We start from the raw sequence: 57,671 nt of genomic DNA, 5'->3' as shown, positions 1-57,671 counted from the left end.
TCCAAAGAGAAAAAATATCAACAGGCGTATCTTTACCATGACCCTGTGGCTGGTTCCTGTGGTGTCTGTGATCACCTGCATGTCGATCTATGGTCTTGCTCTGGGTATGGACATTGATATCGGTGTGATCGTGAATATCATGGTGGGGATCATGTTTATCATCCTCGGAAATTACGTTCATAAGGTGAAACAGAATTATACAGTGGGAATGAAGCTTCCCTGGACCTTGAACAGCGAGGAGAACTGGAACCGTACCAACCGTATGACAGGCTGGATACTGATCCTGTCAGGGCTGCTTTTTCTTATGAATTCCCTGCTCCTGAAAACGGAAATTGTTTTTGCGGTAATTTTGCTGGTCATCCTTGTGCCAATGATCTATTCATTTATTCTTTATAAAAAGGGAATCTGAGAAAATAATTTCGGACCGTCACTGTCAGAAAAAAGGCAGTGGCGGCTTCTTTTTTATCAAAAAATAATGTTCAAACAAAGCGGTACGTGATATGATAATGTCATACAAAAGCATTTCCTCGAACACTATAAACAGACAGCAGACAGGAGGGATCATTATGACAGAATTAAGCCGTTTTCAAAAAGATGTGGAAGTTGCTGCCACTGCTCTTGAAATGCGGGCGGAGAACGAGGATGCCAAAGAAGAGGCCATTCATCTTTACCGGAAATTCGGAAGTACCAAACAGGAGCCGCTGCGGCTGGCAGTTGCCCTGCGGGGATATTTTCTGGAGGAAGGTGTGGAGGAAGAGGAACGCGCGCATTATGGAGCATATCTTAAGAAAAGGATCCGTCCGGCTGTGGAACGCCTGATTCTGGAAGATGACTGGGAAAAGATCGAGAAGCTTTATGAGAACGAATGGTTTGGGGAACAGGAGCTGGAGGTGTTCCTGAAACTGGCTGAAGAGTGGAGGAGACCTGCAGCGCTGATGGGACTTCTCCATTTGAAAAAAGCAAATTATGGATTTAAAGAGAAGAAATTCGAGCTGTGATTTTTTCAGGAAATCGGGAATGGAGGCGGATTCGGTGGAACGGAGGCAGGAAGAGCTTGGAATACATATCCTGGAAAATATAAGGAACGAACTGTACTACTATTTTCCATATCTGGACGGTGCTTTTGCCTGCATTTCCGGGAAGGGCTCAGAGCAGACCGGAACTATTGGAACAGATGGAGCTTTTTTTCTTTTTTCCCCGGAATATCTTCTGAAGCTTTATGTAAAAAAGCCGGAGGCAGTGCGAAGAGGTTATCTGCATATGCTGCTGCACTGTCTGTATCTGCACCTTTTTCGGGAGGATCAGGAGGACAGACGCTTATGGAACCTGGCCTGTGATATTGCGGTGGAACAGATCATTTCCAGGGAAAAGATCCCGATTCTGGAGACAGGCGGCGATGCGAAAAAAATCCGTGAAAAGGTTTTTCATATTCTGGGAGACAGGTCGGATTCCGCAGAAAAGATATGCCGGAAGCTGAAGGAACAGGCTTTTCCGTTTCACCTGGAAGAACTGGAGGAAGCCTTTCATTTTGATGACCACACCCTGTGGGACACCTGCACAGGAGAAAAAGGAAAAAGAACAAAGGAAAAATGGAACAAGCTTCTTTCCTATACTGCCGCAAACCGTCAGGATCACCGGAAACGGCGGGGAAGTCAGAAAGGGGACCAGAAGGAAGAGGCAGGAACGGTAAGATCCGGAAGGTACGATTACAAAAAGTTTCTCCGTCAGTTTTCTGTGCTGCGGGAAGAGGTGGAGCTGGATACGGAAAGCTTTGATTATATTTTTTATAATTACGGGATGGAGCATTATGGAAATCTTCCGCTGATCGAGCCGCTGGAATATAAGGAAGTGAACCGTCTGGAGGAGCTGGTGATCGCCATTGATACTTCCGGCTCCTGCGATGGAGAGACTGTGCGGAGATTTCTTGGAGAAACGTATTCCATTCTCAGTGAAAAAGAGAATTTTTTCCATAAAATGAAGGTGTACCTGATCCAGTGTGATTGCTGTATCCAGGATGTTAAGGTGATCCATTCCGAGGAAGAATGGAAGGAATACAGCAAAAATATCACCATACAGGGCCGGGGAGGAACGGATTTCCGGCCGGTGTTCCGGTATGTGAAGGAGCAGCAGGAGAAAAAAGAAATCCGCAGTCTTAAAGCTCTGATCTATTTTACAGACGGGGATGGGATATATCCCGGAAGCAAACCGGATTATGAAACGGCCTTTGTGTTTTTACATAAAACAGAAAAAATGGAGCTTGTTCCGCCCTGGGCGATCCGGCTTGTGGCAGAACAGGAAGGAGTGCGTTACAGAACATGAACATAAAAGAGGCAAAAGAAGAGATCAAACATACCTTACTGGCTTACAACCGGAAGGATGCAGCCGGGCGCTATACATTTCCCAAACTCCGGCAGCGTCCCATCCTGCTTATGGGGCCTCCCGGAATCGGGAAAACAGCGATCATGGAGCAGGTGGCAGAGGAATGTAATGTAGGTCTGGTAGCCTATACCATTACCCATCATACAAGACAGAGCGCGGTAGGACTGCCAAGGATCGTGACCCGGTGCTACAACGGAAAAGAGGTCAGCATCACAGAGTATACCTTAAGCGAGATCATTGCTTCTGTGTATGATTGTATGGAACGTACCGGAAAGAAGGAGGGAATCCTGTTTATCGATGAGATCAACTGTGTCTCCGAGACACTTGCGCCTACCATGCTGCAGTTCCTTCAGAACAAGACCTTCGGAAGCCACAGTGTGCCGGAAGGATGGCTGATTGCGGCAGCAGGAAATCCTCCGGAATATAATAAATCGGTCCGGGAGTTTGATATTGTAACACTGGACCGTGTGCGGAGGATGGATATCGAGGCAGATCTTGAGGTGTGGATGGAGTATGCCTGGAAAAAGGAGATCCACGGATCAATCCTGGCTTATCTCGGCATGAAAAAGGATCATTTTTATTCTGTGGAGAATACAGTGGACGGGAAATTCTTCGTGACAGCAAGAGGCTGGGAAGACCTGTCTGAGATCCTGAAGGCTTATGAGGAGCTGGGCGTGGAGATCACAGAGAATCTGGTCGGGGAGTATTTATGCAGAGAGGAGATCGCAAGAAGCTTTTTTGCCAGCTATCAGCTGTATCGGAAGTACGGAGAGGACTATGGCCTGGAACGTCTGCTTTCCGGAGAGATGCCGGAGGAGGAACAGCAGAAAAAGGTAAAAATGGCGAAGGAAGCTTCCTTTGAGGAACGCTTCCTTGTGACAGGGCTTCTGCTTGACGGTCTGAACGGAGGTTTTCTGACCTATGAGAAGATGGATGGTGAGACAGGTGCTGTTTATCAGGAACTTCTGCATCTGAAAGCTTTTCTTCAGGATAAAAAGGACATGACAGCGCTGGATGAATTTACAGATATGAAGAAGAAAAGTCTGGCTGTCCGTCTGGAGGCGGAGCTTCTTACCGCAGATCAGCAGACTACGGAAGAGCTTGTGATCCGCACTCTGGAGGAATTCAGCCTTACTATCCGAAAGGAGCATATTACAGAAACAGAGGCTGGCTTTGAACGGATCCGGCAGCTGTTTACGGAAATGGCGGAGAAGAGAAAGGCCTGTGCGAAAAAGATCAGCGGGGAGCTGGAACAGGCATTTACATTTATGAAGGAATGCTTCGGGGACGGACAGGAAACGGTGCTTTTTGTCACCGGATTGACCAGGAACAGCCATGCGGCGGCCTTTATCCGGGAGTATGGCTGTGATCCTTATTTTGCCTGTAGTGAGAAGCTTCTTTACTGGAAGCAGGAGAAAAAGCTTCAGGAGGAATGTGCATCGCTATTAGAAATATGAATGATCCCTTAACGAATACTTATGACTGAAAGGGGCCTGACATCTTGACAGGAGGGCTTGTGAGGTGATACGGTAACGGTGTCGAAAACAAAAATCAAATAACCGAATGATGAGGTGTGAGAACATGCAGGAATTAAAACCAATCAAAGAAGGTAAAGTACGTGAGATCTATGACAATGGAGACAGTCTGATCATGGTTGCAACAGACCGTATCAGCTGCTTTGACGTAATTCTGAATAACGAAGTTACAAAGAAAGGTGCTGTACTGACCCAGATGTCCAAATTCTGGTTTGACATGACTGAGGACATTCTTCCGAACCACATGATCTCTGTAGATACCAAGGATATGCCGGAGTTTTTCCAGCAGGAGAAATTCGAAGGAAAATCCATGATGTGCCGTAAACTGAACATGCTGCCGATCGAGTGTATCGTACGTGGATACATCACAGGAAGCGGCTGGGCAAGCTACAAGGAGAACGGCACTGTATGCGGCATCAAGCTTCCAGAGGGACTGAAGGAATCCGACAAGCTGCCTGAGCCGATCTACACACCATCTACCAAGGCTGAGATCGGTGATCACGATGAGAATATTTCCTTTGAGCAGAGTATCGATCATCTTGAGAAATACTTCCCGGGAAAAGGACGCGAGTATGCAGAAAAGCTTCGTGACAACACCATTGCTCTTTACAAAAAATGTGCAGAGTATGCACTCAGCAAGGGAATCATCATTGCAGATACAAAATTTGAGTTTGGTCTTGATGAGGACGGAAACATGGTCATCGGTGATGAGATGCTGACACCGGACAGCTCCCGTTTCTGGCCGGCAGAAGGCTATGAACCAGGACATGGTCAGCCATCCTTTGACAAACAGTTTGCACGTGACTGGCTGAAAGCCAATCCGGACAACGACTGGACACTTCCGCAGGAGATCGTTGACAAGACTATTGAGAAATATCTCCAGGCATACAAAATGCTTACAGGAAAAGAACTGGCCTGAAAAATAACAGCAGCTCTGAAATAGAATATATCTTACAAGCCGCTTCGGATGCCCATTCCGAGGCGGTTTTCTTTCTATATAAAATTATGATAAAAACAAAACGGTTGCAAGAAAACAGAGGGGTATTTATAATAAATACAGAAACCAGGCAATCCTGACAGATCAAAGGAGAGTGATTATGAGCAGGAAAGACAAGGAAAAGAAGAAGAAAAAAACAACAGGAGATTATATTCTCACTTTTGTACTGATCGTGGCAATCTGCGTATTCTGCTATGCAGCTTTTAACCTGTATCATATTTATACAGAATATAAAAAAGGCACAGATGAGTATAACAGTATCTCGGAAATGGCAGTAACAGAGCGTGATCCGGATGATACCGAAGATCTGGGACAGCCGGAGAACCAGCCGACAGCTCCCATAAGCATTGATTTTGCATCGCTTAAGAGTATTAATGATGATGTAATTGGCTGGATTTACATGGAAGCACTGCCGCAGATCAGTTATCCGGTGGTACAGGGAGAAGATAACAATACGTATCTGCATCAGACATATGAGAAAAATTATAATTTTGCAGGAACCATCTTTATTGATTATGAAAATAAAAGAGATTTCAGTGACTGCAATACGCTGGTGTATGGCCATAATATGAAAAATGGTTCCATGTTTGGAATGCTGAAGAAATACAGAGCTGATGAGACGCTTTACAATACCAGTAAATATTTCTGGATTCTCACTCCGGAGAAGAATTACCGATATGAGATTATTGCGGCATATACCACTTCTGTAAACAGTGAGACGTATACGTTGTTTAAAGGGCCTGGCAGCGAATTTCTGGAGTATGAGAAAAAGATGTTTCAGAATTCCGAGATCCAAACAGATGCCAGTGCAGAAGATGCAGATGTGAAGGACAAAATTGTTACATTGTCCACCTGTACCGGAAACCAGGCAACCCGTTTTGTAGTACAGGGGAAACGGGTGAACGCAGTGGATCCGCAGTAGATTTTTTTTGCACAACAAAAATAAACGGGAGGAAGAACGATATGGGAAATGAAATCGAAACATTACAGAAAATCATTGATGAGAGTGATAATATCGTGTTTTTTGGTGGAGCGGGAGTTTCCACAGAAAGCGGGATCCCGGATTTTCGAAGCCAGGACGGGCTGTATAACCAGAAATATGATTACCCGCCGGAGACGATCTTAAGCCATACGTTTTTTATGCACAGACCTGAAGAATTTTTTAAATTTTACAGAGATAAGATGCTTTGCGATACTGCAAAACCCAATGCGGCACATCTGAAACTGGCAGAGATGGAGCAGGCAGGAAAGCTGAAAGCGGTGATCACTCAGAATATTGACAATCTTCATCAGATGGCAGGAAGCAAAAAAGTTCTGGAACTTCACGGAAGTGTTTACCGCAATCATTGTATGAAGTGTGGGAAATTCTATGATTTTAAGTATATGAAGGAGTCAGAAGGAGTTCCGAAATGTACCTGTGGTGGTATGATCAAACCGGATGTGGTTCTCTATGAGGAAGGTCTGGATGACTATACGATCCAGGAATCTGTAAGAGCAATTTCAGAGGCGGAGGTTCTGATCATCGGAGGAACATCCCTGGCTGTGTATCCGGCAGCAGGTCTGATCGATTATTTCAGGGGAAATCATCTGGTGGTGATCAACAAGGCGCCGACACCGAGAGACAAATATGCGGATCTTCTTATTAAAGAACCGATCGGAAAGGTGTTCTCTCAGATACGGATCTGATAAACTGCATAGCAGTTATCCGGTGCAGGGCTACGTAGTGAATGCGGATATTTTTATCCGTTTGACTAAAATATCCGGAAAAAAGAAAAATGAGGAGTATCAAATGGGATTAAATTATGAAGTAGGAGATATTGTCACACTGAAGAAGGCGCACCCCTGTGGCAGCAAAGAATGGGAGATCCTTCGTGTAGGAGCGGATTTTCGTCTGAAATGCATGGGCTGCGGACATCAGATCATGGTGGCACGCAAGCTTGTGGAGAAAAATACACGAGATTTGAAAAAATTCGAAAAAAATTAAATTTATGCTTTACATCACGGGAAAGATATGCTAGAATCAACAATCGTGATATATTTCATATCCTTGCTCTTTGACAGGCAAAGGGCCAAAAGACCATAAGGAGGTTAAGACAAGCATGAACAAGTACGAGTTAGCATTAGTTGTGAGCGCTAAGCTTGAGGACGAAGCACGTGACGCTGTAGTTGAGAAAGCAAAAAGCTATATTACACGTTACAACGGCGTGATCACAGAAGTTGAAGAATGGGGTAAGAAGAAATTAGCTTACGAGATTCAGAAAATGCATGAAGGCTTCTACTATTTTATTCAGTTTGAAGCAGATTCTCAGTGCCCAGCGGAGATCGAGAGACATGTCCGCATCATGGACAATGTATTAAGATACCTGGTTGTCAAGAAAGAGGCATAATTTTTGCAGCGGATTTTCGAAAACACCATTAAGAACCTGTTCAGTTAAGTGAAATCTGAGATCATAAGAGAGGTAGAACGATGAACAAAGTAATATTAATGGGACGCTTGACAAGAGATCCTGAGGTAAGATATTCCGCAGGAGAAAATGCCCTGGCAATCGCCAGATATACACTGGCAGTTGACCGCAGATTCCGTCGTGACGGAGAGGCAAGTGCAGATTTTATCAACTGTGTTTCTTTCGGACGTACAGCAGAGTTTGCGGAAAAGTATTTCAGACAGGGACTGAAAATTGCAGTTACGGGACGTATCCAGACAGGAAGTTATACGAACCGTGAGGGACAGAAGGTTTATACGACAGAGGTTGTTGTTGAGGATCAGGAGTTTGCTGAGAGCAAAGCATCAAGCGACAGCTATGCAGCATCTCATCCGAGAACAGAAGCAGCACCTGCACCGTCTATGCCGAGTCCGAGCGCAGCAAGCGCCGACGGCTTCATGAATATTCCAGATGGAATTGATGAGGAGCTGCCGTTCAACTAGAACATCTGATCAAGACAGATGAGACGAATAAGATAGGAGGAAACAATCATGGCTTACAATAGAGGCGAGAGACCAGATTCTCCGATGAAGAGAAGAGGCGGACGCAGAAGAAAAAAAGTTTGTGTATTCTGCGGTAAAGAGAATAACGAGATCGATTACAAGGATGTAGCAAAGTTAAGAAAGTATGTTTCCGAGAGAGGTAAAATTCTCCCGAGAAGAATTACAGGTAACTGCGCGAAACATCAGAGAGCGCTGACAGTTGCTGTTAAGAGAGCACGTCATATGTCCCTGATGCCATACGTTCAGGACTAATTCCGATTATCCACAGGGTCGTTGTCAGACAGATGAGCAGTCATCTGAATGACAGCGGCCCTGTTTTTTGTTTTCGGTGATAATAAAAAATTATAAAAAAAAAGCTGTTGCTGGCTGCAGGAGGAGTAATGATGGTGGATCGTCAGATATAACAGATTTTATCATAACTATGGAATTATAATAAGAAATCTGGTATAATAATAGATAACTTGTGGTTTTTATTACGTTGAGAACAGGAAAAAGCAATGAACAACAAAGTCAAATTTAAAGGGCCTATGAAACACTTCATGCGCTGGCCACTGTATCTTTCGGTTCTGGTGGTGCTGCTGGATCTGCTGGTGTTTATTGTAAGTGTGAAGGCCGGAATTCTGGTGTCTGTAGGTACTGTTATTTATATTTTTATCGCAGTACAGCTTTTCCGATATCACAAACCGCTGATCATCAATGACATGATCGCATTTGCCAATCAATATGATGTGGTGGAAAAGAGGATGCTGGAAGAACTGGCGCTTCCCTATGCCATTATGGACATGGAAGGCCGAATGATCTGGTCCAACCGTATTTTTTCGGAGATCACGGGTAGAGATCAGTTCTATAAAAAAAATATCAGCACAGTTTTTCCGGACATTACTCCGGACAAGCTCCCGGTGGCCGATGAGCTGGAAATTTCCGAGATGAGTACACATTTCGGGGACCGGATCTACCGGGTATCCATGCAGAGGGTGACTATGGGAGAAGTGGTGAGTCATGCAGATATTCTGGAGGATATGTCCCAGAATGTCAGTCTGATTGCCATGTATCTTTATGATGAGACAGAGCTTAAGGAATACATTCAGAAGAATGAAGACAATAAGCTTGTGGTGGCGCTGGCTTATCTGGATAATTATGAGGAAGCTCTTGAGAGCGTGGAGGATGTGCGGAGATCTCTTCTGATTGCATTGATCGACCGTAAGATCACGAAGTATTTTTCCAACTTTGACGGCCTTGTGAAAAAGCTTGAGAAAGATAAATATCTTCTGATCATGCGCCAGAGTTCGCTGGAAACTTTGAAGGAACAGAGATTCCATATTCTGGATGAGGTGAAGACTGTTAACATCGGAAATGAGATGGCAGTAACCTTAAGTATTGGAATAGGTCTGAATGCTTCCACTTATATTCAGAATTATGAGTATGCCAGAATTGCCATTGAGATGGCACTGGGACGTGGCGGCGATCAGGTAGTAATCAAAAATGGCAATAATATCACCTACATTGGCGGCAAGGCTCAGCAGATGGAGAAGTCCACCCGTGTGAAGGCCCGTGTGAAAGCTCAGGCACTGAAGGAATTTATGAGCACCAAGGATCGTGTGGTCGTTATGGGCCATAAGATCACCGATGTGGATGCGCTGGGAGCAGGAATTGGTATTTATCGCGCAGGTAAGACTCTTGGCAAGCCGGTGCATATTGTAATTAACGATCCGACAACATCCATCCGTCCACTGATGAGTGGCTTTATGGAGAATCCGGATTATGAGCCGTCCATGTTTGTGGACAGCAACCAGGCCAAGGAACTGGTAGATAACAATACGGTAGTAATCGTGGTGGATACCAACAAACCAAGTTATACGGAGTGCCAGGATCTTCTCTATATGACAAAGACCATCGTGGTACTGGATCATCACCGCCGTGGCAGTGAGGTGATTCAGAATGCAGTTCTTTCCTATGTGGAGCCATATGCATCTTCAAGCTGCGAAATGATCGCGGAGATCCTGCAGTATTTTGCGGATGGACTGAAGCTTCGCAGCATTGAGGCGGACTGTATTTATGCGGGTATTATGATAGATACCAACAACTTTACAACAAGGGCAGGTGTACGTACCTTTGAGGCTGCGGCATTCCTGCGAAGATGCGGGGCGGATGTGACACGTGTACGTAAGATGCTCCGTGACAATATTGATTCCTATAAGGCAAGAGCGGAGGCTGTCCGTACTGCTGAGATCTACCGGGATTATTTTGCCATTGCAAGATGCCCAAGTGAAGGTCTGGAAAGCCCTACTGTTGTAGGTGCACAGGCGGCCAATGAGCTTCTTAACATTGCCGGAGTCAAGGCATCTTTTGTTCTTACCAGCTATAATAACGAGGTTTACATCAGTGCCAGAGCCATTGATGAAGTCAATGTCCAGGTTATGATGGAACGGATGGGCGGCGGCGGACATCTGAATATTGCCGGCGCACAGGTGAAGGACACCATGGATGAGACCGAGAGAATGCTGAAAGAAATTATAGACCAGTTATATCAGGAAGGGGACAAATAGAAATGAAAGTAATTCTTCTGGAAGATGTAAAATCCCTGGGAAAAAAGGGACAGATCGTAAATGTAAGTGACGGATATGCAAGAAACATGATCCTGCCGAAAAAACTTGGTGTTGAGGCTACCTCCAAGAACCTCAATGATCTGAAACTCCGTAAGGCAAATGAGGAAAAGGTTGCACAGGAGAACCTGGACGCTGCCAAGGCATTTGCAGAGGAGCTTTCCACAAAAGAGATCATCCTGACCCTGAAAGTGGGCGAGGGTGGAAGAACATTTGGTTCTGTATCCTCCAAGGAAATCTCAGAGGCAGCCAAGAAACAGCTGAATCTGGATATTGATAAGAAAAAACTTCAGCTGGAGAATCCGATCCGTAATCTGGGGGTTACCAACGTTCCGGTACGTCTCCATCCAAAGGTAACCGGAAGTCTCAAGGTCTGGGTAAAAGAGGCGTAATCAATGGAAGAGGCACTGATCAAGAGGATTCTTCCTCACAGTATTGAGGCAGAGCAGTCAGTGATCGGTTCCATGATTCTGGACCGTGATGCGATTCTTGTGGCTTCTGAGATTCTGACCAGTGATGATTTCTATCAGAAACAGTATGGTATTATCTTTGATGCCATGGTAGAACTCTGTAATGAAGGACAGCCGGTAGATCTGATCACGTTGCAGAACCGTCTCAAGGAGAAAGAACTCCCGCCGGACATCAGCAGTATGGAATATGTCCGTGATCTGATTGCTGCAGTTCCTACCTCTGCCAATGTAAAATATTATGCCAATATTGTCAGTGAAAAGGCAGTTCTCCGCCGGCTGATCCGGACTACGGAAGAAGTCGCCAATGCCTGCTATCTGGAAAAAGACAGCACGGAGACCATTCTTGAGGAATCCGAAAAAAAGCTGTTCAACATCCTGCAGAGAACAAACGGCAGTGATTATGTACCGATCCAGCAGGTTGTATTAAATGCAGTCAGCAACATTGAGAAGGCTTCCAAGCTGAAAGGTTCGGTAACCGGAATTCCAACCGGATTTGTAGATCTGGATTATAAGACCTCCGGTATGCATGCGTCCGATCTTGTACTGATTGCGGCGCGACCTTCCATGGGAAAAACGGCATTTGTACTGAATATTGCTCAGTATATGGCGTTTCGTAAAGATGTGACCGTGGCGATCTTCAGTCTGGAGATGTCCAAGGAGCAGCTGGTAAATCGTCTTCTTGCCATGGAATCTCATGTGGATTCCCAGAATCTTCGTACCGGAAATCTGAAAGATGAGGACTGGACGAAGCTGGTGGAAGGCGCGGATATTATCGGCGGTTCCAATCTTATCATTGACGATACACCTGGAATTTCCATTGCGGAACTTCGATCCAAATGCAGGAAATATAAGCTGGAGCACAATCTTGGAATCATCATGATTGATTACCTGCAGCTGATGAGCGGAAGCGGAAAATCCGACTCCAGGCAGCAGGAGATTTCCGATATTTCAAGATCTCTGAAAGCATTGGCAAGAGAGATCGATGTGCCGGTGATTGCGTTATCCCAGCTGAGCCGAGCCGTAGAGCAGAGACCGGATCACAGGCCGATGCTCTCCGACCTTCGAGAGTCCGGAGCCATTGAGCAGGATGCGGATGTGGTCATGTTCATTTATCGAGATGATTATTACCACAAAGATACCGAGAAGAAAGACATTGCGGAGATCATCATAGCCAAGCAAAGAAACGGCCCCATCGGAACCGTAGAACTGGTATGGCTGCCAAGATACACCCAGTTTGTAAATATGAAAAAGTAGAGCCGTGCAGACGGAAAAATGAAATGCTGTCAGGATGAACACTTGTATTTAGCCTGACAGCATTTTGTTTTTCAGGCTATAGGGCGAAGCCCCACATCGAGCGGCCTTTGGACGCGAGATGTGTAGCACGGCGGGGTTCCGTATGTCAGTAAATCTCTGCTGATAAGTCACATCCGGTAAAATTATGTCAACCGATTCTTCTTGCCATTTCCAGACCCCATGGGTTATACTGTAGACAGCAACAGTGAATCTCTATACAAGGGGGCGTTCACGATGGAGAAAAGATACACGGTGAGACAGGCTGTAACAATGACAGGCGTGAAATCTTATGTTCTGCGGTACTGGGAGGAAGAACTGGATCTTCGGATCGGGCGCAATGAACTGGGACACCGCTATTATACACCGTTTGATATCCAGCTTTTTCTTAAAATAAACGAGTTGAAAAATAGAGGCCTTCAGCTGAAAGCAATCCGCACACTGATTCCTCAGGAAGCGAGAAATACGCATACATCAGATCTTGCGGAAGCCGGTACCGAAATTCTGGACGGAGAAGCAGTTGAGATTGAAGATATTCCGATAAGAGCTCCGGAAGAGGCCGAAGAAATGTTTGAGGAGAAACAGGAGACGGAAACGGCAAAAGTAAAAGAGAACGGCGAGGATAATAAAAAGATCCTGGAATTTCAGGAAATTCTGGAACGTCTGATCCATGAGGAAATGCAGAGGAAAAAAGAAGGAGAATACCGGTGCCGTTCACTGGATGAAGCTATCCGAAAGAAGCAGCAGGCAAGAAGAGAAGCGGCAGCTTCCTGTGAGGGAAAAAAGAATAAAAGAAACAGAAAAGGCTGCCGGTAAACCGGCAGCCTCATTCATTACGGTAGCTTGTTAAGCTAATGGTGCATTACTCAGCAGAGATAGCACCAACTGGACAGGCCTCAGCGCATGTTCCACAGTCAACGCAAGCGTCTGCATCGATCATGTAATGCTCATCTCCCTGAGAAATAGCCTCGTTCGGGCACTCACCCTCGCATGTTCCACAGCTAACGCACTCGTCAGAAATTACATATGCCATAATTGATATCCTCCTTTAAAATGGTGTATTGTATGTATCCCCTACCAGGGATTCTATTCCCATTCTAATATATCTGTTTAAAGAATACAAGTACAAATTTATATACAAAATAAAAATAAGGAAACCAATGTAATACGATAAGGAAAGGGATGAGGAAAGCGTTGATTCCGGCCAGGTTTCGTATTATAATAACAGAACGGAATGGAAACATCAGAAACATTTCGATAAATCAGTAAAGGAGAATACAATCATGGCAAAGGTTACAAAGAGCATGCTGATCGGAGAACTTCTCACAGTAGATCCGAATATTGCACCAATCCTGATGAGAGCAGGAATGCATTGCCTTGGATGCCCGTCTTCTCAGATGGAGTCTCTGGAAGAGGCAGCTATGGTTCATGGACTGGACGCTGACGTTCTCGTAGCACAGATCAATGATTTTCTTGGTGAGTAAGCAGCATCTGCTGTTTTACTGAAAAAAAAGACCGCTGTTGGAAATATGGATCAATCAAAGCAAGGATGATCGTATTTCTGACAGCGGTTTATTTTTTTATTTAAAGTTCGAGAAGTTTCTGAAGTGCATTCTCCGCAATCAGGGTGCCATGTTCCCGAAGGTAGGCTTCCCCGGCAGGAGTAAATGCACGGCCAACTCCATACTCAGAAAGAATGTTGCATACTTTGTTGAATTCTTCCGGTGTGCAGTCAGACTGGTGAAGAACCAGCTGATATCCTCCGTCTTCCCCTTCACGGTAAAGAGTATTGTTTCCGGTAAAGAAACCGTTCATTCCATGAGAAGCGGCGATGACATCGTCAAGTCCTGGGAAGGAATACAGACGGATCAGCCGTATAGAATTCTCGGAAGCCTGTGAAGCGTCCGGGTTTTCCGGATTCTGTGCTGCTGGTTCGGATTTCTTTTCTTCCGGTTTCTGCGGGAGATTTTTGAGTTTGGATTCGCAGAGCTTCTGGAAAATATCAATGATATTATCGGCTCCATCGATCTCAACAGTATCTGCTGGTTTATTTCCTTTAAAAGGAGCAAATTTGGAAAAACGGGTATCCAGTTCTTCCGGATCTTCCACCTTGGTGATGATGAGGATGACGCTTTCTGCGCTTACGGGGATCGCTTCGATCATCAGCGGAATGTTATCAGCTTCAAAACCAAACTGTATCTGAGCCTGCTGCATCATGTCACGGAAGAGCCGTTTGGCTTTCTCGGTACCGTAAGCAAGTTCACTGATACGGATCTGATGGCTGTCCAGATCTTCCTTCGTCAGTGTGCAGCGGATCTGATTGTCGTTGATCTTTTCTATTTTCATATAATCACATCCTATGGTCAATAAATTTAATCTTTTACATACTGTATTATATAACAGCTATACACAAGATGTAAAGATGCATATCAATGGGAAAAAAGAAAATTCCGGGATAAAAATAAAAAAAATTTTATAATTGAACAAAAGGCTTGCATCTGAAAAGAAAAAAGGTATAATAAAAACAGAAAAGCTGCAAGATCTGTAAAAGCAGTAAGAGAACAAAGATAACTTAAAGTCATACTTTTTCTGAAGATAAATTTCTGTGTAAAACTCATCGGCGATTCTGCCATAACACAGAATAAGAAATTTCCCCCTTTTAATTTTTTATATATTACAACGGGATCTGTGCAGCTTTTCATGAACCATTGCTGGTGTTTTCTGAAAATCAAACCAGGAAAGGAGGTCGGGATACGGAAAATATATCACGGGTAAAAAAGAATCCTGCAAAGGCACTCCGTAAAGAACTTGAGATTTACCGGGAAAAAGGTGTTTCTCTTTATCTGAACGGAGAACCAAGCACTCCGAAAAAAATCGCAAAAGCCTGTCAGATTGCGGAAGATGGAGTCTATATGCGGGATTATACAGAAGATGAAGAAGGGCATATCGCCTGTGTAAGCTTTGATTTTATCCGAAAATGTTAAGGATCGACACGAAAGAGAAAGCGGTTCCCCGGAAAGAAAAAGTTCCCCTGAACTCATACATACCATGTGGGGAACCGAAATTATAAATAAAGTGTAAAAAAATATTAAATGTCGATTTTTGTAACGAAATCCAGAGGAAATATGTTATAATAAAAAAAATTGTGACATTCTATACCGAAAGGAAAAAAATAATGATAAAAAAACATATGCCGGTTTTTGTGGTATGTCTGCTGATTGTTCTGGTCTCTCTTATCGGAGGGGCTGTATACGGAATTAACAAGCTGATTCCAACCAGCAAACAGATGGATCTGACGGAATATTATGGTCATAATGCAGATGGAGAAGCTGCATTGATACTTGGAACACAGAAACTGGAGCAGAAAGCTTTGTTTTCGGGAAACGATGTATATCTTCCACTGGATGTAGTAAGTGGGTATCTGAATCAGAGATATTACTGGGACAGCGAAAATAAGAAGATTCTGTATGCAACACCAACTAGTCTTACGGAGGAAGCGGCATCAGAGCAGGCAGACGGAAATGTATGGCTGAAAGATGACACAGTTTATCTGAAACTGGATTATGTAAAAAAGTATACAGATATTGATTCCTATATATATGAAGACCCTGCAAGGGTGGCGATACAGTATAAATTTAGCAATATACAGACAGTAACTGTAAAGAAAGATACAGTAATCCGGTATCGCGGAGGGATTAAGTCGGAAATTCTTACAAAAATCCCTAAAGATACGGTCCTTAGGCTTCTGGATGAAGGAGAGGACTGGGATCAGGTAGCGACTGATGACGGTTATATCGGCTATATTCAGAAAAAAAAGGTAAGCAGTGCGGATACCACAAATTATGAGAGAGATTTTAAGGCGGAAGCATATTCTTATCTTACCATGGATGAACCGGTAAATATGGTATGGCATCAGGTTACCAGTACAGACGCCAACAGCTATTTTGCAGGTGCCGTGCAGAATATGACGGGAGTGAATGTGATTTCACCGACCTGGTTTTCTGTCTCTGATAATGACGGAAATGTATCAAGCCTTGCGTCCGGAGAATACGTTATGCAGGCGCATGAAAAAGGCCTGAAAGTCTGGGGATTGGTAGATAACTTCAGTGAAAATATGAGTACAACGACGGTACTTTCCAAAACCAGTTCCAGACAGAATCTTGAGAATCATCTGGTCACATATGCACTGAAATCCGGCCTGGATGGTATTAATATTGATTTTGAGTCCTTAAGTGAAGATGTGGGAATTCATTTCCTTCAGTTTCTGAGAGAACTTTCCATTCAGTGTCATGAGAACAATCTGGTACTTTCTGTGGACAATCCGGTACCTGAGGATTTCACAAGTCATTATGACAGAACCGAACAGGGTAAAGTTGTGGACTATGTGATTATTATGGGATATGACGAACACTATGTTGGTTCGGATGCCGGTTCCGTGGCATCACTTCCATGGGTGGAGCAGGGAGTTAAAGATACCCTTGCAGAAGTTCCGGCCAAGAGAACCATCCTTGCTATTCCATTCTATACAAGGCTCTGGAAAACGACAGATGGTGGTGCTCTTACCAGTGAGGCGATCGGAATGGATCAGGCACAGCAGGTAATCAGCGAGAATGGAGCAGAGACTTACTGGGACAAGACTACAAGTCAGAATTATGGAACCTACGAAGGTGATGGGGCTACATACCAGATCTGGCTGGAAGATGCACAGTCTGTTGCAGAAAAAGTAAAACTGATCAGCAAATATGAACTTGCTGGTGTGGCAGAATGGAAACTCGGATTTGAAAACAGTGGAATCTGGAGTGTAATAACAGAAAACCTGTCATAAACAGAAAAAAATATTATACGACACAATGATAAAAACATCCCCGGCAACATATATTAAAATAAATATGCCGGGGGTGCTTTGCGTTGAAAAAGCATTATGTAGAGCTTGGTATGGCAGTGCTCATGCTGGTCTGTTTTTATATTTTGTCCAGGGAGGCAGCAGAAACAGCAGGAAAACTTGCGGATGTATCCGGAAATATAAAAAACAGCCAGGTGATTCTGATTGATGCCGGGCACGGAGGTGTGGACTCCGGGATGGTTGGTGTCAATGATCTGAAAGAAAAGGGCATTAATCTGGTAATCTCCATGAAATTAAAAGCGATTCTGGAGAAAAAAGGATTTGCAGTAGTGATGACAAGAGAAGAAGACAGGGGCCTTTATGAAGAGAATACAAAGAATATGAAGGCACAGGATCTGCAAAATCGCATTGCAATGATTCAGAAATATTCTCCGGTACTTTCGGTAAGCATTCATCAGAACAGTTACAGCGATCCACAGGTAAAAGGTCCGCAGGTATTTTATTATGAAGATTCAAAAAAGGGGAAGGAACTTGCACTTTCCATTCAGGAGCAGATGAATGATCAGCTTTCTGTTGCACGGCCAAGAGCTGCCAAGGGAAACCGGACGTATTATCTGCTTAAAAGAAGCAGCGGGGTAATTAATATTGTAGAATGTGGTTTCCTTACCAATCCGGATGAAGCGGCACTTCTGCAAAGTGAAGAATATCAGGAAAAAGTTGCAAATGCAGTTGCAGATGGAATTGGTACATATTTAGAGAAGCAGGAGGTGCCTGAAAAAAATTGAAAAAAATGTGAATAGTCTTTTCATAAGAAGGCGATTCTGATATACTTTACGTGAATTGAGGAGAATCCTATGTTTGGAATTATCTATCTTATATTATGTATATTAACAGGAATGGAAATGGTGGGATGTCTGTTTCCGCACCAGACAACTGAAAAAGGAAATCGGATATGGGTGATCCTTCCGGCTGCTTTTGGAACAGGTACGCTGATGCTGACATGGGCAGTATATATTGTTTCCTGGATATTCAGTGTATGTGTGGGAACAGAACATCCTCTTTTTTATGGGAATTTATTGGTGATGCTGGTAACGGCACTGATTTTTCTGATGAATTTTCACCGGAAACGTAAGAACGGAAAAACAGTATTTTCAGCAGGAAATATGGTTACCAGAAGATGGATCCTGAAAAAAGAAATATGTCTGTTTGTGATACTGGCGTTTTTTGTAACCTGGATTATGTTTTATGTCTTTCATATGAAAGACGGAGTGCTGTATTCCGGTTTTTCTGTATATGGTGATTATGCACCTCATACTGCAATGATGCGCTCTTTTTCAAGAGGAAATAATTTTCCTACACAGTATCCTCATTACGGAGGACAGGATGTGAAGTACCATTTTATGTTTCAGTTTCTGGTAGGAAATCTGGAATATCTGGGACTTCGGCTGGATCTGGGATACAATCTGGTAAGTATTCTGTCGCTGGTAGGATTTCTTATGGTGCTTTATGCAATCAGTTACCGGATGTTTTTCAGTTTCTGGGCAGGTGCATTTTCTCTGCTGTTCTTTTTTTTTCGGAGCGGAACTGCGTTCTGGAGATATTTGTGGGAGAATATCAGAACTGGAAATCTTATACAGGCGCTGACAGAAAATACGGTATTTATTGGATATACAACCAATGAAAACTGGGGACTCTGGAATTTTAATGTATATCTGAATCAGAGGCATCTTGCTTTTGGTCTTCTGATAGTGGCTGTGGCCATATGGATTTTTATGGACTGGGTAGAAGCAGGAAGTGGCCGTAAAGAGAAAGGAATTCTGTGGATTCGAAATTGCTTTTTTACCAGAGAAGCATGGATTTGCAGAAATGTGGATACAGCAATTCTGATGGGCTTGTTTTTGGGGCTTACTGCTTTCTGGAATGGGGCTGCACTCATTGGAGGACTTTTAATTCTAGCCGGTTTTGCGGTATTTTCCGATGGAAAGCTGGATTATGCTATTTGTGCGGCGCTGGCTGTTTTTTTCTCGGAACTTCAGTCAAAGATTTTTGTATCCGGAAGTGTTATGAGCCCTTCTCTTTACTGGGGATTTCTGGCAGATCATGCCACGGTAACCGGTGTACTCTGGTATCTGGCTCAGATCAGTGGATTTTTCTTTATCGGATTGGTTGTTGTTGCTGTCTTTCTGAAGAGAAGTGAAAGGGTAATTCTTGGAGGTTTTCTTCTTCCGATGCTGTTTGCTTTTCTGATATCACTGACTCCGGATATCAATGTGAACCATAAATATGTGATGATATCTTATGCGTTTGTTACGGTGTTCTGGGGATGGGTAGTAAGGAATATTTTTCTGTCAGGGAAAACGAAATGGAAGAAGTGGAGCTGTAAAGTGGCCTGTGTAATCTTATGTATCTGCCTGATAGGAACGGGTGTTTATGATTTTGTGGTAATTTTGCTGGATAATGATTCCGCACATCGCATGACCGTAGATATGGAAAGCAGCCTTACAGACTGGCTTTCTTCAAACCTCAAGAAAAACGATCTTCTTCTGACACCGGAATATACCATGAATGAAGTTACCATGTCAGGTGCGATGCTTTACTGTGGATGGCCTTATTATGCCTGGTCAGCAGGATACGATACAAATTACAGAGCCGGGCAGGCGGTAATGATTTACACAACAGACGATCCGCAGGTTTTGAAAACAACAGTGAAAAAGGAAAAAATCACGTACATTCTGTTTGAGGAAGATATGGAATTTGAGCAGCAGGAATGTCGTGAAGATATTATAAAGAAGACGTATCCGTTGGTTTATAAGTCGGAGGATGGGAGAATAAGAGTTTATGAAACATGACAGTTTGTACATTATTATGCCTGCATATAATGAAGAAAAAAATATCGGAGCTGTGATTGAACAGTGGTATCCGGTTGTGGAAAAAATTGGAGGAGACAGCCGTCTGGTGATCCTAAATGATGGAAGTAAGGACGGAACATATGAGAAGATCCGGAAATATCAGGAGAAATATGACCGTCTTATCGGAATTGACAAGCCCAATGAAGGTCATGGAGGAACTATTCTTAGAGGGTATCATTATGCGGTTGACGCCGGAGCAGATTATGTTTTTCAGACAGATACTGACGGACAGACGCTTCCGGAGGAATTCTGGCAGTTCTGGGAAAAACGAAAAGAATGTGGTCTTCTTATCGGATACCGGAAAAAAAGAGAAGATGGAATTTCAAGACTTTTTGTGACAAGAGTTCTCCGCCTTGTGCTGTTTCTCATATTTAAAACGTGGGTAAAAGATGCGAATACTCCTTACCGGCTGATGAACGGAAAGCAGCTTAAAAAAGTACTGAAACGGATTCCGGACGGATTTTTCCTGTCCAATGTACTGATGACAGTGATCTATGAGAAACATCATCTGCATGTGGAATACATCCCGATCACCTTCCGTCCACGTCAGGCTGGAAAAAATTCTATTAATATGAAGCGAATTATACCAATAGGCAAACAGGCATTTCATGATTTCATGCGCCTGCGTCACAGAATCTGATACAGGAGGAACAGAAAGATGAAAGTAAAAATCAGGGAAATACTTCCGGAGTCAGTTGCGGCGGTGGTTCTGATCGCTCTTTCTGCCTATCTTCTTGGCGGAGATGTATGGACTTTCTGGACCTGGTGGCTTCTGGCCCTTTTTATGGGAATGATTGCAATGCCGCTGACCGGAAGACTTTTTGATGGATTTGAAGATAAAGGATGGCTTTTTTCGAAAGTTTTGGCAATTGCCATAACAGGATTTCTTACCTGGTTTCTTGTGGCGGTGGAAATTCTTCCATTTACTTTTGCATCCTGTGCGGGAGTGTCCGTATTTTGTGGGGTAATCTGTGTTATTTTGTTTCATGTACAGCAGAAACATGGAATTGAATGTATTCCAACGGGGAAAATGCACCTGATTTTCAGAGAGGAGCTTCTGTTTTTCGGTATTTTTCTTCTCTGGACATATCTGGCAGGATTTCGTCCTCAGGCATATGGAACAGAGAAATTTATGGATTACGGATTTATGGAAGCCATGATGCGGAGCAAAACACTGCCGGCAAGGGATCTCTGGTACTCTCAGGGAACCATTAATTATTATTACGGTGGTCAGTATTTTGCAGTCTTTCTTACGAAGCTTACAGGCAGCAGAGTGGAAGTAACCTATAATCTGATGCGTACGTTTGTGGCTGCTTTTGCGTTTGTGTATCCATTTTCTCTGGTACGCCAGATGACCAAGGACAGGCTCTACGGGCGTATGAGCGGAAAGAAAAAATATCTGCCGTCTCTTGCGGGAGTGACTGCAGGCATTTCCGTTTCCATTGCGGGAAATGTACATTATATTGTCTATCGCTGTGTTCTGCCACTGCTCCATAAAATACAGGGAGTGGAAGAAAGTGCCAGTTACTGGTTTCCGGATGCCACCCGTTATATAGGCTATAATCCGCTGAATGAAAGCGACAAAACCATTCATGAGTTCCCGAGCTATTCTTTTGTTCTGGGAGATCTTCACGCCCATGTGGTGAATGTGATGTTTGTGACATTTCTGGTGGGGCTTCTTTATGCGTGGTTTAAAAAAGTTCGAAACAGAGGACCGGAACCGGAAAAACAGGACCTGAGAGATTTCTGGCTCAGACAGCTTTTGATGCCGCATATTCTTCTGGCTGCAGTGCTTCTTGGAATGTTCCAGTGGACAAACTATTGGGATTTTGTAATTTATTTTGTGGTAACCGGCGGTGTTGTCCTGATTGCGAATATTATCCGTTTTGGCGGAAAAATCACCAGAATTCTTTCTGTGACTGTTTTGCAGGCTGCAGAGATTATTGTGATTTCCTATCTGGTTATTCTGCCGTTTACTCTGAAATTTGAAACGATGGTACAGGGAGTTGCACTGGCACAGCATCACTCTCTCTGGTATCAGCTTCTGATTCTCTGGGGCCTTCCGGTAGTACTGACTGTTCTGCTGATTGTTTCCATTCTTGTGGAAAAACTGAGAGGCATGAAGCATAAAAGCCTGTACAGACTTCTGGAAGCGGTTACAGTTCCGGATCTTTTTGCGGTAATTATGGGGCTTTGTGCCATCGGACTGATTATCATTCCGGAACTTGTGTATGTAAGAGATATCTATGAAAACGGAAATGCCAGAGCGAACACCATGTTCAAACTTACGTATCAGGCATATATTTTGTTTGGAATGACTATGGGCTATGGAATCTACAGAATGCTGGTAGTTTCAAGACAGAAGATCGTCAAAGTCCTTTCAGGCATAGGGCTTTTTGTGCTGATCTGGACAGTGGGATACTTTGGAAATGCAGTACATTCCTGGTTTGGGGAAGTATGGAATCCGTCAAAATATCAGGGACTGAATGCAACTACATTTCTGGAAACCGATTTTCCGCAGGATGCGGCAGCAATTCGCTGGCTGAAACAGAATATTGAGGGATCTCCGGTTGTGCTGGAAGCCAATGGTGACAGTTACAGCGGATATGAAAGAGTCTCTGCGTCGACAGGCCTTCCTACGGTACTTGGCTGGTATGTTCACGAGTGGCTGTGGAGAAACGACGTGCCGGATCTTAATCAGAAAAGTGCAGATATTCAGACTATTTATACATCCGGCGATGTGGAAACCGTGAAATCTCTTGTAAAGAAATATGACATTTCCTATATTTTTGTAGGTGGACAGGAAAAAGAAAAGTATGGTACCGATCTCAATGACAGCCTGCTTCAGAGCCTTGGAAGTATTGCCTATGTGGATGTGACATCAGGAACCTATATTGTAAAAGTAAGTGGACAGTAAAGGGATAAACAGAAATCTTCGGATGATTCGCAGGAAAGCCTGCAAAAGATTGACAATTTTTCTGTGATAACGCTATAATAGACATATTACAGGTAAATTTATGAGGAAGAATGTTGCTTCTGCGGCATTATAGCGGGAGGAGGAAGATTTATGAACAGAATTGACAGGCTTTATATGGAAATGATCCGCTATTACCAGGGTGATCCCAAACATATTCAGCATTTTGTGAAGGTACACAGTTTTTCCAGGCTGATTGGCCAGGGAGAGGGGCTGGATGAAAGCACAATGTATACATTGGAAGCTGCGGCGCTTGTCCATGATATTGGAATTAAGATCGGAATGGAAAAATATGGCCGTTCGGATGGAAAGACGCAGGAAGCAGAAGGTCCGGCAGCTGCAAGGGAAATGCTGGGGAGACTTGGCTTTCAGGAAAAGGTAATCCGAAGAGTAGAATATCTGGTAGGGCATCATCACACCTACAGGAATATTGATGGAATGGATTACCAGATTCTTGTGGAAGCAGATTTTCTTGTAAACTATTTTGAGGACGGACTTGACAGAGAACATATAAAAACAAGTGCGGAAAAGATATTTAAGACAGAAACCGGTAAAAAAATTGTAAAAGAAATGTTTTTCCCGGAAGCTTTTCAGAAGTCGGAAACCTGGGCGCAGGATGCACTGCAGGATCTGGAAGATTTTATTGAAGAGCAGGGAATTTATATCAGACAGTAATGGAGCGTAAAATGAAAGCAGAAATAGCAGTTATGACAGCGGAACATATCGATATGGATGCAATTGCCAGAGGCGGGGAAATCCTGAAAAACGGAGGCCTTGTAGCATTTCCTACAGAGACGGTATATGGTCTCGGAGGAAATGCACTGGACCCAAAAGCATCTATGAAAATATATGCGGCCAAGGGAAGGCCATCAGATAATCCGTTGATCATACATATTGCAGATATCCGTGATCTGGATAAGATTGTCACGGAGGTTCCGGAGAAAGCAAGGATTCTGGCAGAAAAATACTGGCCGGGACCGTTGACCATGATTCTTCCGAAGGCAGATATTGTACCAAAGGAAACAACCGGCGGGTTGGACAGCGTGGCAGTACGTTTTCCAAGTGACCGGATTGCACAGGAGTTGATTCTTGCGGCCGGGGGATATGTTGCAGCGCCAAGTGCCAATACTTCCGGAAGACCGAGCCCTACCACAGCAGGACATGTAGCGGAAGATCTGGGAGATGCCATTGATATGATTATTGATGGCGGACAGGTGAATATCGGACTGGAATCTACCATTGTGGATTTTACGGAAGAGGTACCGGTCGTACTACGGCCAGGATATATTTCCCTGGAAATGCTTCAGGAAACGCTGGGTGAGGTGCGGATGGATAAGGGACTGATCAAACCGGACAGCAAGGTACATCCGAAGGCACCGGGAATGAAATATCGTCACTATGCCCCGAAAGCGGATCTTGCAATTGTGGAAGGCCCAACGGAACGGGTTATTGCAGAAATTGAAAAGAGAGCACTGGCTGCACAGGAGAATGGACAGACAGTGGGAATTATTGCAACAGACGAAACAAAAAGCAGATATTCACATGGTATTATAAAGAGTATTGGAAGCAGAGAGCAGGAAGAAACCATTGCACATCATCTTTATGAAGTACTTCGTGAATTTGACAGCTGTAATGTAAGCGCCATTTATTCAGAGGCATTTTTTACACCAAGAATGGGACAGGCGATCATGAACCGCTTACTGAAAGCGGCTGGTCATAAAATTATCAACGTTGAGGAGGAAGAAAAATGATAGCACTGGGATGTGACCACGGCGGATATGAGCTGATGCAGGAGGTCAAAAAACATCTGGAAGAGAGAGATCTGGAGTATAAAGATTACGGATGCAATGGTCCTGAATCTGTAGATTATCCGGTTTACGGAAAAAAAGTTGCCGAGGCTATTGTAAACGGTGAGTGTGAGAAAGGTATTCTGATCTGTGGTACAGGAATCGGAATTTCCATCACAGCAAATAAATTCAAAGGAATCCGTGCCGCACTTTGTACGGACTGCTTTACTGCAGAAGCGACAAGACTTCATAACGATGCCAATATTCTGGCTATGGGAGGTCGTGTAGTAGGTCCGGGACTTGCTCTGAAGATTGTGGACATATTCCTGGATACACCGTTTTCCGGTGATGAGCGTCATATCAGAAGGATCAACATGATCGAGGATTAAGCTTATGGATAAAAAAGGACAGAAACGTAAGGATTATCTTTCCTGGGATGAGTATTTTATGGGAGTGGCCATGCTTTCCGGTATGCGTTCCAAGGACCCGCATTCACAGGTAGGTGCCTGTATTGTAAGTGAAGATAACAAGATCCTGTCAATGGGATATAATGGATTTCCAAAAGGCTGTTCCGACGATGTGTTTCCGTGGGGAAGAGAAGGGGAACCTCTGGATACCAAATATCTTTATGTGACGCACAGTGAGCTGAATGCCATTCTGAATTACAGAGGCGGAAGTTTGGAAGGAGCCAAGCTTTATGTGTCACTTTTTCCATGTAACGAATGTGCCAAGGCAATTATTCAGGCAGGAATCAAAACGGTAGTATATGACTGCGATAAATATGCAGATACCCCTTCCGTGATTGCATCCAAAAAAATGCTGGATGCAGCCGGAGTACGGTATTATAAATATAACCGGACAGACCGTGAGATTACGATCAGGGTATAAAAAATAAATAATAGAAATAAGAGAAAACAGCAGCTTCGGCCTGATGCATCATCAGGATCCAAGCTGCTGTTTCTTTTATAAATGTTCAGGAGTGTGATTCATCCGGTCCGGATAAAGCTGTGGGAGATATCTTCTGGGGAAAACTTAAGCATACTTTAAAAAGATCGCCATCCAGATAGAGGTTAAAAGTTCCACCCTGAAGCTGTGTCAGGCTCTGCGCAATGGATAATCCAAGACCGCTGCCCTCAGTGTTCCGGGCAACATCACCACGGATAAAACGTTCGGTCAGTTCTTCCACAGGAATGTTTAAAGGCTGTGCGGAAATATTTTTCAAAGTAAAGATGATCTGATTGTTTTTCAGAAGGACTTCTGCATAGACTCTTGTATTTTCCATGGCGTATTTCAGAACATTTCCGAAAAGATTTTCAAGGACACGCCACATTCGTCTGCCATCCGCAAAAATCATGGCAGGAGTATCCGGAAAATGTGTCATCAGTGTTAGATGCCGGTCTTCCAGGCGTTCTTCAAATTCTCCCATTACCTGATAAAGCATTTCCACAAAGTTCAGGTCTGACATTTCCAGAGACAGGTTTCCGGTACTTGCTTTGGACGCTTCCACAACATCTTCTGTCAGGCTTTTCAGACGGTGGGATTTGGAATCCAGAATGTCCAGATATTTCAGAACTTCCTGGTCCGTGAAATTTTTTCTTTTCAGAAGATCTACATAGTTGATGATGGAAGTCAGCGGAGTTTTCAGATCATGGGAAACGTTGGTGATGAGTTCCGTTTTCAAACGTTCGTCTTTCAGGCTTTTTTCTACAGCAGCATCAAGACCGTCGCCAATTCGGTTGATGTACTGCGCCATCTCTTTCTGATCCCCACGAAGCTTTTCTTCCGGGATCTTGTAAGTGAGTTCCCCGTCTGTGATCCGTTTCAGGCCATCAAGGAGAAGTTCCCGTCCAAGAGCAATTTTATAGACAAAGAAAAGGGCGCCCAGATCCAGAAGAAAAAGCAGTAAAAACATCAAAAACCAGCCACCGGATGCAGAAATCAGGGCACTGAAGAAAAACTCAAGGAACAGAAATACGCCAAGTACTATTACCATGCGAATTCTGCTGATGGTGTTTCTGGAGAAAAACTTGATCAGTTTCCCGACTTTGTGCAGGCACAGACGGAGGAATTTCAGGCATCTGCGAAGGAAGCTGTTTTTCCACAGAGTGTGCGCTTTGATCCTGCGGACCAGGCTTAAATAACCAATCCAGAACATGCAGGAGATCAGGAAAATCATGATCCCGATGATGATCATGGAAGCGATATGATTATTGGTAGCATATTGCAGATTCAGCCCTGTACTCAATATACCAAGTGTCGGGATACATACAAGCCCTGCCGCTATTTCAGTATCAATCCGGTCAAAAAAGTTCAGCTCTGGCTGTATATTGCCAGTACTGCCCTCATCAGAATTCCTTTTTCCTGTATGGATTGTAAGCCAGATAAAATCCATGAGAAAGAGCAGAAAACTGACCACAGCGACTATTGCAGCCGGGATAAATAAAGTACGGTAAGTCTGGAAATACTGTCTGGCAGTTTTTACGGAATCCGCTACAGGAAGGCTGGTGTCATCAATCCAGGCCAGAAAACTGCAGTTTTCATCGTATGTGGAGTTTCGAAGAAGATTGATCCAGCTTTCAATGGAAGAACTCGGCTCAGAGGAAAGATTTAGATTGGTAAGACCACTCTGGGCATCTTTCTCGGTTTTTGCAGTGTCATTAACATCCAGGAGCACATAAGGCTTTTTGTTCGAAAAGCCGGAAATGTGAGTCAGATCGGAAGTGTAGCCTGCATCTGTGTTTGTGAAGATATTGTTTGTGCTGTTATCTGTATAGGCGTAGCGGATATTGGAGCTGCCGCTGTTGTATTCATTCAGTGCCTGGGTAGCAGCTGTCCAGTTGGAAAAAAGCTCACGGGCATTATCCAGCTGTTCAAAAGCATCGGTCAGGGTTCCCTTGAAATTCCTGGTTTGGGATGAGGTGGAATTCATATAGTCCAGGAGGCTGTCATAGCCTTCCGGTGCACAGGGAATTTTGAAGACCGGAGTAAGCATATCTGCCACATCTGTGTAAACGATATTTCCATTTTTGTCGGTAATATTTTCAAGAGGTTCCATTTCCCGGATGCCGCTGGCTGCATATTCTGCTTTTAAAGAAGAAAGAACCCGATCTGTCCAGTCATTCTGGGAAATTCCTTCGGATTTCAGAGCGCCTTGCAATGCATTCAGCTGCAGGGTGCCATCTTCCAGAGCTTTGGAAAAATCGGAATAATACATATATTCGGTTTTGCCTTCCGGGGTGGTGAGGCCCAAGACGATCCAGTCATCATCGGAATTTATGCTCTGCAGGCCCCATTCTTTAAGATCGTTAAAGGAGTAGGCAAGACCGGAGGTGTTTTTGAAGGAAAGAGAATCTCCGTTGTAAAGTTCTCCAAGATCAATGTACGTGTTTTCATCTGCTTGATCCAGAATTTCTCTGGCCGAGATTCCGTTCAGGATAGTAGAAATTTTGGTGTAGAAATCATTGGAAAAGGCAGAAGTCTGGAAATAATCCTTTGTTCTGAGATCATTGACGGAATCCATCTGGATCCCTGCCTGGATCACCAGTGCCGCTGAAAATGCCATGACCAGCGGCAGGATAAGGCCAAGGACAAGAGCGGGAATCCTCATAAGAGACCGATTTGTTCCTTTATGTTTGTTTGTACGCATAATACCCCTTTCTGAAGTACGAAGACTTCAAGTGCCGGATGGATTACCGGCTAAGCTTTTCAATTTTGTAACCCAGGCCCCAGACAACTTTCAGATAGCGTGGTTCTCTGGGATTGATTTCGATCTTTTCACGGATGTGGCGGATATGTACAGCCACGGTGTTGTCTGCTGCCAGGGCATCTTCATTCCAGATACTTTCATAGATCTGTGTGGTGGAGAAAACGTGTCCCTGATTTTTCATGAGAAGAAGGAGAATGTTATATTCGATGGGTGTCATTCGTACCGGTTCCCCATCTACCAGAACTTCTTTTTTGTCGTCATTTACTGTAAGGCCACCGGTGGTATAGATATGCTCCGATGCCGCTGGTGCGACGGAACCAAGTTGTGTATAGCGGCGCAGCTGTGATTTCACTCTGGCAATCAGTTCCAGAGGATTAAAAGGTTTGGTGATGTAATCATCGGCACCGATATTAAGTCCGAGAATTTTATCTGTGTCCTCGGATTTTGCAGACAGGATGATGATCGGAAGCGGATTATTTTCCCGGATTTTGACGGTTGCCCGAATCCCGTCAAGATGGGGCATCATGATATCCATGATCAGCAGATCTACTGGTTCCCTGGTAAGAATATCCAGAGCCTCCTGTCCGTCGTAGGCTTTCAGGATGTGATAGCCTTCCTGTGTAAGATAGATTTCGATTGCTTCTACGATTGCTTTGTCGTCATCGCAGACAAGTATGTTATCCACTTTTTTGTACCTCCCTGATGTTAATTAGAATAGCAGCCGGAAATTAAGACGAAAGGGGTAAATTCTTAAGATTCCATGAAATTCATTGTACTATATTAACTGTATCGTGTAAACCGAGAAGGGCTTGTTGATAACTGGGTGGATGTGCTAAACTATGTAAATGGAAATGTCTTAATAACAGAAAAAGATCAGGAGAAAGTAACGTGGAGAACGAAAAAAGCATAGATAGCGTAGCCGGAAAAATGATGTCCGCCTGTACACTCTGTCCGAGAGAATGCCATGTGGACCGTAGTTCCGGGAAAAAAGGTTTCTGCGGGATGGATGGGACCATTTATCTGGCAAGAGCAGCACTGCATATGTGGGAGGAACCCTGCATTTCCGGAACAAAAGGTTCCGGAGCGGTGTTCTTTTCCGGATGCGGGCTGCGTTGTTGTTTCTGCCAGAATCATGATATTGCTATTGGAAGCAGAGGATTGGCAGTAAGTGTGGAAAGGCTTGGAGAAATTTTTCTGGAACTGAAAGAAAAAGGTGCTGCCAATATCAATCTGGTGACAGGTGCACATTATGTACCGCAGATTATAAAGGCACTGAATCTTGCAAGAATGCAGGGAATGGATCTTCCTGTAGTGTATAATTCCAGTGGTTATGAAAAACTGGAAACATTGAAACTGCTGGAAGGATATGTGGATATTTATCTTCCGGATTTCAAATATATGGAACCGGATCTGGCACAGAAATTTTCTCATGCACCGGACTATGTGGAAAGGGCAAAAGCTGCGATTAAAGAGATGGTACGTCAGAGTGGAAGCTGTCAGTTTGGAGAAGATGGATATATCAGGAAAGGAACCATTGTCCGCCATCTGATCCTGCCAGGACATACGAGAAATTCCAGGAAAGTTCTGCGCTATCTTCATGAAACCTACGGGGAAGAGATTTACATCAGTATTATGAATCAGTATACACCGGTGAGGGAATTTGGAGAATTTAAGGAATTAAACAGAAAAGTAACAAAACGGGAATATGAAAAAGTTCTGGATGCTGCTGTAGAGATGGGAATTCAGAATGGATTTATACAGGAAGGGGAAACTGCTTCAGAAAGCTTCATTCCGGAATTCGATTACGAAGGGGTGGAAAAAAATACCCCATAAATGGAAGGAGGCCGGTACTCTCGTACCGGCGCGTATGAAAAAGAAAAATATTATAGAAAGCTCATCACTTTCTATGGCTAATAATATACAGGAAAAATGTGAAGAAAGTGTGTCTAACATTTGAAATAAATGTGAAAAAATGCGATTTATGACGCAAACATGACAAAATATGCTTAAAATATAACGGTTATGCCTGTATGACAGGGAATAAAAACCGGAGAAACGGATAAAAAAGAAGTCCGTTTCTCCGGCTTTTTGTTTTTGTCAGAATTTTTTCCAGGTTTCCCGGAGGAAAAGAATTAGAATCGGGAACAACTCCAGTCGGCCGGCCAGCATATCGAAAGAAAGGACCAGCTTGGACAGCGGAGAAAAGATCCCGAAGTTTCCTGTAGGACCGATCAGGGAAAGACCGGGACCCACATTGTTTAAAGTGGTGACTACGGCTGTGAAATTTGTTACAAGATCAAATTCATCAAAACTGATGATAAAGATAGAGGCAGCCACGATCATCAGATAAACGATCATATAAATATTGGTGGCACGCATAACTTCGTGAGACACCGCTTTTCCGTCCATTTTGATCTTTTTTACTGCATTGGGATGCAGATAAAGATGCAGTTCCTTGCGAACAGATTTTGCAAGAAGCAGAAGACGGGAAATCTTGATTCCGCCGCCTGTACTGCCAGCACAGGCACCACAGAAGGTAAGCAGTACCAGAATCGTTCTGGATACCGCAGGCCACTGGTTAAAATCCGTAGTGGCATAACCGGTGGTGGTGATAATAGAACCAACCTGGAAAAATGCCTGTTGAAGTGCTTCCCACACATTGTCAAACAGATGTCGGACATTGAGTGTGATCATCAGGGCAGAAGCGATGATCACAAAGAAGTAGCAGCGGACCTCTTCAGATTTCAATGCCTGAGAAAACTTCCTGGTGAGAAGAAGAAAATAGACATTGAAGTTAACGCCAAACAGGATCATAAAGATAGTGATGACGATCTGAATATATAAGCTGTAACTTCCCATACTGTCGGATTTGATTCCGAACCCACCGGTTCCGGCAGTTCCAAATGCTGCACAGAGACTGTCGTAAAGAGGCATCCCCCCAAGAAGCAGGAGGATGATCAGTGCAACAGTGAGTGCAATGTAGATCTTGTACAGGATCTTGGCAGTTGACTGGACTTTTGGAAGAAGCTTTCCTACGGAAGGACCGGGGCTTTCTGCCTTCATAAGGTTCATATGATAGCCACCTGCAAGCGGAAGCAGTGTCAGGATAAATACCAGAACACCCATACCACCGATCCAGTGGGAAAAACATCTCCAGATATTGATGCTGTAAGGCATCTGTGATGGATCGGAGAGAATACTGGAACCGGTTGTAGTGAAACCGGAAACAATCTCAAAAAAAGCATCAATGGGATTCGGGATAGCTCCGCTGAGCACAAACGGCACAGCACCGACAATACTGAGGACGATCCAGCTTAAAGCAGTAGTCACAAGGCCTTCACGGGCGTAAAACGCTTTCTTGGACGGTTTGCGGCTGACCAGTGGAACACCGATCGCCAGGCATGCCAGAATTGTGATCACAAAGGCGATTCCGGCTTTTTCACGGTAGATAAGGGCTGTGATACTGGGAACCAACATGCAGACTGCTTCCACGTTCATGATCCATCCCAGGATATAAACAATAATTGAATAATTCATTTTTCAGTACCTCTATTTTGCAAGTATGTCTGTGATGTCACGGAGGCCTTTGTGAGTGGTTACAATGATGACCGTGTCGCCTACCTGAATGGTATCCTGACCACGGGGAATGCGGATGCGGCCGTTGCGGTTCAGGCATCCCACCAGAAGATTCTTGCGGAGATTCAGCTCTGCAAGAGGGATATAAGTTACGGCAGATTCCTCACGGATCGCAAATTCCAGTGCTTCTGCATTGCCATCCAGAATATGATAAAGGGTTTCTACGTTGCTGCCGATGCTGTTCTGAGTGGCACGGACATACTGCAGGATATAATCAGCAGTGATATTTTTCGGGTAGATGACACTTCCGATATCCAGGGAGTCGATGACATCATCAAATTCCAGACGGTTGACCTTGGCAACCAGCTTGGCATCGGAGATGCTTTTGGCAAAGAGGGCAAGAAATACATTTTCCTCATCCAGATTTGTCAGAGTGACAAAGGATTCGGACTCGGAAAGTCCTTCTTCTAGCAGAAGAGAACGGTTCGTTCCGTCACCATTGATAATAGTCGCATCTGGAAGCAGTTCGCTTAAGTGCTCACAGCGGTTTTTGTTCTGCTCGATGATCTTGACACTGATCTTCATATCCAGAAGTGCATGGGCAAGATAATAGGAAATGGTTCCGCCACCTACGATGATACAGTTTTTGACCTGATTGGTCTTGAGACCGATCTTACGGAAAAATGCCGCTGCATTAAGCGGAGAGGCCAGAATGGAAACCATATCTCCGTCGTGTATAATGTGATCACCACCAGGAATGGATACATTGTCACGGCTTTCAATCGCGCAGACCAGAATATCACTTCGGAAAGCATCTGAGATCTGGGAAACGCTCATTCCGTCCAGCTTGAATTCCGGGAGAACTTTAAACTTGAGAAGTTCTACACGACCACGTGCAAAGGTGTCAATCTTGATCGCAGATGGAAAACGGAGAAGCCGTGAAATTTCCTGGGCAGCGGCAAGCTCCGGGTTAATGATCATGGTAACACCAAGACGTTCTTTGATGAAGCCGATTTCTTTTTCATAAATGGGGTTACGGACGCGGGCGATAGTCTGGCAGTGGTTGGCCTTCTGCGCGATCAGACAGCAGAGAAGGTTCAGCTCGTCAGAAGCGGTAACTGCGATCAGGATATCTGCAGTATCAACACCTGCCTCCATTAAAGTATTGATGCTGGCACCATTACCGACGATTCCCATAGCGTCGATATTTTCGCAGAGATCATTGATCTTGTCGGCGATAACGTCGACGAGAGTGATATCAATATCCTCTGCCTGAAGCTGCTCTGCAAGATTTCTACCGACTTTTCCGCAGCCTACAATAATTACCTGCATAATTTCCTCCTTCAATAGCCTGTCAGGGCTACAAATCATAAGTAAAAGCGCCCATCCGTGTAAAGATAGGCAAGGATATTATAGCACTGTATATCTGATTTTTAAACAGTAATATTTTCCTGTATATATAGAAAAAAATGGCAGAAAGATAGATATATGTGAAGGAAAGTGAACATTCCTGTTTTCACAAGTTTAAAAAACTGTCATAAAATATAGCGTGATCATGAATGAAAGGATTTCGCTTATGGACCGATTTCAGATGAATCGTTCGGGATGCCGGCCATATCAGTATACCTGCGGGATGAATGGCGGGATGGCAGCCCGGAACGATTGTTCATCTTCAGATATGGCAAATCACGGCAGCCAGAACGGGAATCATTGCAACAGCATGAAGCAGAACATGCCGAAGGAAACCTGTAGCTGTAACATGCCGGGAACCGGAAACCGTGCTGACCAGGAGATGTATTCGCATCTTAAACATCTGGTTCCTGCAATGGCTTATGTGCCATGCCAGGAATTTGCACCTACGTTTGAACTGAAAAAGGCGCTTCAGGTTGGAACAATCTTTCCTGAGCTTTGCAAGCCGTTCTGTGGCAGGAGAGGAGGCCGTAGATGATGTCCGGAAACTGTACTTCAAAAAAAGAACTGTTACAGTCCATTGACCAGGTAAGCTTTGCCATTGATGACCTTCTTCTTTTCCTGGATACACATCCAAGGGAAAAAAGAGCTCTTGAGTATTACAGCGAACTGAGCACCAGAAGAAATGAACTTCTGAAAAAATATGCGAAATTTTATGGTCCGCTGACCATCGATACCGGAAACGACAGCAATCTTAGCTCCTGGCAGTGGATGGAGCAGCCGTTTCCGTGGGAACAGGAAGGAGGGTGCAGATAGTTATGTGGAATTATGAAAAAAGACTCCAGTATCCTGTAAATATCAAGACGCCCAATGCAAAACTGGCACAGTTCATCGCCAGTCAGTACGGCGGGCCCGATGGCGAGATTGGCGCTTCCATGCGGTATCTTTCTCAGAGATTTACCGCACCGAACCGGATGGTCGCAGCGGTGCTGAATGATGTGGGCACGGAAGAATTAGCCCATTTGGAAATTGTATCTACCATTGTTCATCAGCTGACAAAGGATCTTTCCATGGAAGAGATCGAGAACAGTGGACTTGGCCCGTATTATATTGACCATACAGTGGGAATCTGGCCACAGTCTGCAGGAGGAGTGCCGTTTAATGCCTGCGAATTCCAGAGTAAGGGTGATCCGATCACGGATCTGTTTGAAGATCTGGCAGCAGAACAGAAGGCACGCTCCACTTACGATAATATCCTCCGGGTGGTGAAAAATATCCCGGAGGTTGCAGATCCCATCCGTTTCCTTCGGGCAAGAGAGGTAGTCCATTTCCAGCGTTTCGGTGAAGCACTGAGATCCGTGCAGGAGCAGCTGGATGCCAAAAATTTCTATGCCTTTAACCCGAGCTTTGATGCTCCGTGCAAAGCCTCCTGTGAAGAGTGATGGATCAGAGAAAAAATCTGTCTGACAGGAATCATATTTGAAATAAAAAGAGCTGCACAGCCGGCAGGGATCCTGCGGCTGTGCAGCTTTGAATTTGTTTTTTGGGAAAAAGATGTTTGTAACCTGCATTTCTTGTTATGCGTCTTTTTTATCGCCTTTATGCAGATTCTTCTGTGCTGTGGAAAGCATAAGCTTGATCCTGTTCAGCTGGTTTACTTCGCTGGCACCTGGATCGTAGTCAATGGCAACAATGTTGGCTTCCGGATGTTCACGGCGAACTTCCTTGATGACACCTTTTCCTACGATGTGGTTCGGCAGGCAGCCAAAAGGCTGGATGCAGACGATGTTCGGGACACCGCCGTGGATGAGTTCCATCATCTCTCCGGTCAGGAACCATCCTTCACCGGTCTGATTTCCGGCAGAAACGATGGGCGCAGCCATTTTTGCAAGATCACGGATATCTGCGGCCGGTGTAAAGTGGCGGCTCTGCTCTAGAGCCTCATTTGCTGTTTTTCTCAGCCAGTCGATGGCTCTGAGACCAAGATTTGCGATGGTTGCCTTGGATTTCTTGAATCCAAGCTTTTCAACCTTGAAGTTCTGGTTGTAGAAGCAGTAGCAGATAAAGTCGATAAGATCCGGAACAACCGGTTCTGCCCCTTCTGCCTCCAGAAGATCTGCCAGGTGGTTGTTGGCAGCAGGCAGGAACTTGACAAGGATCTCACCTACGATACCAACGCGAGGCTTTTTCTCATCGGAGATCGGGATCGTATCAAAATCATGGACCATCTCACGGCACATTTTTTTGAAGGTACCATGGCTGACGCTGCTGCCTGTTACGAAGGCAATGACGCGCTGCTCCCAGATTTTGTGCTTGCGGTTTACGATACCCTTTTCCAGCTCGTAAGGACGCATGCGATATACGCATTTCATCAGGATATCACCGAATACGGCACCGTAAACGATGCGCCTGATCAGCGGCAGTGTCAGCTTAAAGCCAGGGTTGCTCTCCAGTCCGCTTAAGTTGAGGGAGATAACCGGAATCTGTTCCATGCCGGCTTTTTTCAGAGCACGGCGGATGAATGCGATATAGTTGGAGGCACGGCAGCCGCCGCCTGTCTGAGACATGATGACTGCAGTTTTGTTCAGGTCATATTTGCCGGAAAGAAGAGCATCCATGATCTGTCCCACAACCATCAGGGACGGATAGCAGGCATCGTTGTTTACATATTTAAGGCCCACATCAACAGCATGCTTGTTGTCGTTGGGGAGGACTTCCAGGTTATAGCCGGATGCTTTAAAAGCAGCCTCAAAGATTCCGAAGTGGAATGGAGACATCTGCGGGCAGAGAATGGTGTACTCCTTACGCATCTGCTTGGTAAAGGATATCTTCTCAATGGAAGCCGGCTTGATGTTCCTTTTTTTATTCTGTGCCTGTTTTGCACGGATAGCAGCGATCAGGGAACGGATACGGATCCTTGCCGCACCCAGGTTGTTGACCTCATCGATCTTCAGGCAGGTGTAGATCTTGTCACTTCCATCCAGGATCTCATAAACCTCATCGGTGGTAACGGCATCAAGTCCGCATCCGAAGGAATTCAGCTGGATCAGATCCAGATCCTCTCTTGTTTTTACAAAATTTGCGGCAGAGTAGAGACGGGAGTGATACATCCACTGGTCGTTGACACGGATGGGACGCTCCAGATGTCCAAGGTGTGCAACGGAGTCTTCGGTAAATACGGCGATTCCGTAGCTGTTGATCATATCCGGGATACCGTGGTGGATTTCCGGGTCAATATGGTATGGACGGCCTGCAAGAACGATTCCGCGGCGGCCGGTTTCTTTCAGGTACTGCAGGGTTTCTTCACCCTTTTTCTGGATATCCATATGTACGGCTGCAAGTTCTTCCCAGGCCTTATGGGCAGCAGCTTTGACCTCGGCAGCAGGAATATCCTGGAATTCTTCCACAAGGCGGTTTGTCAGGATATCCTCGGAAGTAAATGCCAGGAACGGGTTGCGGAAGGTGATGGATGGATCACTGAGCTCGTCCACATTGTTCTTGATATTTTCCGCATAGGAAGTAACGATCGGGCAGTTATAATGGTTGACCGCATCCGGGAACTCGTTGCGTTCGTAAGGGATGCATGGGTAGAAGATAAATTTCACACCGTTACGGATCAGCCATGTGACATGTCCGTGAGCAAGCTTGGCCGGGTAGCATTCGGATTCACTTGGGATGGATTCGATACCCAGCTCGTAGATCTTACGTGTGGAAGTAGGAGAAAGTACCACCTGGTATTTCAGCTCTGTAAAGAAGGTATACCAGAACGGGTAATTTTCAAACATGTTCAGAACACGTGGGATACCAACCTGTCCACGGGTAGCCTTATCTGCGGAAAGTGGTTCATAGGAAAAGAGCCTCTTATATTTGTAATCGAAAAGGTTCGGGATATGATCCTTGTTCTTTTCCTTTCCAAGTCCGCGCTCACAGCGGTTTCCGCTGATGTATTTACGGCCGCCGGAGAATTTGTTGATGGTCAGACGACAGTTGTTGGTACATCCGCGGCAGTTTGCCATGGAGGTGGTGTACTGGAGGCTGTTGATCTGATCGATGGAAAGCATGGAGGTTTTTTCACCCTCCTGATAGCGCTCCCTTGCGATCAGAGCAGCACCGAAGGCACCCATGATCCCGGCGATATCCGGGCGGATAGCCTGGCAGTTGGCAATCTTCTCAAAGCTGCGGAGAACTGCGTCATTATAGAAGGTACCACCCTGTACAACGATATGCTTGCCAAGCTCGGAAGCATCGGAAACCTTGATAACCTTGTAGAGGGCGTTTTTGATAACGGAGTAGGCAAGACCAGCGGAGATATCGGAAACCTCAGCGCCTTCCTTCTGGGCCTGCTTAACCTTGGAGTTCATAAATACAGTACAGCGTGTTCCAAGATCAATAGGATGTTTTGCAAAAAGAGCTGCTTTTGCAAAGTCCTGTACGGTGTAGTTCAGGGATTTTGCGAAAGTCTCGATAAAGGAACCACAACCGGAGGAACATGCCTCGTTAAGCTGTACACTGTCTACCGTCTGGTTACGGATCTTGATGCATTTCATATCCTGACCGCCGATATCCAGGATGCAGTCTACTTCCGGATCAAAGAAAGCAGCTGCATAGTAATGGGAAACAGTCTCAACCTCACCTTCATCAAGAAGAAGAGCCGCTTTGATCAGGGCCTCGCCGTAACCGGTGGAGCAGGAAAAGGCAATCTCGGCGTCTTCCGGAAGAAGTTCATAGATCTCCTGGATGGAACCGATGGTGGTCTTCAGCGGATTTCCGTTATTATTGCTGTAGAATGAGTACAGAAGTGTTCCGTCTTCGCCTACCAGTGCAGTTTTGGTAGTGGTGGAACCGGCGTCGATTCCCAGGAAACATTTTCCCTTATATGTAGAAAGGTTGCCGGTTTTTACCTTGTAGGCACTCTGGCGGTCGTGGAAAGCCTGATAGTCGTCCTCTGTGGCAAAAAGCGGCTCCATACGTTCTACCTCAAAGTCCAGTTTGATGGTGGTACGCATGCGTTCTTTCAGTTCAATAAGAGATACGGTTACGTCCTGCTTCGCGTTCAGGGCGGAACCGATAGCTGCGAACAGATGGGAATTGTCCGGCGCGATAATGTGTTCGTCATCCAGCTTCAGGGTGCGGATAAAAGCGGTCTTCAGTTCGGAAAGGAAGTGAAGCGGGCCGCCCAGGAATGCAACGTGTCCGCGGATCGGTTTACCGCAGGCAAGACCGGAGATGGTCTGGTTGACAACTGCCTGGAAAATGGAAGCGGAAAGGTCTTCCTTGGTTGCTCCGTCGTTGATCAGCGGCTGGATATCTGTCTTTGCGAAAACACCGCAGCGTGCCGCAATGGGATAAAGAGCCTTGTAATGTTTGGCGTATTCATTAAGACCTGGTGCATCGGTCTGGAGCAGAGATGCCATCTGGTCAATGAAGGAACCGGTACCGCCGGCACAGATGCCATTCATACGCTGCTCTACATTTCCGTTTTCGAAATAGATGATCTTGGCATCCTCGCCTCCAAGCTCGATAGCAACATCCGTCTTTGGTGCCAGCTTCTGCAGGGAAGTGGATACGGCGATAACCTCCTGTACAAAAGGTACTTCCAGATGATTGGCAAGTGTCAGTCCGCCGGAACCTGTGATAACCGGGCAGAGTGTAAGTTCACCGAGCTGATCCTCTGCTTTCTGAAGAAGATCCGCAAGTGTTTCCTGGATATTTGCAAAATGTCTCTCATAATCGGAGAAGACAAGGGTATCGTTTTCGTCTAAGATCGCGATCTTGACAGTGGTGGAACCAATGTCAATTCCAAGTGTGTGTTTCTTCATAAAAAATTGATTTCCTCCTTGCTGTATCTATACAGGGGTTGCCCGACTCTGGCATTACTGTCAGGCGGGAGTGATTTCTTCTTATTAAAAGGATTTTTAAGCGAATACTCTATATTATACGATATCGTTTAAAAAATGGCAATGTAAAAGTTTAACAATCAGTAGCAGGAAAGAAAAAAATGTGTTATGATATTGACTAAAAGTTCCGGATAGTGACTGTGCCAGGAGGCAGTTTGGGCTGCTTTTTAGGAAGAGAACCGGAACCAGATGACCCAAAATGTTTTTTAGAAGGGGAATGAAATGGCAGAATATAAACTGATTACAACAGAAGGAAGAGCGAAAAGAGGAGAGTTTAAGACGGTTCACGGAACGATCCAGACTCCTGTTTTCATGAATGTAGGAACAATTGCAGCAATTAAGGGTGCGGTTTCCACTGTGGATCTTCATGAGATCGGTACGCAGGTACAGTTATCCAATACCTATCATCTTCATGTGCGTCCTGGTGACAAGGTGGTAAAACAGCTTGGAGGTCTTCATGAATTTATGAACTGGGACAGACCGATTCTTACCGATTCCGGCGGATTTCAGGTGTTTTCCCTGGCAAAGCTGCGTAAGATCAAGGAAGAGGGTGTGTATTTTAACTCTCATATTGATGGCCACAAGATCTTTATGGGACCGGAAGAGAGTATGCAGATCCAGTCCAATCTGGCATCTACCATTGCCATGGCCTTTGATGAGTGCCCGAGCAGTGTGGCGGAGAGGGATTATGTGCAGCGGTCTGTAGCGCGTACAACCCGCTGGCTTCAGAGATGTAAAGATGAGATGGTCCGTCTGAACAGCCTGCCGGATACCATCAACAAGGATCAGCTTCTTTTTGGTATCAACCAGGGTGCGGTTTATGAAGATATCCGTATTGAACATGCACAGGCGATTGCAGAGATGGATCTGGACGGTTATGCGGTTGGTGGTCTTGCAGTTGGAGAGAGTCATGAGGAGATGTACCGGATTCTGGATGAGGTGGTTCCGCATCTTCCGCAGAACAAGCCGACGTATCTGATGGGCGTTGGTACTCCGGCCAATATCCTGGAGGGTGTTGAGCGAGGTATTGACTTTTTTGACTGTGTATATCCGAGCCGTAACGGTCGTCATGGTCACGTATATACAAACCATGGCAAGATGAATCTTTTTAATGCGAAGTATGAACTGGATTCCAAACCGATCGATGAGGAGTGCCAGTGCCCGACCTGCCGTCATTACAGCAGGGCGTATATCCGTCATCTTCTGAAGGCGAAAGAGATGCTTGGTATGAGGCTTTGTGTACTGCATAATCTTTATTTCTACAATCATATGATGGAAGAGATCCGGGATGCTCTGGATGCCGGAAATTTTGCGGCTTATAAGAAGATGCGTCTGGAAGGGTTCGAGGAAGGTAAGATTAACGGGAACCGGTAGTTTTTATTTATAAAATTTGCGTAAATTACTTTGATTTTATAAGAAAACTCTTGAAGGTTTTTTGGTTTTTGTGTATGATAGTACGAAGTGACATTTTTTATAGTGGCGGGAGCTGCTATAGGTCAGAAACGGCGGGTGACCGCATAAGAAGAATTGATTTTATCAGGAGGAATTTGGAATGATCGCATCATCTACAGCAGCAGCTGGCGGACTTAGCGCGGGTCTTGGTATTGTCTGGATCGTAGTTCTGTTTGGAATTATGTATTTTATGATGATCCGTCCGCAGAAGAAGGAGCAGAAGAGAACTCAGACTATGTTGAACAGCATGGAGGTTGGTGACAGTGTTGTTACTACCAGTGGTTTTTATGGTGTTGTTATTGATATGACTGAGGAAGATGTTATTGTTGAGTTTGGTAATAATAAGAATTGCCGTATTCCTATGAGGAAGCAGGCGATTGCTGAGGTTGAGAAGGCTGATCAGGCTTCTGCTTGATGCTTTTTTCGCAATAACTTGAATATGAGAGAGGCACTGCGTTTTTTGTGACGTGGTGTCTTTTTTTGTATTTGTATGTGGATGAACGGACGAACGAACGGATGAAGGGACGCCGGGGAAGGGGATGCTGGCTGGTCTGCGGCTTCGTCGGGGGCTGGCTTCTAGGACACTGAAAATCTGCTAAAAGCGTTTTTAAAAAGTCCGAACTCGCGGCCTGCTGCCGCTCAGACAGCGGACTTTTGAAAAACAACGCAGATTCCCGCCGTCCAAGAATCAGCTCCCCTCCTGCAGAAGCAGAGCCATCCAGCATCCCCTTCCCCGGCTGGTGCTTCCGGTGAGAAATAGTGTCGTTTGACGGTTGGTTGTGGGTCGTCAGCGCTGCGCTGGACGACTGCAATGGCTGAGTTTGTGTTTGGTTGGGGGGGACGGCTGAGGCGCTGCGCTGTCAGCCTGGGGTTGCGGATGTGCTAGAATTGCGGATGTGATGGGAGAATAGCCTTTGATGCCAGCGCAGACGGACTGTGTGGATGTGCTAGGATTGTGGGTGTGATGGGAATATGGCAATTGTAATATTGTATAGAAATAAGTGGATTTTTGGTAAAATTCGTGTAATAATGATGTTACTATCAGAAATGAGAGTGACGATGGCTTTGGAATATCGTAAAATTGTAAATAAGAATGAATTTTCAGAAAGGGGTTGGATTTATGGGTCTTATCAGAGCGGCTGTGGGTGCAGCGGGTGGTACGTTGGCGGATCAGTGGAAGGAGTTTTTTTACTGTGAGGCTATGGATAAAGAAGTGATGGTTGTGAAGGGGACGAAGAGGTCTTCTTCCAGGTCTTCCAATAAGCATGGGAGTGATAATATCATTTCCAGCGGCAGCGGGATCGCTGTGGCGGACGGTCAGTGTATGATGATTGTGGAGCAGGGAAAGGTTGTTGAGGTTTGTGCGGATCCGGGAGAGTATACGTATGATGCTTCTACGGAGCCGAGTATTTTTTCAGGTAGTCTGGGTGACGGAATCAGGAAGACCTTTGATACGATCGGGAAGAGGTTTGCTTTTGGCGGTGATACGGGTAAGGATCAGAGGGTGTATTATTTTAATACCAAGGAGCTTGTGGATAACAAGTTTGGTACTGCTAATCCGATCCCGTTCCGGGTTGTGGATTCCAGGATCGGGCTGGATGTGGATGTGGCTGTGAGGTGTCATGGTGTTTATTCCTACAGGATCGCGGATCCCCTTCTTTTTTATACGAATGTGTGTGGAAATGTGGAGCGGGAGTATACCAGAGAGGAGCTGGACGGACAGCTGAAGGCGGAGTTTATCAGTGCGCTGCAGCCTGCTTTCGGAAGGCTTTCGGAGCTGGAGATGCGTCCGAATCAGATCGTGACTCATAATACGGAGCTGGAGAATGCCATGAATGAGGTGCTTTCTGCCAAGTGGGAGGAGCTTCGTGGGCTTAAGGTAGTCAGTGTGGCACTTGGTTCTGTGACATTGCCGGATGAGGATGCCGAGATGATCAAGCAGGCTCAGCGTACGGCTATGATGCGTGATCCTGCTATGGCTGCGGCTACTCTGACCGGGGCCCAGGCGGATGCTATGAAGGCTGCGGCTTCTAATTCAGCAGGGGCTATGACTGGCTTTATGGGCATGGGTATGGCTGCTAATGCAGGTGGTATGAATGCGCAGCACTTGTTTGAGATGGGCCAGAAGCAGCAGGCGCAGCAGAGTGTACAGCAGCAGGCAGCGCAGCCGGTTTCGCCGGCAGGGAACGGAGCAGGGGCTGCGGCTGCGGCTGGTTCCTGGACCTGCAGTTGTGGTGCGGTTTCTTCGGGGAAATTCTGTCCGGAGTGTGGTGCATCGCGTCCGGTGGAGGACAGCTGGACCTGTTCCTGCGGTACGGTGAATAAAGGCAAGTTCTGTATGAACTGCGGAGCGAAGAAGCCGGAGAAGAAGATGCAGTATCGTTGCAGCAGGTGCGGATGGGAACCGGCAGATCCGGAGAATCCACCGAAATTCTGCCCGGAGTGCGGTGATCCGTTCGGACCGGAGGATGCAGTATAGATCAGAAAGAGAGATGGTCAGGAGCAAAATGCAGGGTAACTCCTGCCGGTTGTTGGATACAGAATGATGAAGTGAGGTGAATATATGGCGAAGATGCAGGAGTTTAAGTGTCCGTGCTGTGGTGGCTCCATAGAGTTTGACAGTTCTGTGCAGAAGATGAAGTGTCCGTTTTGTGATACGGAGTTTGATGTTGGTACGTTATCGGAATATGCCCAGACTGTGGAGGAAGAGCAGCCTGAGGATATGAGCTGGTCGGATGAGGCCGGCAGTGAGTGGCAGGACGGGGAGAGTGAGGGGCTGCGTACCTATGTGTGCAAGTCCTGTGGCGGTGAGATCGTGGGAGATGCCAATACGGCAGCAACGGCCTGCCCGTTTTGCGGAAGTCCGGTGGTAATGACCGGGCAGCTGTCCGGTGCACTGAAGCCGGATTATGTGATCCCGTTTAAGCTGGACAAGAAAGCGGCAAAGGAGAGGCTGAAAAAGCATCTTACCGGTAAGAGGCTTCTGCCGAAAGCATTTAAGTCAGAGAATCATATCAGCGAGGTTAAGGGCATCTACGTTCCGTTCTGGCTGTATGACACAGACGCAGACGCAGATATCCGTTACCGTGCAACAAAGACCCGGTTCTGGAGCGATAGTGATTATGATTATACGGAGACCAGCTATTATGCAGTACATAGAAGTGGTTCTCTTGGTTTTGATCATGTACCGGTGGATGGCTCTGCCAGCATGGAAAATGATCTGATGGAGTCTATAGAGCCTTTTGATTTCAAAGAAGCGGTGGATTTTCAGACTGCGTATCTGGCTGGATATTTTGCAGATAAATATGATGTGACAGCCAGCGAGTGTGAGGAACGTGCCAATGAGCGTATCCGCCGCAGCACAGAGGCTGCATTCCGGGATACGGTGAGAGGATACGCCAGTGTGGTACCGGAGAATACCAGTATCCGGCTTCATAACGGGACAACGAAATATGCGTTATATCCCGTATGGATCCTGCAGACGAAGTGGAAGGGTGATAATTACATATTTGCCATGAATGGTCAGACAGGGAAATTTGTGGGAAATCTGCCTACAGACAAGAACGCTTTTGCACGATGGTTCCTGGGAACAACGGGGGTCGTGGGTGTGATCACTTATATTATCCTGTATCTGATCTGGGCTTTGTAGGGAGGTGGATGCCATGAAAAAAAGAATATCCGCATTTTTGATATCGATCCTTTTGTGTCTGGCATGTGCTTTTCCGGTATGGGCAGGCACCGTAAGCCGTCTGGATGACCAGGCGGGCCTTCTGGATGCAGAGCAGCAGGAGAGCCTGAGCAGTACTCTGGATGAAATCAGTGAGCGGGATCAGGTAGATGTTGTGGTCGTTACCGTTAACAGTCTTGAGGGAAAAACAGCCCAGGCGTATGCGGAGGATTATTTTATTGACCATGGATATGGGCAGGGGGAAAATGATGACGGTATTTTATTCCTGTTGGATATGGGAGACCGTAACTGGGCCATTGCAACACACGGATATGCGATAGAAGTGTTTACGGATGCCGGACAGTCCTACATCATGGATCAGGTGAAGCCTTATTTAAGTGACGGTGATTATAACGAAGCGTTTCATAAGTTTGCCACGGAATGCGATGATTTTATCACGCAGGCAGATGAGGCAGAGCCATACGATGTGGAAAACCTTCCGGATGAGCCTTTTGCGGTTGGGATAAACCTGCTGATCGCTCTTGCTGTGGGGCTTGTGGCAGGATTACTGGTAACCGGAAATATGAGAAGAAAGCTGAAAACTGTGCGAAAACAGGATCGGGCGGCTTCTTATGTGCGGCAGGGCAGTATGAATGTGACCAGAAGTAATGATTTTTACCTCTACAGTACGGTATCAAAATCCGCAAAACCGAAAAATGAGGATAATAACGGTGGTTCCAGCACCCATACCTCATCTTCCGGTGATACCTTCGGTGGTTCCAGCGGGAAATTCTGAGAATATCATCAGGAAAAACAGAATATGATAAAAAAAGAAAGACTGCTGTACCGGAATGGTAGGGCAGTTTTTCTTTTTTCTGTGTGCGAAAGTATGTCTCTGGGGCGGCAGAAACAGGGAATTGCCGTTTATTTTTTGCATTCCGGAAATAACTTTATCTATTTAATAGGTTGAAATCCGTCGAAAAGTGCGTTATGATAATAACAATTATCCACACCAGTGCGTTAAAATTTTACAGCACAGGGGAAATCGGAGGAGTGAATAAAATGGAGTACAAGATTGCCCTGATTCCGGGAGACGGAATCGGTCCGGAGATTGTTGCCGAGGCCAAAAAAGTTTTAGACAGAGTATGTGAGAAATACAGTCATAAATTTTCATACACAGAGGTTCTTTTAGGAGGGGCATCCATTGATGCTCACGGAGTACCTCTTACAGAGGAAGCCATTGCCCAGGCAAAAGCTTCTGATGCAGTACTGATGGGTTCCATTGGCGGTGATGCCAAGACATCCCCGTGGTATAAGCTGGAGCCGTCCAAACGTCCGGAGGCAGGTCTTCTTGCGATCCGTAAGGCGCTGAACCTGTTTGCAAACCTTCGTCCGGCTTATCTTTACAATGAGCTTCGTGATGCATGCCCGCTCCGTGATGAGATCATCGGAGATGGTTTTGACATGATCATTGTAAGAGAGCTTACAGGAGGTCTTTACTTCGGAGCAAGAAAGACTACTGAGGAGAACGGAGTCCGCACAGCAGTAGATACTCTTTCTTATAATGAGAATGAGATCCGCCGTATTGCCATTAAGGCATTTGAGATCGCACGTAAGAGAAGAAATAAGGTTACAAGTGTAGATAAAGCCAATGTTCTTGATTCTTCCAGACTCTGGAGAAGTGTAGTGGAGGATGTGGCAAAGGACTATCCGGATGTAACACTGGAGCATATGCTGGTTGATAACTGTGCAATGCAGCTGGTACGTGATCCGAAGCAGTTTGATGTTATCCTTACAGAAAACATGTTCGGAGATATCCTCTCTGATGAGGCAAGTATGGTGACCGGTTCCATCGGAATGCTTTCCTCCGCAAGCTTAAATGAGACAAAGCTTGGTCTCTATGAGCCGAGCCATGGTTCTGCACCGGATATCGCAGGCCAGAACAAGGCAAACCCCATCGCAACCATTCTTTCCGCTGCTATGATGCTGAGATATTCTCTGGATCTTGATAAAGAAGCAGATGCTGTGGAAGCAGCAGTACAGAAGGTTCTTACAGATGGTTACAGAACAGGAGATATCATGTCTGACGGATGCAAGCTTGTCGGAACCAGAGAGATGGGCGATCTGATCGCAGATGCCATTGCATAAATAAAGCGGGACAGAGAGAAGAAAACGAAACAGAACAGAAAAAAACGGTACCTGGAAGAGGAAGTCTATAAACAGATACCGGATCCTATCGTAAAGAATAAAAAGGAGAGACCTTAAAAATGAAAAGTGATACCGTAAGAAAAGGCACACAGCAGGCACCACATCGTTCCCTGTTCAATGCCCTTGGAATGACAAAGGAAGAAATGGACAAACCACTGGTAGGAATCGTAAGCTCTTATAACGAGATCGTACCGGGACATATGAACCTTGACAAAATTGTAAATGCTGTAAAGCTCGGCGTTGCAATGGCTGGCGGCACACCGGTTGTATTTCCGGCGATCGCAGTATGTGACGGAATCGCAATGGGACACGTTGGAATGAAATATTCCCTTGTAACACGTGACCTGATCGCAGATTCCACAGAGGCCATGGCACTGGCTCATCAGTTCGATGCTCTGGTCATGGTTCCCAACTGTGACAAAAACGTACCTGGCCTTCTGATGGCAGCGGCAAGGATCAACGTTCCTACTGTATTCGTAAGCGGCGGTCCGATGCTTGCCGGCCATGTAAAAGGACACAAAACCAGTCTTTCCAGTATGTTTGAGGCAGTAGGATCCTATGCAGCAGGAACCATCACAGCAGATGATCTGGAAGAATTCGAGAACAAAACCTGCCCGACCTGCGGATCATGTTCCGGTATGTACACTGCGAACAGCATGAACTGCCTGACAGAGGTTCTCGGTATGGGACTGAAAGGAAACGGTACCATCCCGGCAGTATACTCTGAACGTATCCGTCTTGCAAAGCATGCAGGAATGCAGGTAATGGAAATGTACAGAAGGAACATCCGCCCAAGAGACATTATGACAAAAGAGGCAGTTTTAAATGCACTTACAGTAGATATGGCACTTGGATGCTCCACAAACAGTATGCTTCATCTTCCGGCTATCGCACATGAGATCGGAATGGATTTTGATATCAGCTTTGCAAATGAGATCAGTGAGAAGACCCCGAACCTTTGCCACCTTGCACCGGCAGGCCCGACCTACATGGAAGATCTTAATGAGGCCGGTGGTGTCTATGCGGTCATGAATGAGCTGAACAAGCTGGGACTTCTCCATACAGAGTGTATGACAGTAACCGGAAAAACAGTAGGTGAGAATATCAAAAACTGTGTAAACCTGAATCCGGATGTTATCCGCCCGATCGACAATCCGTATACAAAGACAGGCGGACTTGCCGTACTGAAAGGAAACCTTGCACCGGATGGTGGTGTTGTAAAACGTTCTGCAGTTGTACCGGAGATGCTGGTACATGAAGGTCCTGCACGTGTATTTGACAGCGAGGATGACGCAATTGTTGCCATCAAGGGCGGTAAGATCGTAGAGGGAGATGTTGTGGTTATCCGCTACGAGGGACCAAAGGGTGGTCCTGGAATGAGAGAGATGCTGAATCCTACATCTGCTATTGTGGGAATGGGACTTGGTTCTTCCGTAGCCCTGATCACCGACGGACGTTTCAGCGGTGCATCCAGAGGAGCCGCTATCGGACACGTATCACCGGAGGCAGCAGTAGGCGGCCCGATCGCACTGGTTGAGGAAGGCGATATCATCAGCATCAATATTCCGGAGCTGAAATTGGAGATCAAGGTTTCAGATGAAGAGATGCAGGCTAGAAGAGAAAAATGGCAGCCAAGAGAGCCGAAGGTGACAACCGGATATCTGGCAAGATACGCTTCCATGGTAACATCCGGAAACCGTGGTGCGATCCTGGAAGTACCGAAAGCAAAATAAGGAGGAACGAAAGATATGCAGCTTACAGGTGCAGAGATCATCGTAGAATGTCTGAAGGAACAGGGCGTTGACACCGTATTTGGATATCCGGGCGGCGCGATCCTGAATGTTTACGATGCCTTATATGAATACAAAGATGAGATCACACATGTACTGACCTCCCACGAGCAGGGTGCATCCCATGCTGCTGATGGTTATGCGAGAGCTACCGGAAAAGTGGGTGTCTGCCTGGCAACATCCGGTCCTGGAGCCACCAACCTGGTAACAGGAATCGCGACTGCATACATGGATTCCGTACCGATGGTAGCCATTACTGCAAACGTAGGAAGACCACTCCTGGGAAGAGATTCTTTCCAGGAGGTTGATATCGCAGGTATCGTAATGCCTGTGACAAAATACAGCTTTATTGTAAAGAATATCGAAGATCTTGCAGATACGTTAAGAAGAGCATTTTATATTGCAAAAAGCGGAAGACCTGGCCCGGTTCTTGTGGATGTTCCGAAGGATATCACAGGAATGAAATATGAATACGAGCCATGCCATCCGGCTACCGTTAACCGTGAGATCAAAAACATCCGCAAAGAAGATATGGACCAGGCGCTGGAAATGATCAGAGAGGCAAAGAAACCTTTTATTTTTGTAGGCGGCGGCTGTGTGATCTCCGGTGCTGACCAGGAAGTCCGCGAACTGGCTCACAGGATCCAGGCTCCGGTCTGCGATACACTGATGGGTAAAGGTACTTTCCCAGGTGAGGATCCGCTTTATACCGGTATGGTAGGTATGCACGGAACCAAGACTTCCGATCTTGGTGTTACGGAATGTGATCTTCTCATTGTTCTTGGAGCACGTTTCAGTGACCGTGTAACAGGAAATACCAAGACTTTTGCACACAATGCAAAAATCCTTCAGATCGATGTGGATGCTGCGGAGATCAACAAAAATATCAAAGTGGATGCAAGCGTGATCGGAGATGTGAAAGAAGTGCTGAAACGCCTTCTTGAGGAAGTTCCGGAGAAAGAACATCCGGAGTGGATCGCACATATCCAGGAACTGAAAGCAAAATATCCGCTGAATTATGATCACACACAGCTTACAGGTCCGTATATTATAGAGAAACTTTATGAGCTGACGAACGGTGATGCCATCATCTCCACAGAGGTTGGACAGCACCAGATGTGGGCGGCACAGTATTATAAATACAAAGAGCCAAGAACTCTTCTTACTTCCGGCGGCCTTGGAACCATGGGCTACGGTCTTGGCGCTGCAATTGGCGCAAAGATGGGCAGACCGGAAAAAACAGTTGTAAATATAGCAGGTGACGGATGCTTCCGTATGAATATGAATGAACTGGCAACTGCAGCGCGCTGTGGTAGACAGCTGATCCAGATTGTTATGAACAATCATGTACTTGGAATGGTGCGTCAGTGGCAGACGCTTTTCTATGGAAAGAGATACTCTTCCACAGTACTGGATGACGCCGTTGATTTTGTAAAATTATCGGAGGCGCTGGGTGCAAAAGCCATTCGTGTGACAAAGATGGAAGATGTGGAACCTGCACTTAAGATGGCACTGGCAGCAGAGGGACCTGTCGTTCTGGATTGCTGGATCGATCAGGATCTGAGTGTGTTCCCGATGGTACCGGCTGGTGCGAATCTTGATGATGTATTTGACGAGGAGGATATGAAGAAACATGAGTAGAGTGTACAATTTTTCTGCCGGACCGGCAGTGCTTCCGGAGGAAGTACTCAAAGAAGTAGCTGATGAGATGATGGATTATAACGGCACAGGAATGTCCGTTATGGAAATGAGTCACAGAAGTGCAGCTTTTCAGGAAATCATTGATACTGCAGAGAAAGATCTCCGCGAGCTTATGAACATCCCGGATAACTACAAGGTACTTTTCCTTCAGGGAGGAGCATCCCAGCAGTTTGCCATGATCCCGATGAACCTTATGAAAAACAGGGTTGCTGATTACATCGTAACAGGTCAGTGGGCAAAGAAAGCTTATCAGGAAGCTCAGAAATATGGAAAGGCAAACAAGATCGCATCTTCTGAGGACAAAACTTTCAGCTATATCCCGGACTGCAGTGATCTGCCGATCAGCCCGGATGCAGACTATGTATACATCTGTGAGAATAACACCATTTACGGCACAAAATTCAAAAAACTTCCAAACACAAAAGGCAAGACTCTGGTAGCAGATGTATCCTCCTGCTTCCTGTCTGAGCCAGTGGATGTAAGCAAATATGGTATTATCTATGGCGGTGTTCAGAAGAACATCGGACCGGCAGGTATGGTTATCGCGATCGTTCGTGAAGATCTGATCACAGAGGATGTTCTTCCGGGAACACCAACCATGCTTACCTATAAGACACATGCAGACGCAGGCTCTCTTTACAACACACCGAATGCTTACTGCATCTATGTATGCGGAAAAGTATTTAAATGGCTGAAGAAAATGGGCGGTCTGGAAGTGATGAAACAGCGCAATGAGGAAAAAGCAAAAATCCTTTATGATTATCTGGATTCCAGCAAACTCTTCAAAGGAACTGTAGTTCCAGAAGACAGATCCCTGATGAACGTACCGTTCGTAACCGGTGACAAGGAAATGGATGCCAAGTTTGTCAAAGAGGCAACTGAGGCAGGCCTTGTAAACCTGAAAGGACACCGTACTGTTGGCGGAATGCGTGCCAGCATCTACAATGCCATGCCAAAAGCTGGCGTAGAGGCCCTGGTTGCATTCATGAAAAAATTCGAGGAGGAGAATGCATAATGTTCCAGTATCATTGCCTGAATCCTATCGCTGAAAAAGGCTTGAGACTTTTTGGCGACAATTATAAAAAAACAGAGACTGTAGACCAGTGTGACGCGATCCTCGTAAGAAGTGCGAAGATGCATGACATGGAACTTCCGAAGAGCGTTTGCGCGGTTGCACGTGCTGGTGCAGGTGTCAATAACATTCCGGTTAAAGAGTACGCAGAGAAAGGTGTTGTTGTATTCAACACACCTGGAGCGAACGCAAACGGTGTAAAAGAGCTTGTACTTGCAGGTATGCTCCTTGCATCCAGAGATATCGTTGGCGGTATCGAGTGGGTTGCACAGGAGAAAGATAAAGAGCACATTGGCAAACTTGCCGAGAAGCAGAAAAAACAGTTCGCAGGATGCGAGATCAGCGGCAAAAAACTTGGTATCATCGGTCTTGGTGCCATTGGAGCCATGGTTGCAAACGCAGCATGCGGTCTTGGAATGGAAGTGTATGGTTATGACCCATATCTTTCCATCGATGCAGCATGGAACCTTTCTAGAACCATCAAACACAGCAAGAGCCTGGACGAGATCTACAGCCAGTGCGATTACATCACCATTCATGTGCCGCTTCTTGACAGCACAAAGAAGATGATCAACAAAGAAGCTTTTGATAAGATGAAAGACGGCGTAGTCCTTCTGAACTTTGCAAGAGATCTTCTTGTTGATGAGGAGGCGCTGATCGAGGCTGTTGAAAGTGGTAAGGTTAAGAAATATGTAACGGACTTTGCCAACGAGACAGTTGCAGGACGCGAGGGCATTCTGGTAACACCACATCTTGGAGCTTCCACAGAGGAATCTGAGGAGAACTGTGCGGAGATGGCTGTAAAAGAGATCCGTGATTACCTTGAGAATGGTAATATTAAGAATTCTGTGAATTATCCGAATTGTGATATGGGTACTTGTGTGGCTGTTGGAAGAATTTCTCTTGCACATAGTAATACACCGAATATGATCAGTCAGGTTACTAAGATCCTTGGATCTGAGGGACTGAACATTGCGGATATGACCAATAAGAGTAAAGGAGAGTTTGCTTATACTCTTATTGATCTTGAGAGTGCAGCTTCTGCTAAGGCACTGGATGAACTCAAGGAGATTGAGGGTATGTACAGAGTGCGTGTTGTTAAGTAAAGTAACAAGATCTTAGAAATACTTTTTTTGAAATACTGTGTGTCGTTTGCTTTTTTTGGCGAACGGGGCACAGTATTTTTTTGAGAAAAAGAAAATCGCAAAGGGGCCGCAAAGCCGCGGCCCCTCTGCACACCCCTCGGGCTTTTTTTTTAGGAGTGCTTGGTTGTGGAGGACGGGAGTTTTGATGACTTGTGTCTGTATGCGACGGTGATGAGGACGGAAGGTTGAGCCGATGAAGAAGAACGGCCTGAAGGGTTGTTGAGAGTGAAAAAGTCTTGAGGCCGTTATAGGTATGTGATGGTATTGGATGCGGAAGGTTGAGCCGAGAATGTGGGCGGGAGGGCGTTGGGAGGTCTCGATGTGCGGGGTACATCTGCGGATTTTTTGGAATAGTGTAGAAGTGAATTTGAGTGGTAAAGATATCAAGTGTAAAGATATTAAATGCAAAGATATCAAATGCAAATATAATATGCAAATATAATATGCATGATGATATTGGCTATAGATTTCTATATGATAAGATTATTAATAAAATATATGATATATGATATAATAGGGAAAATATGTAGAACACACAACAATTGGCGGACAGGCGTGAAGCGCCGCTTCCGCGGTACGTGCCCGGAAAGAGGGGGTGCAGGGGGAGAAAAACGGGCTTCGTAACTTCGAGTGCTTTCTCCCCCTGCGATTTTCTCAGCTTTTCAAAGCCAATAAACAAAAAAATAATTCAATAAAAGAAAAACATACACTACTTGCGGGATGCGATGAAGTCAAGAACTTCATCCCTTGCAGGCATCACGCGAAGTGCCCCCTTCTTTGTTGTGATAAGAGAAGCTGCCGCATTTGCAAAAGTAAGCAGCTCTGTAAGATTTTCGTCAGTGAGATCTTCAAGACCGTGTTCCAGCACATAATTCAGGGTGCTTGCACAGAAGGTGTCTCCTGCGCCAGTAGTTTCAATAGTATTTTCCTGAAGGAAAGGAGCAGCCTCAACTTTTCGTCCGCGGTAATAAGCGCGGCTTCCATCCTTACCAAGTGTGATCAGCACAAGGGGGATATGATATTTTTCTTCAATAAGGGCAGCACCCTTGTCATAATCGGTAGTATCAAAAAGAAATTCTACTTCATTATCAGAAATCTTCAGTACATCGCAGCGCTCCATACCGTATTCGATTTCTTTACGGGCATCGTTCAGATCTTTCCAGAGTGGAGGGCGTAAATTCGGGTCAAAGGTAATGATACATCCGGCTTCTTTTGCCACATCAAGGGCGTAGCGGGTTGCTTCACGGACACCTTCATGAGTGGAAGAAAGCGTGCCAAAATGGAAGATCCTGGAATTGCGGATCAGATCGGCATCTACCTCATCTTTTGTCAGCATCATATCTGCACCTGGATTACGGTAGAAAGAAAAATCACGGTCTCCGTCCGGGTAAGTATGTACAAAAGCAAGGGTAGTATGAACTTCATCGTCCATGACAAGATTCCTGGTATCGATGCCACATTCTTCTACGGCAGCTTTCAGCTGTTTGCCAAACATATCATTTCCGACTTTTCCGATAAATGCAGTTTTTTTGCCAAGGCGGTTCAGCATGGCAAGAACGTTACATGGAGCTCCGCCAGGGTTTGCCTCAAAAGTAGGATTGCCCTGGGAACTGTCACCGTTTTCTGTGAAGTCGATCAGAAGCTCGCCGAGAGCTGTTACATCATACAGTTTGTTTTCCATTGATGATTCCTCCTGATAGGGTATTTGTTTCATATTCTGTCTCATATTATAAGCGTTGAACCTGATTTTGGGAAGAACCAAATTGAATTATTTTCTGTTCTGTTACCGGTTACATGCATTACTTTTTGCGAAGATTAGAACAGTTATCTTTATTTTTCAGTAAAAAAGTGATAAACTGAGTCTATAAAACAACAAATATGACGGAGGAGACGATTATGGCTGATAAAGCGTATGAATATATGGACTGGCCCCGGATTGAGGCGATTGTTTATGGTGAGGAGGCGTCACCCCGTGATGTGATGCAGCCGATGGTAACAGAGGATGGTGTTCTGATTCAGGGATTTTTTCCGGGAACGGATGCTGCAGAAGTAGTTGTAGGGAAAACGAGTTATCCTATGATCCTGGAAGATGAGGCCGGTTATTATGCGGTAATGCTTCCGCTGAAAAGGATTCCGGAATATCGCTTCCGTGTGACCAGGGGAAGCATGAAAGAAACTTTCTATGATGCCTATGAATGTCCATGCCAGATCACGGAAGAGGAGGAAAAAGCTTTCTGTGCCGGTGTTTATTACAAGGCATACGAGAAGCTTGGAGCTCATCCAGGTATCTGTGGCGGTGTGAAGGGAACCTATTTTGCTGTTTGGGCGCCCAATGCGATCCGTGTCAGTGTAGTCGGTGATTTTGACCGGTGGGATGGAAGACTCCTTCCGATGCATCGCATGCCAATGTCCGGAATTTTTGAACTTTTTGTTCCAGGCGTGCAGGCGGGCGTTTCCTATCAGTATGAGATTAAGATCAAAGGAGGCAATGTACAGCGAAAATCAGATCCTTATGGAAATGGGACACAGGGAGCTCCGTCAGTGATTTCGGTAGTGACAGATCTGGGAGATTTTTCCTGGCAGGATGAAGCGTGGATGAAGGAACGTGAAAAGTTTGCCAGCCGTGAAGTTCCGGTTTCTATTTATGAAACAGATGTAACAGAGTGGAAAAACAGTAGTGAACTGGTGGCGTTTCTGAAAGAGACCGGTTATACCCATGTGGAATTTCATCCGGTGATGGAGTATCTTGACCAGAGCTCAGGCGGATATTCGACGTCTTCGTATTATGCGGTAACGACCCGTTTTGGAACAGCGGCAGATTTTCGTGCGCTGGTGGAGGATCTTCACCAGGCTGGGATTGGAGTGATTCTGGACTGGGCACCGGCACAGTTCCCACGGTTTGATGCCGGACTTGAGAAATTTGACGGAACCCCTCTTTATGAAGTGCAGGACCCGGCTATGGCGGTTCATCCAATGTGGGGAACTATGCTTTATAATTATGGAAGTCCTATGGTCAAGGATTTCCTTATTTCCAATGCCTTTTTCTGGCTGGATGAGTTCCATGTGGACGGATTCCGTATGGATGATGTAGATGCGATGCTGTATCTGGATTTCGGACGAGAAGCAGGACAGTGGACCCCGAATCTTTATGGTTCCAATGAGAATCTTCAGGCACTGGAGTTTCTGAAACATCTGAATTCGATTGTGAAAAAGCAGGATCCGGGCATTCTCCTGATCGCACAGGAGGATGGCTTATGGCCGCAGCTTACAGACAGTGTGGAAAATGATCATCTGGGATTTGACTATAAATGGAGTGGGGGCTGGACAAAAGATCTTCTTTCTTATCTGGAAGCGGAGCCCCTGGAAAGACGGAATTATTATGATCAGCTGACGCTTTCCATGATGTATGCGTACAGTGAACATTATGTACTGACTCTTGGAAAAAGAGATGTGGGTACGCTGAGGGAGTTTCTGGAAAAGCTTCCGGGATCTTCCAAGCAGAAGAATGCTCAGCTGCGTGCGGCATATGGTTATCTGATGCTGCATCCTGGTGTGAAGATGACTGCGCCGGATGGAGATATCATGCCAGAACTGAAAACGTATATCCATGATCTCAATGAACTTTATATGTCTTGTCCTGCTTTGTATGCGATGGATGGAAATTCAGATGGTTTTGAATGGATCCAGTTTACCAGCTATGATGAGAATGTGGTTGCATTTCTTCGTAAAACAGAGAAACCGGAGGAGACGGTTCTTGCGGTATGTAATTTTTCACCGGTGTCTTATGACAGTTACCAGGTTGGTGTGCCTTTTGCAGGAAAATATAAGGAAGTTTTTAACAGTGACAGTGGAAAGTATGGCGGACAGGGTGCTGTGAATGCCCGGGCGAAAGCGGCTGTTCATGTAGAGTGTGACAACAGGGAGTTTTCGCTGAAACTGAAACTTCCGGCTTATGGTGTGGCGGTATTTAGCTGCATGCCGGAGAAGAAGAGTGTGAAGAAAGAAACTGTGAAAAAGACTACGGAGAAAAGTAAGGGGAAACGTATTGATAAGGCGAAAATGACGGTGGTGGAAAAATCTTCTGCTGTGAAGGATGCGGTGAAGGTTGTGAAGAAGGTGACTTCTCGTAGGAAAAGTTCTGCTGGGAAGAAATGATGGGGTGAGAACAGGGGTGTTGGAAGTTGTAGTAGGAATAATTTGAGTGGATTGTTGGAAAAGTGCTTGCATTTTTTGCAAAATACGGTATAATATCAGTTGTGTTTATCACAAGCTGGAATAGCTCAGTCGGTAGAGCACTTCACTCGTAATGAAGGGGTCGTGAGTTCGAGTCTCATTTCCAGCTTATAGCTGATAGGAGTCCGGTATCTTTGGGGTGACTGAAGATGCCGGATTTTTTTGTGTGAAGACGGAGAGCAAAGCGGACGCTAGAGGGAGAGGATATCGGCCTGGGCAAAAAGTCCGTCAGGAGGATACAATTAAGGCTCCGGAAGGTGGGTGGAAAACCGAACGCCAGAGGGAGAGGATATCGGCCTGGGCAAGGACTCCGTCGGGGGATACAACTAGGGTTCCGTGAGGGGGGAGAGAAAGAGGTACGCCAGAGGGAGAGGATATCGGCCCGGGCAAGGACTCCGTCGGGGGATACAACTAAGATTCTGTGAGATGGCTAAAAGCATTGCGGCAGGGCCAGAACTCGCCTGCGGCTCAGACAGCTGACCCTGCCGCAATAACGCCCTCTCCCGCAACCTAAGTTGTATCACCCCTCCTCCGCAACAGCCCGAACCGATATCCTCTCCCTCTGGCTGACACTTCCAACCGGCAGGGAAAACATAAAATCCGGGCAGGGGACGGAAGCGGACGCGGGGCGTCCTGTCCTGGGAATTGAATTGGGGGTTTGGGATGAAATTTCAAAAAATCCAAAAAAATTTGAATTTTATGGTTGACAAGCATAACTCCCAGTGGTATCATAACTGAGCTGTCGCAAATAATTGTTTTTGAAAAATAAACAATTAAAAAGAATTTCAGAAAAATGAAATTCATTGTTGACAAAAGATAGAAGATATGATAAAGTATCCGAGTCGTCAACAAAACGACAACAAAATCTTAACTCAAAAATGTTTGAAAAAAACTTAAAAAAAGTACTTGACAAACAAAAAGAGATGAGATAAAATAAACGAGCTGTCTGAGAGACAGACACAACAAACCTTGATAACTAAACAGTGAAACACATACGATTCTCGAAAATTTCTTTACATTTTTAAGAACGGTTCTAACGAA

The 57,671-nt window shown here is 45.4% G+C and carries 49 protein-coding genes and 1 tRNA gene (1 of these 50 running past the window's edge); 42 read left to right on the top strand and 8 right to left on the bottom strand.

What is annotated here, in order from left to right:
- The 15 genes from GPK88_RS16340 to GPK88_RS16270 all read left to right on the top strand — a co-directional run.
- Positions 1-409 carry the 3' portion of an SdpI family protein gene (locus GPK88_RS16340; RefSeq protein ID WP_330385206.1) on the top strand. Its footprint begins 251 nt before the window's first position, so 409 of the gene's 660 nt are visible here — the last part of the coding sequence; the start codon falls outside the window, past its left edge; the stop codon is at positions 407-409.
- A gap of 157 nt (positions 410-566) precedes the next feature.
- Positions 567-998, top strand: a complete 432-nt coding sequence (locus tag GPK88_RS16335) for a hypothetical protein (protein ID WP_092068357.1) — start codon at positions 567-569, stop codon at positions 996-998.
- Between the two features lie 34 nt (positions 999-1,032).
- Positions 1,033-2,319, top strand: a complete 1,287-nt coding sequence (locus GPK88_RS16330; RefSeq protein WP_278795532.1) for a vWA domain-containing protein — start codon at positions 1,033-1,035, stop codon at positions 2,317-2,319.
- A complete protein-coding gene (locus GPK88_RS16325; RefSeq protein ID WP_173762524.1) occupies positions 2,316-3,836 on the top strand; it encodes an ATP-binding protein in 1,521 nt (506 codons plus the stop codon). Before GPK88_RS16330 ends, GPK88_RS16325 begins: the two co-directional genes overlap by 4 nt.
- A 124-nt stretch (positions 3,837-3,960) precedes the next feature.
- On the top strand, positions 3,961-4,833 hold the full coding sequence (locus GPK88_RS16320) for a phosphoribosylaminoimidazolesuccinocarboxamide synthase (RefSeq protein WP_015527192.1): 873 nt from the start codon (positions 3,961-3,963) through the stop codon (positions 4,831-4,833).
- 178 nt (positions 4,834-5,011) lie between these two features.
- Entirely contained in the window at positions 5,012-5,833 is an 822-nt protein-coding gene (gene srtB, locus GPK88_RS16315; RefSeq protein WP_173762523.1) for a class B sortase, read from the top strand.
- Between the two features lie 41 nt (positions 5,834-5,874).
- On the top strand, positions 5,875-6,597 hold the full coding sequence (locus GPK88_RS16310) for an NAD-dependent protein deacylase (protein ID WP_173762522.1): 723 nt from the start codon (positions 5,875-5,877) through the stop codon (positions 6,595-6,597).
- 103 nt (positions 6,598-6,700) lie between these two features.
- The gene (locus tag GPK88_RS16305; RefSeq protein WP_021977096.1) at positions 6,701-6,895 is read left to right on the top strand and encodes a DUF951 domain-containing protein; all 195 of its coding nucleotides are present in this window, start codon (positions 6,701-6,703) and stop codon (positions 6,893-6,895) included.
- Between the two features lie 115 nt (positions 6,896-7,010).
- Positions 7,011-7,298, top strand: a complete 288-nt coding sequence (gene rpsF, locus GPK88_RS16300; RefSeq protein WP_021977097.1) for a 30S ribosomal protein S6 — start codon at positions 7,011-7,013, stop codon at positions 7,296-7,298.
- A gap of 80 nt (positions 7,299-7,378) precedes the next feature.
- Entirely contained in the window at positions 7,379-7,837 is a 459-nt protein-coding gene (locus tag GPK88_RS16295) for a single-stranded DNA-binding protein (RefSeq protein ID WP_118169208.1), read from the top strand.
- Positions 7,838-7,885: 48 nt separating this feature from the next.
- The gene (gene rpsR, locus GPK88_RS16290) at positions 7,886-8,149 is read left to right on the top strand and encodes a 30S ribosomal protein S18 (protein WP_021651398.1); all 264 of its coding nucleotides are present in this window, start codon (positions 7,886-7,888) and stop codon (positions 8,147-8,149) included.
- Between the two features lie 245 nt (positions 8,150-8,394).
- Positions 8,395-10,443, top strand: coding sequence for a DHH family phosphoesterase (locus GPK88_RS16285; protein ID WP_148444819.1), 2,049 nt, complete (start codon positions 8,395-8,397; stop codon positions 10,441-10,443).
- Positions 10,444-10,445: 2 nt separating this feature from the next.
- The gene (rplI, locus tag GPK88_RS16280) at positions 10,446-10,892 is read left to right on the top strand and encodes a 50S ribosomal protein L9 (RefSeq protein WP_021977100.1); all 447 of its coding nucleotides are present in this window, start codon (positions 10,446-10,448) and stop codon (positions 10,890-10,892) included.
- A gap of 3 nt (positions 10,893-10,895) precedes the next feature.
- Positions 10,896-12,224: a replicative DNA helicase gene (dnaB, locus tag GPK88_RS16275; protein ID WP_015527183.1), complete on the top strand. Its 1,329-nt coding sequence runs from the start codon at positions 10,896-10,898 to the stop codon at positions 12,222-12,224.
- A 273-nt stretch (positions 12,225-12,497) separates the two neighbouring features.
- The gene (locus GPK88_RS16270; RefSeq protein ID WP_148444818.1) at positions 12,498-13,076 is read left to right on the top strand and encodes a MerR family transcriptional regulator; all 579 of its coding nucleotides are present in this window, start codon (positions 12,498-12,500) and stop codon (positions 13,074-13,076) included.
- A 46-nt stretch (positions 13,077-13,122) separates the two neighbouring features.
- Here the strand turns inward: GPK88_RS16270 and fdxA are convergent, their stop codons facing one another.
- Positions 13,123-13,293, bottom strand: a complete 171-nt coding sequence (gene fdxA / locus GPK88_RS16265; RefSeq protein WP_148444817.1) for a 4Fe-4S ferredoxin — start codon at positions 13,291-13,293, stop codon at positions 13,123-13,125.
- Positions 13,294-13,543: 250 nt separating this feature from the next.
- Between fdxA and GPK88_RS16260 the strand changes: the two genes are divergently transcribed.
- The gene (locus GPK88_RS16260) at positions 13,544-13,744 is read left to right on the top strand and encodes a DUF1858 domain-containing protein (RefSeq protein WP_015527179.1); all 201 of its coding nucleotides are present in this window, start codon (positions 13,544-13,546) and stop codon (positions 13,742-13,744) included.
- Between the two features lie 100 nt (positions 13,745-13,844).
- On the opposite strand, the gene GPK88_RS16255 is transcribed toward GPK88_RS16260, so the two are convergent.
- Positions 13,845-14,606, bottom strand: coding sequence for an adaptor protein MecA (locus GPK88_RS16255; RefSeq protein WP_148444816.1), 762 nt, complete (start codon positions 14,604-14,606; stop codon positions 13,845-13,847).
- 368 nt (positions 14,607-14,974) lie between these two features.
- Here GPK88_RS16255 and GPK88_RS16250 point away from each other — a divergent pair, with 368 nt between their 5' ends.
- The 10 genes from GPK88_RS16250 to GPK88_RS16205 all read left to right on the top strand — a co-directional run bounded on the left by GPK88_RS16250 (position 14,975) and on the right by GPK88_RS16205 (position 25,661).
- On the top strand, positions 14,975-15,244 hold the full coding sequence (locus tag GPK88_RS16250; RefSeq protein ID WP_180215135.1) for a hypothetical protein: 270 nt from the start codon (positions 14,975-14,977) through the stop codon (positions 15,242-15,244).
- A 191-nt stretch (positions 15,245-15,435) separates the two neighbouring features.
- Positions 15,436-17,085 carry a glycosyl hydrolase family 18 protein gene (locus GPK88_RS16245; protein WP_173762521.1) on the top strand — a complete coding sequence of 550 codons (1,650 nt, stop codon included), beginning with the start codon at positions 15,436-15,438 and terminating at the stop codon, positions 17,083-17,085.
- An 83-nt stretch (positions 17,086-17,168) separates the two neighbouring features.
- On the top strand, positions 17,169-17,888 hold the full coding sequence (locus GPK88_RS16240) for an N-acetylmuramoyl-L-alanine amidase (protein WP_244094461.1): 720 nt from the start codon (positions 17,169-17,171) through the stop codon (positions 17,886-17,888).
- Positions 17,889-17,957: 69 nt separating this feature from the next.
- A complete protein-coding gene (locus GPK88_RS16235; RefSeq protein ID WP_173762520.1) occupies positions 17,958-19,952 on the top strand; it encodes a hypothetical protein in 1,995 nt (664 codons plus the stop codon).
- Positions 19,942-20,652 (top strand): glycosyltransferase family 2 protein, encoded by a 711-nt coding sequence (locus GPK88_RS16230; protein ID WP_173771750.1) that lies wholly within the window; start codon positions 19,942-19,944, stop codon positions 20,650-20,652. Before GPK88_RS16235 ends, GPK88_RS16230 begins: the two co-directional genes overlap by 11 nt.
- A gap of 18 nt (positions 20,653-20,670) precedes the next feature.
- Positions 20,671-22,929, top strand: coding sequence for a Chlor_Arch_YYY domain putative glycosylation protein (locus GPK88_RS16225; protein ID WP_173771752.1), 2,259 nt, complete (start codon positions 20,671-20,673; stop codon positions 22,927-22,929).
- 150 nt (positions 22,930-23,079) lie between these two features.
- The gene (locus tag GPK88_RS16220) at positions 23,080-23,661 is read left to right on the top strand and encodes an HD domain-containing protein (protein ID WP_173771754.1); all 582 of its coding nucleotides are present in this window, start codon (positions 23,080-23,082) and stop codon (positions 23,659-23,661) included.
- An 11-nt stretch (positions 23,662-23,672) separates the two neighbouring features.
- On the top strand, positions 23,673-24,737 hold the full coding sequence (locus GPK88_RS16215; RefSeq protein ID WP_173771756.1) for an L-threonylcarbamoyladenylate synthase: 1,065 nt from the start codon (positions 23,673-23,675) through the stop codon (positions 24,735-24,737).
- Positions 24,734-25,162, top strand: coding sequence for a ribose 5-phosphate isomerase B (gene rpiB / locus GPK88_RS16210; protein ID WP_173771758.1), 429 nt, complete (start codon positions 24,734-24,736; stop codon positions 25,160-25,162). The genes GPK88_RS16215 and rpiB overlap by 4 nt, the downstream gene beginning before the upstream one ends.
- Positions 25,163-25,166: 4 nt before the next feature.
- The gene (locus GPK88_RS16205) at positions 25,167-25,661 is read left to right on the top strand and encodes a deoxycytidylate deaminase (protein WP_173771760.1); all 495 of its coding nucleotides are present in this window, start codon (positions 25,167-25,169) and stop codon (positions 25,659-25,661) included.
- Between the two features lie 85 nt (positions 25,662-25,746).
- Here GPK88_RS16205 and GPK88_RS16200 read toward each other — a convergent pair whose 3' ends face one another.
- Both GPK88_RS16200 and GPK88_RS16195 read right to left on the bottom strand, forming a co-directional pair.
- Positions 25,747-28,419 carry a sensor histidine kinase gene (locus GPK88_RS16200; protein WP_173771762.1) on the bottom strand — a complete coding sequence of 891 codons (2,673 nt, stop codon included), beginning with the start codon at positions 28,417-28,419 and terminating at the stop codon, positions 25,747-25,749.
- 43 nt (positions 28,420-28,462) lie between these two features.
- A complete protein-coding gene (locus GPK88_RS16195; RefSeq protein ID WP_173771765.1) occupies positions 28,463-29,164 on the bottom strand; it encodes a response regulator transcription factor in 702 nt (233 codons plus the stop codon).
- A 242-nt stretch (positions 29,165-29,406) separates the two neighbouring features.
- On the opposite strand from GPK88_RS16195, the gene GPK88_RS16190 reads away from it, so the two are divergent.
- Positions 29,407-30,312, top strand: coding sequence for a radical SAM protein (locus GPK88_RS16190; RefSeq protein ID WP_524536004.1), 906 nt, complete (start codon positions 29,407-29,409; stop codon positions 30,310-30,312).
- 264 nt (positions 30,313-30,576) lie between these two features.
- Here GPK88_RS16190 and GPK88_RS16185 read toward each other — a convergent pair whose 3' ends face one another.
- Positions 30,577-32,016: a TrkH family potassium uptake protein gene (locus tag GPK88_RS16185; protein ID WP_118608323.1), complete on the bottom strand. Its 1,440-nt coding sequence runs from the start codon at positions 32,014-32,016 to the stop codon at positions 30,577-30,579.
- Between the two features lie 12 nt (positions 32,017-32,028).
- Entirely contained in the window at positions 32,029-33,387 is a 1,359-nt protein-coding gene (gene trkA, locus GPK88_RS16180) for a Trk system potassium transporter TrkA (protein WP_148444805.1), read from the bottom strand.
- A 244-nt stretch (positions 33,388-33,631) separates the two neighbouring features.
- Between trkA and GPK88_RS18975 the strand changes: the two genes are divergently transcribed.
- The 3 genes from GPK88_RS18975 to GPK88_RS16165 are packed head-to-tail and all read left to right on the top strand — an operon-like array spanning position 33,632 to position 34,907.
- On the top strand, positions 33,632-34,003 hold the full coding sequence (locus GPK88_RS18975; RefSeq protein WP_243279023.1) for a spore coat associated protein CotJA: 372 nt from the start codon (positions 33,632-33,634) through the stop codon (positions 34,001-34,003).
- Complete coding sequence (locus GPK88_RS16170) at positions 34,003-34,281, top strand: spore coat protein CotJB (RefSeq protein WP_148445145.1); 279 nt, start codon at positions 34,003-34,005, stop codon at positions 34,279-34,281. Before GPK88_RS18975 ends, GPK88_RS16170 begins: the two co-directional genes overlap by 1 nt.
- Positions 34,282-34,283: 2 nt before the next feature.
- Entirely contained in the window at positions 34,284-34,907 is a 624-nt protein-coding gene (locus GPK88_RS16165; RefSeq protein WP_173771767.1) for a manganese catalase family protein, read from the top strand.
- A 135-nt stretch (positions 34,908-35,042) separates the two neighbouring features.
- On the opposite strand, the gene GPK88_RS16160 is transcribed toward GPK88_RS16165, so the two are convergent.
- On the bottom strand, positions 35,043-39,284 hold the full coding sequence (locus GPK88_RS16160; RefSeq protein ID WP_173771769.1) for a 2-hydroxyacyl-CoA dehydratase: 4,242 nt from the start codon (positions 39,282-39,284) through the stop codon (positions 35,043-35,045).
- A gap of 300 nt (positions 39,285-39,584) precedes the next feature.
- Between GPK88_RS16160 and tgt the strand changes: the two genes are divergently transcribed.
- The 10 genes from tgt to GPK88_RS16110 all read left to right on the top strand — a co-directional run bounded on the left by tgt (position 39,585) and on the right by GPK88_RS16110 (position 52,358).
- On the top strand, positions 39,585-40,736 hold the full coding sequence (tgt, locus tag GPK88_RS16155; protein ID WP_173771771.1) for a tRNA guanosine(34) transglycosylase Tgt: 1,152 nt from the start codon (positions 39,585-39,587) through the stop codon (positions 40,734-40,736).
- Positions 40,737-40,914: 178 nt separating this feature from the next.
- Positions 40,915-41,229: a preprotein translocase subunit YajC gene (gene yajC / locus GPK88_RS16150; protein WP_015527154.1), complete on the top strand. Its 315-nt coding sequence runs from the start codon at positions 40,915-40,917 to the stop codon at positions 41,227-41,229.
- 705 nt (positions 41,230-41,934) lie between these two features.
- On the top strand, positions 41,935-43,293 hold the full coding sequence (locus GPK88_RS16145; protein WP_173771773.1) for an SPFH domain-containing protein: 1,359 nt from the start codon (positions 41,935-41,937) through the stop codon (positions 43,291-43,293).
- Positions 43,294-43,377: 84 nt separating this feature from the next.
- Positions 43,378-44,463 carry a TFIIB-type zinc ribbon-containing protein gene (locus GPK88_RS16140; protein WP_022426084.1) on the top strand — a complete coding sequence of 362 codons (1,086 nt, stop codon included), beginning with the start codon at positions 43,378-43,380 and terminating at the stop codon, positions 44,461-44,463.
- A 13-nt stretch (positions 44,464-44,476) separates the two neighbouring features.
- Positions 44,477-45,277 (top strand): TPM domain-containing protein, encoded by an 801-nt coding sequence (locus GPK88_RS16135; RefSeq protein WP_173771775.1) that lies wholly within the window; start codon positions 44,477-44,479, stop codon positions 45,275-45,277.
- 266 nt (positions 45,278-45,543) lie between these two features.
- Positions 45,544-46,629 (top strand): 3-isopropylmalate dehydrogenase, encoded by a 1,086-nt coding sequence (leuB, locus tag GPK88_RS16130; RefSeq protein WP_173739278.1) that lies wholly within the window; start codon positions 45,544-45,546, stop codon positions 46,627-46,629.
- A gap of 119 nt (positions 46,630-46,748) precedes the next feature.
- Positions 46,749-48,422 carry a dihydroxy-acid dehydratase gene (ilvD, locus tag GPK88_RS16125; protein WP_015527149.1) on the top strand — a complete coding sequence of 558 codons (1,674 nt, stop codon included), beginning with the start codon at positions 46,749-46,751 and terminating at the stop codon, positions 48,420-48,422.
- Between the two features lie 15 nt (positions 48,423-48,437).
- A complete protein-coding gene (gene ilvB, locus GPK88_RS16120; protein WP_148444798.1) occupies positions 48,438-50,120 on the top strand; it encodes a biosynthetic-type acetolactate synthase large subunit in 1,683 nt (560 codons plus the stop codon).
- Positions 50,113-51,195: a 3-phosphoserine/phosphohydroxythreonine transaminase gene (gene serC, locus GPK88_RS16115; protein ID WP_148444797.1), complete on the top strand. Its 1,083-nt coding sequence runs from the start codon at positions 50,113-50,115 to the stop codon at positions 51,193-51,195. Before ilvB ends, serC begins: the two co-directional genes overlap by 8 nt.
- Positions 51,195-52,358 (top strand): phosphoglycerate dehydrogenase, encoded by a 1,164-nt coding sequence (locus GPK88_RS16110; RefSeq protein ID WP_173763117.1) that lies wholly within the window; start codon positions 51,195-51,197, stop codon positions 52,356-52,358. The genes serC and GPK88_RS16110 overlap by 1 nt, the downstream gene beginning before the upstream one ends.
- A gap of 748 nt (positions 52,359-53,106) precedes the next feature.
- On the opposite strand, the gene GPK88_RS16105 is transcribed toward GPK88_RS16110, so the two are convergent.
- On the bottom strand, positions 53,107-54,078 hold the full coding sequence (locus tag GPK88_RS16105; protein ID WP_173771776.1) for a carbohydrate kinase family protein: 972 nt from the start codon (positions 54,076-54,078) through the stop codon (positions 53,107-53,109).
- 215 nt (positions 54,079-54,293) lie between these two features.
- On the opposite strand from GPK88_RS16105, the gene glgB reads away from it, so the two are divergent.
- Positions 54,294-56,552: a 1,4-alpha-glucan branching enzyme gene (glgB, locus tag GPK88_RS16100; protein WP_215708044.1), complete on the top strand. Its 2,259-nt coding sequence runs from the start codon at positions 54,294-54,296 to the stop codon at positions 56,550-56,552.
- Between the two features lie 114 nt (positions 56,553-56,666).
- Positions 56,667-56,739, top strand: a tRNA-Thr gene (locus GPK88_RS16095).
- Positions 56,740-57,671: the final 932 nt, after the last annotated feature.

It is taken from the genome of Blautia sp. MCC269 (assembly GCF_018785655.1).
Lineage (GTDB): Bacteria > Bacillota > Clostridia > Lachnospirales > Lachnospiraceae > Blautia_A.
The sequence above is the reverse complement of the archived record's forward strand: the minus strand, read 5'-3'. Positions and strand labels throughout refer to the sequence as shown.

Bases quoted from the DNA above. Each gene is read 5' to 3' on its own strand.
- yajC (WP_015527154.1), top strand. From the start codon at position 40,915: ATGATCGCATCATCTACAGCAGCAGCTGGCGGACTTAGCGCGGGTCTT.
- GPK88_RS16225 (WP_173771752.1), top strand. From the start codon at position 20,671: ATGAAAGTAAAAATCAGGGAAATACTTCCGGAGTCAGTTGCGGCGGTG.
- GPK88_RS16145 (WP_173771773.1), top strand. From the start codon at position 41,935: ATGGGTCTTATCAGAGCGGCTGTGGGTGCAGCGGGTGGTACGTTGGCG.
- GPK88_RS16285 (WP_148444819.1), top strand. From the start codon at position 8,395: ATGAACAACAAAGTCAAATTTAAAGGGCCTATGAAACACTTCATGCGC.
- tgt (WP_173771771.1), top strand. From the start codon at position 39,585: ATGGCAGAATATAAACTGATTACAACAGAAGGAAGAGCGAAAAGAGGA.
- rpsR (WP_021651398.1), top strand. From the start codon at position 7,886: ATGGCTTACAATAGAGGCGAGAGACCAGATTCTCCGATGAAGAGAAGA.
- GPK88_RS16235 (WP_173762520.1), top strand. From the start codon at position 17,958: ATGTTTGGAATTATCTATCTTATATTATGTATATTAACAGGAATGGAA.
- GPK88_RS16325 (WP_173762524.1), top strand. From the start codon at position 2,316: ATGAACATAAAAGAGGCAAAAGAAGAGATCAAACATACCTTACTGGCT.
- GPK88_RS16215 (WP_173771756.1), top strand. From the start codon at position 23,673: ATGAAAGCAGAAATAGCAGTTATGACAGCGGAACATATCGATATGGAT.
- GPK88_RS16110 (WP_173763117.1), top strand. From the start codon at position 51,195: ATGTTCCAGTATCATTGCCTGAATCCTATCGCTGAAAAAGGCTTGAGA.
- rplI (WP_021977100.1), top strand. From the start codon at position 10,446: ATGAAAGTAATTCTTCTGGAAGATGTAAAATCCCTGGGAAAAAAGGGA.
- ilvB (WP_148444798.1), top strand. From the start codon at position 48,438: ATGCAGCTTACAGGTGCAGAGATCATCGTAGAATGTCTGAAGGAACAG.
- GPK88_RS16205 (WP_173771760.1), top strand. From the start codon at position 25,167: ATGGATAAAAAAGGACAGAAACGTAAGGATTATCTTTCCTGGGATGAG.
- GPK88_RS16230 (WP_173771750.1), top strand. From the start codon at position 19,942: ATGAAACATGACAGTTTGTACATTATTATGCCTGCATATAATGAAGAA.
- GPK88_RS16270 (WP_148444818.1), top strand. From the start codon at position 12,498: ATGGAGAAAAGATACACGGTGAGACAGGCTGTAACAATGACAGGCGTG.
- rpiB (WP_173771758.1), top strand. From the start codon at position 24,734: ATGATAGCACTGGGATGTGACCACGGCGGATATGAGCTGATGCAGGAG.
- GPK88_RS16135 (WP_173771775.1), top strand. From the start codon at position 44,477: ATGAAAAAAAGAATATCCGCATTTTTGATATCGATCCTTTTGTGTCTG.
- GPK88_RS18975 (WP_243279023.1), top strand. From the start codon at position 33,632: ATGGACCGATTTCAGATGAATCGTTCGGGATGCCGGCCATATCAGTAT.
- trkA (WP_148444805.1), bottom strand. From the start codon at position 33,387: ATGCAGGTAATTATTGTAGGCTGCGGAAAAGTCGGTAGAAATCTTGCA.
- GPK88_RS16335 (WP_092068357.1), top strand. From the start codon at position 567: ATGACAGAATTAAGCCGTTTTCAAAAAGATGTGGAAGTTGCTGCCACT.
- serC (WP_148444797.1), top strand. From the start codon at position 50,113: ATGAGTAGAGTGTACAATTTTTCTGCCGGACCGGCAGTGCTTCCGGAG.
- GPK88_RS16320 (WP_015527192.1), top strand. From the start codon at position 3,961: ATGCAGGAATTAAAACCAATCAAAGAAGGTAAAGTACGTGAGATCTAT.
- GPK88_RS16190 (WP_524536004.1), top strand. From the start codon at position 29,407: ATGATGTCCGCCTGTACACTCTGTCCGAGAGAATGCCATGTGGACCGT.
- GPK88_RS16260 (WP_015527179.1), top strand. From the start codon at position 13,544: ATGGCAAAGGTTACAAAGAGCATGCTGATCGGAGAACTTCTCACAGTA.
- srtB (WP_173762523.1), top strand. From the start codon at position 5,012: ATGAGCAGGAAAGACAAGGAAAAGAAGAAGAAAAAAACAACAGGAGAT.
- GPK88_RS16160 (WP_173771769.1), bottom strand. From the start codon at position 39,284: ATGAAGAAACACACACTTGGAATTGACATTGGTTCCACCACTGTCAAG.
- GPK88_RS16310 (WP_173762522.1), top strand. From the start codon at position 5,875: ATGGGAAATGAAATCGAAACATTACAGAAAATCATTGATGAGAGTGAT.
- GPK88_RS16185 (WP_118608323.1), bottom strand. From the start codon at position 32,016: ATGAATTATTCAATTATTGTTTATATCCTGGGATGGATCATGAACGTG.
- glgB (WP_215708044.1), top strand. From the start codon at position 54,294: ATGGCTGATAAAGCGTATGAATATATGGACTGGCCCCGGATTGAGGCG.
- GPK88_RS16200 (WP_173771762.1), bottom strand. From the start codon at position 28,419: ATGCGTACAAACAAACATAAAGGAACAAATCGGTCTCTTATGAGGATT.
- GPK88_RS16105 (WP_173771776.1), bottom strand. From the start codon at position 54,078: ATGGAAAACAAACTGTATGATGTAACAGCTCTCGGCGAGCTTCTGATC.
- GPK88_RS16140 (WP_022426084.1), top strand. From the start codon at position 43,378: ATGGCGAAGATGCAGGAGTTTAAGTGTCCGTGCTGTGGTGGCTCCATA.
- GPK88_RS16220 (WP_173771754.1), top strand. From the start codon at position 23,080: ATGAACAGAATTGACAGGCTTTATATGGAAATGATCCGCTATTACCAG.
- dnaB (WP_015527183.1), top strand. From the start codon at position 10,896: ATGGAAGAGGCACTGATCAAGAGGATTCTTCCTCACAGTATTGAGGCA.
- rpsF (WP_021977097.1), top strand. From the start codon at position 7,011: ATGAACAAGTACGAGTTAGCATTAGTTGTGAGCGCTAAGCTTGAGGAC.
- leuB (WP_173739278.1), top strand. From the start codon at position 45,544: ATGGAGTACAAGATTGCCCTGATTCCGGGAGACGGAATCGGTCCGGAG.
- fdxA (WP_148444817.1), bottom strand. From the start codon at position 13,293: ATGGCATATGTAATTTCTGACGAGTGCGTTAGCTGTGGAACATGCGAG.
- GPK88_RS16255 (WP_148444816.1), bottom strand. From the start codon at position 14,606: ATGAAAATAGAAAAGATCAACGACAATCAGATCCGCTGCACACTGACG.
- GPK88_RS16305 (WP_021977096.1), top strand. From the start codon at position 6,701: ATGGGATTAAATTATGAAGTAGGAGATATTGTCACACTGAAGAAGGCG.
- GPK88_RS16170 (WP_148445145.1), top strand. From the start codon at position 34,003: ATGTCCGGAAACTGTACTTCAAAAAAAGAACTGTTACAGTCCATTGAC.
- GPK88_RS16245 (WP_173762521.1), top strand. From the start codon at position 15,436: ATGATAAAAAAACATATGCCGGTTTTTGTGGTATGTCTGCTGATTGTT.
- GPK88_RS16165 (WP_173771767.1), top strand. From the start codon at position 34,284: ATGTGGAATTATGAAAAAAGACTCCAGTATCCTGTAAATATCAAGACG.
- ilvD (WP_015527149.1), top strand. From the start codon at position 46,749: ATGAAAAGTGATACCGTAAGAAAAGGCACACAGCAGGCACCACATCGT.
- GPK88_RS16295 (WP_118169208.1), top strand. From the start codon at position 7,379: ATGAACAAAGTAATATTAATGGGACGCTTGACAAGAGATCCTGAGGTA.